This window comes from Acidianus ambivalens (assembly GCF_009729015.1).
Taxonomy (GTDB): Archaea; Thermoproteota; Thermoprotei_A; order Sulfolobales; family Sulfolobaceae; genus Acidianus; species Acidianus ambivalens.
The window spans coordinates 1,676,314-1,733,984 of record NZ_CP045482.1 but is presented as its reverse complement, the minus strand read 5'-3'; the positions used below and the strand labels follow the sequence as shown (position 1 = coordinate 1,733,984).

The following is a 57,671-nucleotide window of genomic DNA, read 5'->3' as shown; positions in this document are numbered from 1 at the left end:
TCAGTTATTAGTTCCAGGTTTTCGAATGCAATTAGTTCCTTATTTTTCCTAAATGCGCCATACATTGGCCTTACTGCTTTCCTGACTATCGAGTCTCCGATGGTTTTAACTACTACTCCTCCCCAGCCTGCCCTTATAGCAGAAATTATTTTCTGAGGATTTCCAGTAGTTGGGCCAGAGCCCACTAAAAACGGATTTGGAAAGGTTACGCCGTTGAAGTTTACTGACAGATCTATCATATCAAGTCATGTACTTAAACGAAATAAATATATGACTTTTATTTCATTTAATTATTTTCCAAAAGTAAAAGCAAGAAATATTCTTTCAATCTCAAATCTTACATCGATATACTTGTACTATTTCCAAAAATCTTTGTCTTTTTCATTAAAAACTTTTTAACATTAATGAGAGTATCGTTTTTAAAATATATAAAGTTAAAATCCTCTATGACGTATGATCTGCTCTTAAAAAATGTAAAAGCATTCACTACTTCAGGTCCGTTTGAAGGAGATATTGCAATAAAAGACGGTAAAATATCTAAAATAGGAGGAGATATACAAGAGCAAGCAGATAAGACAATAGATTTAAGTGAAAAGTATTTAGTGCCAGGTTTAATAGACGGGCACACTCACATGGAATTTCCTTTCATGGGCGAAGTTACGGCTGACGACTTCTATTATGGCAGCAGAGCTGCAGTAGCTGGAGGTGTGACCACTATTGTAGATTTCGTAACTCCTGCAAAAGGCCAAGATTTATTAAGTGCTTACGAGAAGTGGAGGAATAATGCCGATCCCAAAGTAGTGTCAGACTATGGTCTCCATATGATTATAAGAGAAGTTAATACTAAAATTCTAGAGCAAATTCCAGAAGTAATAAATAAAGGAGTAGTAAGTTTTAAACTATTTATGGCTTATAAAAATGAATTAATGCTACCAGATGGAGAATTATATAAATTAATAAAAAGAATAAGCGATTTTGGAGGAGTAACTGGAATACACGCCGAGAACGGAGAAATCATTAATGAACTCATACAAGAATTTCTTTCAGAAGGTAAGATAGATCCTATATATCATTACTATTCTAGGCCAGATATAATGGAAATAGAAGCAACTAACAGGATAGCATCTATCGCAAGCATGATAGGTAAAGACGTTAAGATGTATATAGTGCACACTTCTACTGGCGAAGCAGTTGATATTATATCTTCCTATAGAAGGCAAGGTTTTAAGTTCTTTAATGAGACTGCTCCACACTATTTAACGCTTAATACAGACTTTCTAAAGAGACCAGATGGATATAGATACGTCATGAGCCCACCGCTAAGAAGCGACGAGCAAAGGACTAAACTATGGATGAGGTTAGCTTCTGGTGACATTTTCACAATAGGCAGTGATCATTGTGTATATTCTGATGCTCAAAAGAAGAGATATAAGGAAGAAGTACCGCCTTTCAACGAGATTCCTAATGGCGTTCCAGGAACTGAGAATATACTACCTATTTTATTTTACTACGGCGTAAAGAAGGGAATAATATCTATGGAAAGGTTCGTTGAAGTCACTTCATACAATCCTGCAAGATTATTTGGTCTATATCCAAGAAAGGGAACAATAATGCCCGGTTCCGATGCGGATTTTGCTGTAATAGATCCCAATAGGAAAGTCAGAATATCTGCTGACGTTCTTCATAGTAATATTAATTATACAATATATGACGGAATGGAAGTAGAAGGATGGAATGTCATGACTATAAGAAGAGGAGAAGTTGTTTATGAAGAAGGACAAGTAATAGGCAAAAAGGGTAGCGGTAAATATATACCGGGGAAAACACCCATTTTGCTGTGATGAAAAATGACGGAAAAATTACTAGATCGCGTTTCTATAACAAAGTTTTATCCAGAAAGAGGTCAAGTGGAGTTAAATACAGTATTCCCAGAGGAAAAATTGTTATGGAATGCTGACGTTCATCCCATACCGGTAAAGAATAGGAACTGGGGTCCTACAACTTATTTCCTTATTTGGGTATCAATGGTTTTCATTATACCTAGCTGGACATTGGCAAGCGTGGGATTAGTTTTTGGCTTGAATATCTTAGAATCAATATCCATGGTTTTCCTCGGAAACCTCATAGTCTTAATTCCTATGATAATTCAATCCCACGGAGGTGCTAGGTACGGATTAGCTGAACCCCAGTTAACTAGGTCCAGGTGGGGAATTTACGGTGCAATTTTCCCAAGCTGGGTTAGGGCAATTATAGGTGCAGGTTGGTGGGGAATAGAATCCTATATCATAACTGAGGCGGCAACTGCAATTTACGCAATATTAACTGGAAAACTTTCAATTGTAGCTTATACTGTTTCTCACTACGCATGTTATCCATTTATCCTAAGTAAAGATTTTCCAACGATATTCTGGAGTACGTTTATTGCAGTAATATTAGCACAAATAGCAGTATTTTACTTTTCTCCAATAAATAAAAGTCAGCCGGTATTGAAGTGGTTAGCAAGAATAGGCGGCCCAATAATTTTAGTTGCGTTTATTGCAGTTTGGGCTTACTTCATGTCTCAAGTGGGCTGGAGTGCTAATATCTTCACATTGTCTCCAACAACTTCTTCACCCTCAATATTGTCTATACTTGCATTCCTAAATGCTAACATAGCTTATTGGGCTACCATGGCATTAACAATGCCAGACTACACAAGATTTGCTAAAAGCCAATTTGCTCAAACTTTAGGTCAAATTCCTATGCCGTTCTTAATGCTCGCCGTAGCTATAATGGGTACAATGACTACTGCAGCTGCATTAAAGCTTTATGGACAACCAATTTGGGATCCTATAGTTTTGGTCACTCTTCATTTGAGTGCTCCCACCAGTATTTTAATACTCCTTGCATTCATCCTTGCAACATTCATGGTAAACGTATTTGCTAACGCCGTAGGTCCTGCTTATGATATAGCTAACACTTTCCCAAAGCATTTAAGCTGGTTCAAAGGTTCTCTCATCTTAATTGCAATAGGTTTAGCTTTAGGCGCTTGGAGTTATTACGGTAATGCTTATAGTTATATAGTTAATTGGCTATTAACCTACGGAGGTCTACTAGGGAGCATAGAAGGAGTAATAATATTCGATTATGCGGTTATTAGGCACTTTAAGTTTGACTTAGCTGACATTTTCTGGTCTAAAGGAAGATTTAGGTACTGGAAGGGAATAAATCCAGCTGCGGTAATAACGTTCATTATAGTCTCTGCAGTTCTGTATTTGCCTTATCCCGGGGAAAGCATAGCGTTAGATAACGCTTGGCTTCTATCTTTCCTACTATCTGGAGCAATTTACATACCGCTAATGGTCTTCTGGGTAATTCCTAAATATCAAAAAGAGCTAAAGGGTTCAATATTAACTGGATATTATTCTGAAGAAACTAGAAAAATATTCGGTGTTAAACAATGAAGGACTTTAGATCTAAAAAAGTAGCAATAGTTGCTAACTGTATTCTAAATCAGAACTCTAAGGTTATAGGTTTCGCAAAATATAAGGGAATGGTTAAAGAGATTGTAGATTTGCTTTATGAATATAATTTACGGAATTCTTCAATTGCCTTGTCCAGAAACTCTTTTTGCTGGAGCAAGGAGATGGTGGCAGGTAAGGGATCAATATGATACTGAAGGATATAGAGAACATTGCAGAATGCTGGCAAAGCCTATAATAACAATGTTAAAGGAGTACCAAAAGGAAGGATACGACGTCGTGCTTATAGGAGTTGATGGAAGTCCATCTTGCGGAATTAATTTATCTCCAACTAGTAAGAAATGGGGAGGTCCGCCAACTCTTAGAGATGAAGATGCATGGAATGCTGAGATGGTAAATAAACCTGGAATTTTCATGGAAGTGTTAATGGAAGAGATTAAGAAGGCAGGATTAAAGGAACCTAAAGTAATTGGTGTAGGTTTAGATTTAAAAGATGCAGAACATTGGAATAGCGAGGAAATTACGAATATTATAGCCGAATTAAAGGAGAAACTTTCAAAGTAGATCGGCTATATATTAAAAATTCTGTAGAAATAATTAAATCTACTAGAGAAAGTGGTAAATATACTGATTAAAAAGTAAGAATATCTAAAAACTGCAGGCTAAGATAATTTATTTTATGCTCTTTCATAATAAGAAGATTTAAAGTTAGACAATTAAGGTGGCTAAGAGCATAATTTACCTTGAATGAGATTATAATAATCCTAGCTATTGTTAGGAAACAGGCGTGTTTCTCAGCTTCTCTAAAAATTTTTATATAATCTTGAAACTTCCTAATATATGCTTACTAATAGAAGAGAAGTCCTTAAGATTTCCTTTTCTGCGTTCTTCGCAGATTTAGGATATCAAGCAGCAGTAGCTTCTTTCCCCATAATTTTAGTATTCTATTTTAATGCCCCCATTTTAATCTACGGTATCGCAGAATCATTAAATTACGGCGGAGGTAGTTTAATGTCACTTCTTGGAGGTTATCTTGCAGATAAATATGGTAGAAAGAAGATAGGCGTAATTGGGAATTCGTTGACTGTAATACTTTCTTTCACCGGTTTGGCTGTAAATTATATACAAGCTCTAATCCTTTTTATGTTAGGTTGGTGGTTTAGGAATTTTAGAACTCCTGCAAGGAGGGCAATGGTTAGTGAAGTTACTCGAGAAAATGAAAGATCTGAAGCTTACGGAATTCTTCACGCCCTTGATATAGGAGGGGCAACTCTTGCAATACTTTATTTAACAATAGCCCTCTATTTAGGAATTAAGGCTACAGTTGTAGTGTTATTTACTGCAATACCAATCATAATCTCAACAATACTTCTAGCAATGGTTAAAGCTGGAGGTAAAGGCAAGCCTAAAATTATGGTTAGGAAAGGCTGGATATTAGTAATCTCAACAATGTTCTTTGCGTTCAGTCAATACAGTTTCGGTTTTCCGATAATTACTACTGCAGAATTTACTCATAAGCTTTACTTAGCTACCATAACTTACGGAATATTCTTAGTTTCGTCTGCGCTTTTCGGATACGTTTTTGGAAAATTAAGGTTAAGTGACTACAAAGCTCTAGCGTTTCTAGGTTATTTATTAGCCTCCTTAGCTTCTTTAGGTTTTGCTTTTCTTTCGCCTTTAGGTTTAATTGGAATTTACCCATTATCTGCCCTAATGGGTATAGCTGTTGCATCTACAGAAACATTCGAGCCCACTATAATCTCCAAGTTAAGTAAAGGCGAAGTAGGAACTTCAATGGGTGCATTATCTTTAGGTAGAAGCATAGGGTTATTAATAGGGAACATAGCCATGGGTTTCTTATACCAAATAAGCTTCTCTTATGCTTATGCTTTTGCCTCCATAATGTCATTCATAGCGTTTATGATAGTGATAACTTCATTAAGAGAATGAGGAATTAGTTAGAATTTCTTACTATACCTCTTTATCTTTAGTTTCTCTAATTAGTACCGTGCTTATTATCGTTATAATAATATAATAGTGAGTGTAAGTCATATTTAACAATTAATGGTAATTAGCCACTCTACAAAAGATTGAAAGCCTCGCCCCTCTTTCAGGAGCGGGGATGATGATAATTTAAATATGTCTTTTTCGAGTTTTTTAGTGACGCTAGCGACGCTCCTCCCCAGCTTAATGGGACTGTGGGAGGAGCAACTAACGACGTCAATTCCCTTTAAGGGACTAGAGCTTGGCGATGATAGATCCCTCTCTGGGGCTCTCTGGCTACCCCTACTGCGATGTAATCCCGAATCGATGGTGGGAACTATGAACCCCTTGGAAGGGAACCCTCGACCTTCCAGGGCGGGGAGGAGTTAGTTTTGGAACTGCTTTGTTAGTTCATTATTTCCTTAAGTACTTGCTAACTGTACTTATCTTCTTTATATTTCTCTTCTAAGAGTTTTAGCTCTCTTCTTCTATCTATAAATTGTTATAATTTGGGTACAACTTTTATAGTCTTATAAAGAAATTTTTCTTCACTAGATAATATTACTATTAGCTAGCCAATATTTATCTATATAATTATTTTATTTTAATATATATCAATTTTCTAAGTTTAATCTTTATAAACCCTTAATGATTAAATACAAGTATGGAAGATGATTTAACTCAAAAGTTAATTTCCTTAGTTGAGGAGTATAAGGAAGTTAATTGTAAAGCCCAAGAGATATTTAAGGAAATAAAACTCCTAATGAGAAAGGGGGCAATAGATCCTTGGAGAGTTAACATTATGGATAGCGAAGGAAAATTTATAGATGAATACCTTAATGAAATAGAGAAAGAATTAGAAATTGAAAAGGAAATTAGATTAAAGAAAAAGTGATCATTTTAACCAATAATGAATTGATGAGCCTTTACTCTTCCATCTTCTAATACAACGTAAGCCGCATGAAGTATTCCTTCGCTAAACTCGCTTCCTGGATTTAATACAATAGTTTTGCCTATTTTATCAAATGCTCTTGATTCGTGTATATGGCCGTGTAGACCTAGTAATGGGTTAAATTCCTCCATTAATTTCCTAATAGATGTCGAACCTACATGAGTAAATACTATTTCTCCACCCTTAACTACTGGCTTAAGTGTTTTATCTAAGAGTGGAGCGTTATCTAAGTTAGTTCCGTAAGGAGGAGCATGGAAATTGAATATAGCTCTTTCTGGATTTGCTTTTTCTACATAACTCTTTAACTCTTTATACAATTCTTCCTCTTTCTTTTCTCTAGGAGTATTCCAGGGTGTAGGATTAACGTACCCGTAAGTTAACATCTCATAACCTTTAATGTCAACAACCTCCCCTTCGGTTATTTTGATGACCTCACTCTCCTTCAGTACTTCAAATAAATATTCAGGATCATCATTTCCCAAGTTAACGTAAAGCGGAATGCCAAGATCCTTTAACCTTTCGTCCGCAATTTTTACCCATTCCCTTACTCTTTCAATCATAGCTTGCTTAAATATTTCATCTTGTTTTCTCTTGTCATCTTGAATTTCCTCAAATTCCTTTTTATCCATTATAGCATAATATATCCCCTTATTAGCTAAGCTATTCTCAACTTCTTGTAAGCCCTCTTTTCCAACTGTTTCTCCTTGTACGTCAAATTTTCCATTCCCTAAGTCAACTATTGGTATTAACGCTTTTCCTGCCAGATCGCCGCCTACTATTAATACGTCAACTTTGTACATTTTTCCGGCATTCAGAAACTTCTTAAATGCTACGTTAGATCCATGTAGGTCAGAAGTAAATAGTATTTTTAGTTGATTTCCATGAGTATTTGACTTTTTGCCGAACGAAAATAGTCCCATACGAATACTTTTCATAACTTATACTTAAATCTTTATGTTAATAGTTGTGAGAAATACGTAAGATAAAATAAAAGAAAAATAATTATCACGTTGTTTTACTTAATATTTTTCAACGCATCGAATTCCTTAAGCTAATCGTGAGATGATATTACTAAAAAAGTTATTAAGAACAAAAAGAAAATTAATCTGGAGGTATCTCCTTATATACTAATGTTATATCTATGCCCTTCTTTTTATTGAGGTAAGAAGCAACGGCATATATTATTCCGCCAACTACGAAAGTTCCTATTACAAATGCCAACGTTATTGGGTTTACTGAGCCGCTGCTTGTCAAGAATCCAAACGTTGGATTGCTAACAGCCTCATATGTTAGGAAGATAAAGTAGGCTGCAGAAAATCCTGATATAGGAACTAGAATTTTCATCTCCCTTAGTCCATGAACTATTCCTGCAATGCTTACTACGAAAAAGTATACCATGCCTATAACTATTGCACCGTATAGCGCAGTTGCACCGGAGGTCGAAATTATTGGTGCAGCTAAAAAGCCTAGTGTTAGTACTAGGTCAAAGATGTGTGTGAATACTGGAGAGCCTTGCTTATTTAGCCTGGTAAATATCTCTGGAAATACTCTATCAAAAGCCATTGCAAATATGTATCTTGCAAATACTATTACTCCATATGCTAATATTGCAAATTCCCATACTAGTAGACCAATTCCTATTATCCATTGAAGGACTTGATTTGATGTTAATCCAATTGCTACAGTCCAGAAAGTATAAACAAAACCGTTGTTAGTAAATTCATAAGTTGTTAAAGCGTAACCTCCTCCTAAGTAAAGTAATAGAAAACCTATTGTTACCAGTAATCCTGTAAGTATTAAAGGGCCAAAAATTCCGTATGCAACATATTTTTCTTTTTTTAACTCAGAAGCCACAGCAGGAACTGCCTGCATCCAAGGATACGTATATATTGCAAGTAATGGTAATATGGCAAGAGTTGCTGACCAGCTAAACGGCGCTACTGAATAAGTTGAGGGTGGTGTAATTCCTTCAGCATTCAAGAACGGAGTTATTGCCTTAGTAAAGTCACCTAGATTAGCAGCAATTATTCCCATTGCTATTATTGTAGATAATAATGCAATTATTCCTGAAATGGTTACTAACGTGTATCCCCATTTGGCTTTAAAAATATTTAAGGCGATAATTACGCCAAAAAGTACTGCACCTAGTAGATAAGAATATACCGGTAACTTGAGCGTAGTAGATAGCGACACTAGACTAGATATTCCATCCATTGTACCTATAGTACTTAGAACTGTGCCTACAGCACATGAAAAGAAGAAGGCTACTAATGCGAAGAATGCTGTAGATTCCAGCATTAATGCAAAAGCCATAACAACTCCTAAAGGTCCGTTAAGTATTCTTGAAATCCATACGTAATCACCTCCAGTTCTAGGTATTCTATATGAGAGTAAAGTATACATTATAGCTTGGGGTATGGTTAGTAACAGTCCTATTATGGCAGCAATCCATATGATTCCTCCTTGAGGTATGTAAGGGCTTATCCCTGTGAATAACGCAACTCCGGCTGACATATTTCCTAGGTTCAACATTATTGCATCTAATGCTGAAACTTCTTTCTTTAATCCAGAGCTTTCTCTAACGAAGAGAGTTTTACTCATTTTAATCAATGAAATGATTCCTAGTTCTATTTATAAGTATTTTACGTGTAGTACTTAAAAGTTTAAATTTATATGAATGTATTTTTGATTAATATTCATATAAATCATGAACAATATTCCTAGAAAATTAAAAACTTTTCCACATAGCAAATGTTTTCTTAATAACGCTATTCATTTTTTAAACAAAAAATTCTCATGTTCGATAAAAAACTTTTACTTTTTACAAGCATTATACTTTATTTTCCTGAAATTTAGAATGATGAATCTTCCCTTTCTAATTTAAAATTTTTCAGAGGGTTATACCGCCACGTTTTTAAATACCCTCCTTAAGCATTTTTTATGTATAATGAATGGTTACCAGTAGCATTTTCAGACGACGTTAAAGGTCTTTACGAAGTGAGCTTGCTGGGTAAGGATATATTAATTATAAAAAAGGGAGGTAAATTAGTTGCTTTAAGCAATAGATGCCCTCATAGACTAGCTAAACTCTCCAAGGGAAAATTGCTTGATGAAGAAATTCAGTGTCCTTACCATGGCTGGAGATTTAATTTTGATGGTAAACTTACATACGTTCCTTCTTTAGGAGGTAAGATTAATGTTTCATTGGAAAAATATTATATAAAGGAGAAATATGGTATAATATGGATTTCAATTAGAGAGCCTAAATACGATATTCCTTATATTAAGGAATGGTATGATGAAAGTTTTAGGAAAATTAAGTGCGGTCCTTATTACATTAATGCTAACCCGTTTAGAGTCTTAGAGAATCTTTTGGACGTCTCTCATTTTCCATATGTCCACGATGGATATTTAGGCAGTCCTTCTTTTCCTAAGATACCAGAGTACGAGGCAAAATTAACTGAAGAAGGAGTAATAGCCGAAAACATTTCAGTATGGCAACCTAATCCAGACGGAATTGGCGAAGGGAGATATTTTACTTATACTTATAAAGTACTAAGACCGCTATTTTTATACTTCTCAAAGGAAAATGACGGTAAGGTATTTTCGATGATATTTACCATTAAACCCGAAAGTAAAGATAGAAGTATAGTCTTTGCTTGGATTTTCATGAATTATGCATTTGATGTAAATGAGGACAAGATTAGAAAATTTGAAGACGAAATTATATCTCAAGATAAAGAAATTCTAGAAACCCAGCCTTATGAATATTACCTTGATACTAAGAAAGAAATTCACGTTAAGGCAGATAAGGCTTCAATACTTTATAGACATTATTTAAGAAAAACTTTGGGGGAAATAAAAGAGCTGGGTCTTGTAAAATGATAATAAAAGAAGTTAAGATAATAACAGAAAACGGAATTATAGAAGGAGACGTTAAGATAGAAGGAAGCAAAATAGTTAAAGTTAGTAAAGTAATTAACGAGAGAGAAGAATTAATTAACGGTCATGGAAAGCTCTTATTACCCGGAGGAATAGATAACCACGTTCATATTTTCAAAAGATATTTGAAAGTTCCAACGTCTGATACTGTTAGGAAAAGTACTATAGCAGCTGCTTTTGGAGGAACTACAACTGTAATAGACTTTGCCTTCTCTGATAGGTCTCCAAGCGTTGAGGAAAGGATTGAACAATTTAAAGACTCCTTTGTAAATTATTCCTTTCACATATTTGCTAGTGATGTGACTGAGAATTTAATTAATGTATTAAAATCTGGGTTTAAATCCGTGAAATTCATGATGATAGAATATGCAGGAATTAAAAGCTCCTTAAGTGGATTAATAAGAATTAACGATCTCGTGAGGAAATTTGATGGATATATAATGGTTCATGCAGAAGATGAGGATCTAATAAAATCCTTGGCTGAAGGGAAAAAAGGAGATCCTAAACTTCATTTAATAACCAGACCCGAGGAAACTGAGCTTTCAGCAGTATTAAGAGCTAAGGCCATAGTAGATAAAGGCGTAATAGCCCACGTAAGTAGCGGTAAGACTTTAGATATAATTGAAGGAAAACTTTTAGGAGAGGTAGTCCTTCATCATTTAATATTAAGTAAGGAAGTTTATGATAGAAAGGACTCTTATCTATTTGTTACCTCTCCACCAGTTAGAAATCCAGAAGAGCTTTGGAGTAGAATAAATAAGATTTTTATGATCGCTACAGATCATAATTGGTTTGATAAGGAAGTTAAAGAACAACATAGAGAGTTTCCAGACCTTGTACCTGGTTTACCCGGAATAGAACTTAGAGTACCTATGATAATAACAGAATTTATAAAAAGGAATTTGCCTTTAAGTCTAGCCGTCAAATTATTAAGCGAAAATCCTGCAAAGTTGAATAGATTAAATAAAGGAAAAATAGAGGAAGGATATGATGCAGACCTAGTCATCTATAATCAGGAGAAGAAGTGGAAAATATCAGTTGAAAACACTCATATGGCGGATTGGACTCCTTATGAAGGGTACGAAGTCATAGGCAAGCCTGATACTGTAATAATTAATGGTAAAATTGTAATAGAAAACGAGGAAATTAAAGATGATTCCTTTACGGGTAAGCTAGTTAAGTAAAGTTTATAAAAAGTTGCAATAATTAATTTATGTATGATAGAAGTAGAGAAAATTTTATCTCAATACTTTGAAGTGTATTCCGATAAAGAGACTTTAGAGAAATATTCAATAGATTACGGTTATCTATCTCCATTATTATCTTCAATAAGAAAGATACCTAAGGCTGTTATTAAAATAAAGGATGAGGAAGAAATAAGAGCTTTAATGGAACTTATTAATGAATACCATTTTCCAATAATTGTAAGAGGATCCGGAAGTAACACGCTGGGTGAAACTATACCTATAAAAGAAGGTACTATTATAGTTGATATAACTGGCTTTAAGGGATTTGAAAGAAGGAGCAATTACCTAATAACTAGGCCAGGGAGCGAATTTAATGAAATAGGCATAGAAGACTTACCTACTATTCCGACTAGCTTTTACATGGCTACGATAGGAGGTTACGTAGCTGGAGGTTCACTGGGTTTTGGTTCTTTAAGAAATGGGGCAGTTTGGGATAACGTTAAGGAAGTGGAAGTTTACACTCCTAAAGGTTTCTTCTCACTTAGTGGTGATGACGTGTATTCAGTAGTACAATCTGCTGGAACTACTGGGATTATAAGCAAGATAAAAATGAGAACTGTAAAAAGACAAGGAAAGGTTAAGGTAATAAGAAGGTCCTTTACTTCACTAGTTAACGCTATAGATTTTTCATTAAAAATTTTGGACGATGCAGAATTCATTAGCATAAGAAATAAGCAAATGGCTGAGTTGATTGAGCCTAATAGGAAATGGGATAAATGGAACGTTATAGCAGGAGTTTACGGCGAGGGAGAAGAAGCTTCATTAAAAGACTTAATAACTACCTTTGCAGGAACATATTTTACAGCTGTAAATAAAACAAAAGTTAATTACAATTCATTAGATATTCCCCTAGAAAAATTAAATTATATTGAAGGAATGAAAGCTATGATATCATGTGAGTTATCTAAATCTAGAAATAAGTTGTTCTCCCACACTTACTTTCTAGGCTATGATAAGTTACCGGAGATTGAAGGCTATAGTTTTAATCTTCACTCTTACAAAGTTAATGATAGAGTTGAGGCGGATAGACTAAAGAAGATGATCGATTTTAAGAGAAAAGTTGATGAAGATGATCTGCTTAACCCTGGAAAGTTGGTGTTTCAATGATATTAAAAAATTTGAGAACTCTGGAAGGTAAGAAAATTGACATGGAGATAAATGGAGATAGAATTGTAAAAATCGCAGAAAATATTGAAGGTGAAGGAATAGACCTAGGAGGAAGAATAGTATCTCCAGGGCTTGTAGACTCTCATGCCCACATCGATAGTAATTTTCTCTTAGACTTATGCAAAGAGGCTTCTACTCCTAAATTTGAGGAGGCATTAAAAGTATTAATGGAATGTAAAGAAAATTTAACTGAGAATGAAATTTACTCACTAATGAAAAAATCCATAATATATTATATAAAAGCTGGTTCACTTTACGTTAGAACTCACGTAATGATTGATGGTAAAAAATGGAGAGAAAGACTTAACAGTATAATGAAAGTTAAAGAAGAATTCAAGAATAAAATATTTATTCAGATTATAGGCTTTATTCAAAGTTATGATTATTTTAATGATGAAATTGAAGAGCGAATTTGGAAGGCCATAGATTTCGGAGTCGACGGTATAGGCGGACAACCACATTTACAGCCATCGGTAGAAGACGGAATAAGAATGATAAAAAAGATATTTGACATTGCTACACAAAAAGGAATATTAATGGATTTTCACGCAGATTATTCTGATGATCCTAGCTCGAGATTTAGCGAGATAATAGTCTCTGAGGCATTGAGAAGGAGGTATTTTAATAAAGTTTCCCTTAGTCACCTCCTCGCGATGCATTCGTATCACTCAGATTATGCCTTAAGGTTAATGAAGTGGTTAAAAGAAGCAGGAATTAGCGTAATTGTTTCTCCAATAACTGAACTTGAAGGTTCTGGTGCGTTTGAAGACTATCCAAAAAGGAGAGGAATTCCTAGAGTGAGGGAAATGATTTACAACGGAGTTAACGTAGCCTTGGGTCATGACGATATTCAAAACCAGTTAAATCCCATCGGAGATGGAGATTTATTAAAGGCATCCTTTGCTCTAATGATAGGAGACTACATGTACTTTTCACAATACTTTGAAGACCTTTTTAAGCTCATGACTTACAATGGGGCTAAGGCACTAAACATAAACGAGTACGGATTAAAAGAAGGTATGAAGGCCAACCTAGTAGTATTTGAAGGAAATAATTTGAAAGATATTTTAGTTGAAATAAAACCAAGAAGAATGGTTATTAGTAACGGTAAGATAGTTTATGAGAATTACTCTTCAGAGTCCATAGCTATTTAATCTCTTTTTTAAGAACGGCCTCTTTATCCTAGCCTTTACTACTTCTTCTTCGTTAACATCTGCGTAAATTATCTCTTCTTTATTTCCTGCTTTACTTATTATCTCGCCCATTGGAGAAACGATCATGGACTCCCCAAAGTATTCCTCACTTTGCTCAGGGTATTCCTTGCCTATTCTATTTATTCCTACAACGTAAGAAGTATTGAATACTGCATGTGCTTTTAACTCTAATTCCCAGATTTCCTTAAATGCAGCAACGGAAGGAACAAATACAATCCATGCTCCTTTAACTACCTCTGCCCTTACTGTCTCTGGGAAGTGTCTATCATGACATATTATTACTCCTACATTTACTCCACTTAAATTAAATACTGGAAAACCTAAGTCTCCTACCTTAAAGAAATAATATTCGTTAAATTTATCCTCCTGCGGTAAGTGCGTTTTTCTGTATTTGCCTATAATTTCTCCTTGATCGTTTATTATGAATGCAGTATTATAGAAGTTAAGATTCCTTGAGTCTCTTTCAAATATAGGAACGATTATGTTTACTTTTCTCTCTTTTGCGACTTCCCTAAATCTTTGTATAGTATAGCCCTTCTCATCTTCTGCAAATTCAAAATATTTAGGATTTTGTTCAAATGGAAAATATACGGTGTTTGATAGTTCATCTAAGGAAATTATTTTTGCGCCGTTATCAGCAGCCTTATTTACCATTTCTACTTGTCTTTCTACATTATCTTTCTTATCCCAGGTCATATATGTTTGAATAACAGCTATACGCATAAGAAAAAAGAACTTGCGTTTAAAATAAAGATTTCTATTTACTTAATTATGTAAAAATAGAGTAACTAAATTATATAGATCCTTACTTATTTATGCAAATACATTACAAGTAAAGTATATATATGATTATTTAAAATAAAATGATTCTAAGATGGGTTGGACAATAAATTATGTAGATGATATAACTATAGATGGAAATTATGAATATGTAGCATTCATAAGATCTCAATTGAAACACGCAAAGTTCTCAATAGCCGGTAAAGCCTTTACTTACGAAGATCTCAAAGAGTTTAAAATACCTACGGTTTACGATAAGAGCTCATTAAGAATTCCTGACGTGCCATTATTACCTAAATACAAAGCTGTTTATAAATTCCAGCCTCTCGGAATTGTAATAGGTAATGATAGATATGACGCTTTTGATAAAATTGAGGAAGTAGAAGTAAACTACGAGCCATACGAGGGGCCAGTATACGAGGAAGTTCCAGATAATATAATTTTTAAGGACGGCAACGGTAAAGGTGAAGTAAGTTCTGAAAACGAGTTTAACCTTAGGGTCGATTTTAATAGGAATGCACCCTATAGCATGGAAACAAGAATTGTTGCTGTAAAAAATCAAGGAGATCAATTAATTATTCATTTATCCACACAAATTCCCACAGTAGTAAAGATGCTAGTATCTGAAATGCTTGAAATTCCTCAAAATAGAATATCAATAATAGTACCTAATGTAGGAGGAGGATTTGGATTAAAACAAGACGTTAATTATGAGGAGCTTTCTGTAATAGCGTTAGCTTATAAGCTCAATAAGAATTTAAAGTGGGTTGAAACAAGAACAGAAAATGTTATGACTTCTCAAGCTAGAGATCAAACTCACGAATTAAGAGTAGGCTATAGAAATTCTGGCAAACTAGATTATGTTGTAGATAAAATTACTTATGATGCAGGAGCTTATTTATTACCGTTTACTGGAATTTCCCCTCTTTTTGTAACCCTTGGAACAATGAAAAGCCTTTACGATTTCGAATTATATTATGATGCTATAGTTAAGGTTAGTAACAAACCTCCGCAAGGAGCTTATAGAGGGTTCGGAAGGCCAGAGGCAATATTAGTAATGGAAAGGATAATGGATGAAATATCTAAGAGGACTAAAATTTCTCCGATAGAAGTTAGGAAGATAAACGTGAAGAGAAAATTAGAAGGCGACGTTGGTGACGTAAATGCTGTAATAGATAAACTAAGTAAAAAATACGAGGAATTAAGGAGAATTTATGGTAAAGGAATTGGTATAAGCCTTTACGTGCAATATGCAGCTCCAAATTCCGAAATTATGGTAAAGCATGAAAAGTCTTTAATTCCAGGTTACGAATGCGTTAGAGCAAGACTTGATCTGGATGGCTGGATAATTATAGAAACTACTCTGACCAATCAAGGCCAGAGGATGGACAATTCCATAAGGAAAATAGTGTCTAAAGAGTTGGGTTATGATAAGATTAAAGTAGAATTAGGTAAAACTAACATTAACGGTTATGGAGTTTGGGCAAGCAGGTCTATGCTAACTGCCGGAAATGCTGCAATATTAGCAGTTAGAAAATTAAAGGAAATTGCGAAGAAGATAGACGATAACCTCGATTGGGAAAAGATTGCGAGGATAATGAGACAAGAGCCGTGGAAATTAAAGGAATTGAGCGTGGAAGAATGTTATGAGACACCAGAATTTGTTGGTACAGTTAGTGGTCAAATTGTAGTTGTTAATAAGGATGAGTTAGGTAACGTTAAGCCTTTATATAATTACATAATTGCGGACGTAGGCATTACTGGCGATGATGAAGTAGTTAAGGGTCAACTTATGGGCGGAGCATTACAAGCGATAAGCGGATCTTTCTTAGAAAACACTGAAGATGAGATTGAATACTCTATAGCTACCATAGCAGAAGCTCCTAAATTTGAGATAGAGCTATTGCATACGCCTTCCAATACTCCATCTGGAGTAAGAGGAGTAGGAGAAAACAGTATTTCTGGAGGTTATGCAGCTTTCATAAATGCAATAAATGATTTAGGTTTAGAGTGTAATAAAGTTCCATGTAGGTTATCGAAATGATATTTAAGAACGCAAGAATTATTACATCTAAAGGAATATTGGAAGCAGACTTTAAGGTAGAGGATGGTAAATTTAAGGAAATTAAGAAGGAAATTACGCCTATAGGAGAAGAGAAAGTAATTGATTTATCTGGTTATTACGTTCTGCCGAGCGTTATTGATGGGCATACTCATTTCAATTCCAGATTTTTGGGCGCAAGGGAAATTATACCCACCGCCGACGATTATAAGACTGGAAGCGAAGTTGCATTAGCTGGCGGTATAACCTCATTTATCAACTTCATAGATCCAGGCAAAGGAGAAGATGTATTAAAGAAGGTAAAAGAAGAAATAGAGAAAGCATCTAATCAGTCTATGGTAGATTATTCTTTTCACCTCATTGTAAGGGATGGGGAGCATATCAAGTACTTAGACGAAATATTTAAACTAGGAATAAAGAGCGTTAAAGTTTTCATGGCTTATAAAGGGAGTATGCAGTTAGATGATGAGAATATAATGAGAACTATGAGGAAAGTTAAGGAATTAGGAGGTGTAGTAGCAGTACATGCAGAGAACGGAGACGTTATAGATGAATTACAGAAAGAATATGGTAATAAAGAGGAGGCAATTTATCATGCGTTGACTAGGCCTCCTGAAGTGGAAGAAGAAGCAGTAAATAGAGTCTCAATGATGGCTTATCTAACTAAAGCTAAAACTTATATAGTTCACGTTTCTTCTCCTAATTCGTTAAAGATAATTGAGGCATGGAAGAAAAAAGGTGCAGAAGTTTATGCGGAGACATGCCCTCACTATCTCGTTTTCGATGAAAGTTATTATAATAGACCAGACGGTAAGAGGTTCATAATGTCCCCTCCTTTAAGGAGTAAGGAAATGAGAAAAGAGTTAGTAGATAATTTGAAAAATATTTTTACATTGGGCAGTGATTATTCCGGTTATATGTCTGTTTATAAGGATAAGGCATTAAGTTACATAGAAGTACCTAACGGTGTCGCTTCAACAGAATTCCTGGTGCCTACTATAATGAGCTTAATGTTTGATGGCTATATTTCGCCAGAACATGTAGCTGAGATAACCTCTGAAGATCAAATAAAACTTTACGGAATTAAAGGCAAAGGCTTCAGTATTGGTTCTGATGCGGATTTTACTGTAATAAAGAGAGAAGATTGGGTAGTTAAAGATTGGCACGGTAAAATGGATCATTCAATTTATGAAGGTGTAAAATTTAAGGCTAAAGTTGTAAAGACGTTCATCAAGGGGGAATTAGCTTTTGATGAAGATGTAAAAGGATCTAAAGGCGAGATGCTGAAGAGATGATCAATTAGGATGAGAGGAATGACAATAATAAAAAATGTAAATATGCTAGGTGTAAAGTTAAGTAATATAACTTTAAATGATGGAGCTAATACAGTAATTGATGCCGAAGGTAGAATTGCCTTTCCATCATTTTTTGATATGCATGTTCATTTAGAGAATGCATTAAGTTTGAAAGAAACAGGAGAAAATGATTCTGGAACTCTAAATGAAGCAGTTGAAAGGTGGGCAAAAATTAGAGATTCACTTAGCGTGGAAGAGTTAAAGAATAGAATTAAAAAGGCAATAATTCTGGAGATATTCAACGGAGTAACTCACGTTAGAAACCACGCTGACACTTGTTCAAAGAATATCAATTCAGTGAAAGCTTCCCTAGAGGTTAAAGAAGAAATGAAGGATTTCGTTGACATCCAAGTTGTAGCATTTCCAGAACAAGGAATCTTTAATTGTAATGAGGATGAGTTTAAGAGAGCAGCAGAAATTTCTGACATAATAGGAGGAAAGCCTGACGGCGAAGATAATGAAGACCTTGGCAAGAAGCATTTGGAATTAATTTCGTCTTTGTCCCTTAAGCTGAATAAAAGTATAGATTCTCATATAGATCAAGGAGACGAGCCAACTAGATTTTCAGAGTATCTGCTCGGTTTAAGGAATGGTCATATAGCACTATCTCATTTAACTTCAATTCATTCTGACAATGACGAATATGTTTCTAGGCTGATAAGGTTAATAAAAAAGAGGAATGCGTCAGTAATTAGCTCTCCATTAACTACAGTATTTCTTAACGGAAGGTTCGATAAATATCCAAAGAGAAGGGGATTAACTAGGATTAAACAACTTTTAAGCGAAGGAGTTAATGTAGCCTTAGGGCATGACGACTTTCAGAATCCATTCTTTCCTTTCGGATTCGGTGATATAATTCAAGCTTTATGGCTAGCAGTTTTAATGGAGCAGGCTAACTTAAAAGATGCAGAAGCTTGGATTGACTTAATTACAAGAAATGCTGAGATTGAGTGGACTTTGTCAACGTCTTTTAAGCCTTCAGAAGATATAGTTATCTTGGACGCAAAAAGTTTGAGGGAACAGTTATCTACTCTTTCTACAAGGTTTATGGTTATTAGGAAAGGTAAAATAATAGCATATTCGAATAGGAGTGGGGAAGTTTTCTTAAATGATTCCAAGATAAATCCTTATGACCTTATTGCTTAATTAATGGCATAGTCATACACCTTGGTCCACTTCTTTCTCCTCCTTCCTTTATTATTTCGTTTCCTTTGAATGTTATTACTTTTATTCCAACCTCTTCAAGTAATTTATTTGTTATCCTATTATGTTCATATGCTATTATTTTATTTGTATCGATAACTATAATATTACTAGCTAAAAGCCAATGCTCCCTCTCTTCATCATAATATTCCGCATTGCCTATATTTACTACTCTGAGATCTTTACTCAAATAGTCTTTTAATACCTCCCTTAAAGGCCTTTGATCTCTGATAATATCAGAACCTTTGTATAGATATACCTTAACGTTATCAAGATAATTCTTATAATATATTATTACATCCTTTGCAGGAACCCCCATTACCGTATCTAAGTGTCCTATTCCTTTATTAGGATGTAATTCTGGAGTTTCTAATCTAACTAAAATCGCTTCATCTATTTCACCCATTTCCTTTAATCTAGGCAACACATAGCTTAAACCTAGTGCACTGCTTCTAGTTCCAAATCCCATTAGCAATTTACCATCTATTGGAAAGAAATCTCCTCCTTCAAAATAACCTTTCCTAGCCTCCAGAACGTTTTCAGGCTTAAGAATTTTTACTAACAAGTCCGGCTCTCTTCTTCTAGACTCCCATCTCATTTTCCCTTTAATGTAAGTTTTGCCTATTACCATTCCAGGATCTCTTGTAAACATTATATTTTCTAAAGGTTTTATACAAAATTCTTCATCTTCTGGAATTAGAATACTTCCAAGTTTTTTCGCTTCAACTGCAGTTAATCCAGAAATTAAAATATCGGCTAATTCTTCCTTATTTAAGTTTTCTAATGCTGACTCATTAAGCTGGCATTCGCTTGACTCAAGAATAAGGGATATCAATTCATTTTTGCTCATCTTTAGAATCTCTTCTCTTACGTTGACCACATCTATTCCTTCATTTTTCATTTTTTGTACGAATTCATCGTGTTCTTTTTTTAACTCTACTGGATCCGGAATTTCGGCATATTGAAGCTCATAAAGGGTTTTAGGAGTTAACCTATACTTCTCCTTACCTGGTGATGCAACTACAACCTTTTTTAACGGACTATATTCTGCTTTTACGTTAAGCATAAAAAGAAGAAGAGCCTATTGCTAAAAAATCTTTTTGTCTTTACAATTAAAAAATATAAAATTTTATCGTAGTAGCAGAAGAAACTATGTAGAGAATATTAAACACAAGTGTCCACAAAACTTTATTCTTGTTATTCTGGAGGAATCTCCTTGAATGTATAATTTATATCAATTCCCTCTTTTTTAAGTCTGTATGCTCTCATCATGAAATATATTATTATACCGGCAATGAACGGTGACGCTATTATTGCCCAAGTTTCAGCATTCATATTAATGCCTAAATATATTGTAGAATTTCCAAACCAATAGTATGCATATATTGACATTACTATTAAGTCTACAATAGAAACTGCTAACATAAAGTATTTATTTCCATTAAATTGGAAACCTCTTTTTAAGGATATAGAGACTATAGAAGCTAATATTACTATTATAAAACCGAAAAGTAGAGCCATAGCATCTGCAGTGTCCATGCCGTAAAAGAACGCACTACTTAAAGGTGTTACAGTAATTATAACTAATGAAGAGATTGTTATGATCTCATCTATTAAGTGAGCAACTACTGGAGAATGATATTTCTCAGATACGTAAGATACTATAGTTGGTAGAGCCTTATCAAAAGCTACAGCCATAAAGTACCTCGATACGAATAAGGCAACAGCAAACATTATAGCAAGATACCAGAAATACGATCCTATAACTAAAAATAAATCTAAAGGTAGATTAGGATTACTAACTACTACATCAAATACCGGATTAAGTAAATTACTATAGCCTAACACTCCAGAGCCTATATAGAAAGATGAAGGTAAGGAGCTTACGCTACTGGCTATGAAGAACGTTATTAGAATTCCAGCTGCTACTAGTGCCATTAAAACCCCCATTCTGAAAGCTTTGCTACCACCTTTTACTTCTCCCGCTACGGAAGTAGCACCGTTAACGAATGGTAAGAAGCTTGCAGTAAATACCATCAAACCTATTGTGGCCAATGCTGGATTAGAAAATAAAGGATTTGCTTTAGATGCAGAAGATATTATACTAGAATAATCATACCCTGCTCTTGTAATAGCGTATGGACTAACAAAGTGCATAAGAACGCCGGTCGTTATAAAAGTAATTAAGGCTATTATTGTTATAGCTCCCATTATTTGGTTAGTAAATCTAGGTAAGAAGATATTTATTGCTATTACTATAGAGAACGTTATAGCTCCTATTAATAGAATTATCATTGGATTAGTTAGAAAAGACGCGATTCCCATGTATGGCTGTCCGAAGTTAACAGCTAAAGCCGAAAATCCGGTTTGTAATTGTCCTACTCCATCATAAACTATTGCTGCATCGAATATCATTTGAGATATACCAAATACAAGACCGACACCTACTCCTATGGCTGGATGCAATACTCTGCTAGCGAATACGTAATCTGCGGCGGTTCTTTGATACGTTTCACTTATTTTTGTCCATAAATACGCATGAGGTAGTAGTACTATCCAGCTAAGTAGTGCCCCTATTACAATTAAACCATTAGGCGATATGAAAAGTCCAGATAAGTAAGATATTGGAAGAACATAGAATGCAATAAATCCCATGCTTATGAACATAGCTGTGAGCCAATTTATTTCTCTTACTAGTCCAGAAGATTCCCTCGCAAAGAGGGATTTTTGGACTTTTTTAGACGCCATAACTCTTTTTATGCTAAACATATTAAGAATCTTTCTAGAGAAAAGCATAAACTCTTATCAAAAGTATAAACTATAAAACTAAAATATATTTAAATCAGAAATTTAGTTGATAATTACAGATTAGCAAGTTTAAAACATGAAAAGGAAAAGATATCACTTAATATATATCTCGTTCTTGATATATTAATTTTATATCCTTTCTCTTTAATTCTGGTAAAAACTCACTAGGATTAACAACTTTCTCTGGAGGTAATACTCCCTCACCTTTAACCTTCATATTTACTGCAATTACTGGAGCAATTCCAGTCATATATTGAGTTCCATCAAACTCACCTTTAGGAGTAGATACGAATTCCATGGAAACTTCTCTATTATCGTATTCAAATATTACTTTACCTGCCTCTACTTCATTAGGCTTTCCATCTTTATATCCTAGAAGTCCCTTGACCTTCAATATTTCCCTTAAATATTTTCTACTTCTTATTCCTAAAACCTCTATGTCATCTCCAAATATTTTTGATAAAAACGCTACGTTCTCAAACCCTGTACCTCCTTCCATCCAATCTACGAACTTTACTCCCTCAAAGGATGAAGGGAAAGTAGCTAATTCGCTATGTATTGTTAAGTAAACTCTTATCTTACCTATGCTAAACTCTACGTCTTCAAATCTTGAAAGCGGTTTATAATATCTGTATTCTCCTTTTTCAAATACTGGAACGTCTAACGTCATTTCATCTAATTGCGTATCTATACTCCAGTCAATGTTATCGCTATAGTTTATCCATCCATCCCTAAGCTTTATTGCAATAGGCGTTCCGAATTTTTCGTAGAAGTATCTTGCAATAACATTAGTTATTCCGGGCTCTGCACCCATGCCTATTAATGCTAATAATCCTTCCTTTTCGAAATCCTTATTTAAGTCCAGCTGTTTTCTGGTCATCCAAAATAGACCACCTAAGTCGATATAATTAACTCCAGCTTTTAATGATGCTTTCATTGCATTCAAATTGAAATAATATTGTGCTGCATTAATGACATAATCGGAATTCTTTATTTTACTTGCAATATCATCTATATTATTTAAATCCCCGTAAACGTAATTAACGTCAAGTGGCGATTTTACTATATCAATTACTGTAACGTCATGATCTTTCATTAACTCTTTGGTAATTACTCTTCCTATTAATCCAGAACCGCCGAGTATTGTTATTCTCATCTTCTTCACTCTGGAGGAATTTCTCTAAATATTAAACCTAGGTCTATGCCTTTATCTTTATTAAGCCTAGTAGCTACATAATAAATTACCAGGCCAGTAGCATAAATTGCCGTCAATGAAGCTATTGTTGGTATATTTATTGGCAGGAGTACAGGATTTCCCCAAGTTATATATAGCGCGTAAATTAAGAAGGCAAATGTAGGTAGCCCTAGCCAAGTTACTATAGGGATTCCTAATATCCTTCTCTTTATTGGAACAGAATTTTCATATACTTCTCTCTTTAGATAAGGCATTAATCCTACAGATAGAGCAAATATTGCATAACTTATTTCGAAAATCACCGTTACGTCTACTATTGAAATTCCAGGGACTAAGGCATATAATAATACTCCTGCAAAACCTATGGCTGAAACTAATGCTGTAGCCTTTAAAGGTACGTGAAATTTATCATTAACATCAGCTAACCAAGAAGGCATTATTCTATCGAAAGACCAAGCAAACAAATATCTAGTTAATGCTACTATTAGGGGAGGATTACTGTAAAAGTTAGGCAACCAAAAGGCTATAAACATTATAATATATAGTGGAATACTTTTATTCACAAGGAGTGCAAAGAACGGAGTAAACGTGCTTATTGAAGATAATGAAGTATAAACTGTATCATTAAGGCCATTACAAGCTATGTAACCCCAGGATGTTAGGAAATCCTCCCCAAACGCATTAATATTAAGTTGCGTGAAGAGTATATAATACGCTCCTATTATTATTAATGCAATTATTATTGAATAGAATACATTAATTCTTACGTTCTTCATTTCTCCAGACCACGATGCCGGTAAATTGTACCATGTATAATAATACCAAATAACTGGAATTCCCAAGACTGCAGCAGTTATTGGATTTGCTACAAACGATAATCCGCAAGATTTTGCAAAAGATATTACGCTTTGATATGCATTTGGAATTCCAGTAAAACTTGATAATGCAGACGAAAATTCTCCAGGATTAATTGTAGATAATACATAAAATAACACAGCAGTAGAGATAAAGCTAATAATACCACTTATTAGTGTAAATTTCCATACATTTTTACCTGACATTGCCAATATTGCGGAAATTACTATTATTACAATTCCTACAGTTACGCTACCTAAAGTCCCAGAAAAGAAACAACCAATATTAACCAATTGCTGATTACCAATGAACATACCAAGTCCAGAGAATAGATAAGCAAACCATCTGGCTCCTAATTCGCTGTAGAGACCTAAGGAAAGAGCAAAGGCAACGAATAATCCAAAATAATTAACAAATCCTACTGCTGGATGAATTGCCCTACTATTAAAAACATAATCTCCTCCGGATCTAGGCATCGAAATTCCCGCAATGTAAAATAATGAAGCCATAGCTAAAGTAGGTACTAAAGTTATCAAATACGCAAGAGTCCAATCTATTCCTGGAGCTAGCCACAGCCAAGAGATAATTAGTATTGGGACTCCTCCAGTAACTAAGGCGAAGGTTGCTAACATAGAAGACCAAGGACTTACTTCCCTAACTAAACCTGATGATTCTCTAATGAATAGAGTTTTCTTCCTATTCTCCATTAAGACACCAAGGTGTGAAATATATTAAATATATTAAAAACATATTTATCGATAAAGGTAAAAAGTTTTTATAAGTTATGTATCTAGCATAAAGAAATCTTTATTTATTATTTATATATAAGGACATTTATGAATGAAGTTTTTAAAAATTTAAAATTTATTAGAGTTGACTACGTGGATTACGGTGGTATAATAAGGAGTAAAGCTATAGAACCTAGTGATTTAGAAGATGTAATAAAGCTAGGATTAAGTGTACCAGCAGCTATGATGAATTTTACAACTTTAAACACGCTCTCTGTAACTAAGATGGAAGGCTATGAAGATGTAATGCTTTTCCCAGACCAAGGTTCATTAACTATTTACGATGATCAAGCGATTATGATAGGAGACTTTTATACAAAGGAAGGAAAACCTTGGGAATACGACCCTAGACAAGAGCTGAAGAAAGTATTAAACAAGACGGATTATCAATTCAAAACATCGTTTGAAATAGAATTTTACTTGTTAAAAGATGGTAAAACCATTGGTGACTCTTCGTGCTATGAGCTTAAAGGGTATTATGATGTGATGAAGTTACTTGCTGAGGTAAAGGATGTATTAAAATCTAATGGAATAGACGTAATAAAATCCATAAAAGAATGCGGTCCTTCTCAATATGAATTTAATTTACTACCTAAGAATCCTTTACGTACAGCAGACGAATTCATAATTTTCAAGGAAGTATCAAAATTGGTTTCAAGAAAGTACGGTTTTGAGGCTAATTTTATGCCAAAACCTTTTCCAGAAGTTGCTGGTTCTGGCTTGCACTTAAATTTTAGCATATGGAAAGAGGGTAAAAATATAACTCTAGAAGAGGAAGGAATGAATTTTCTAGCAGGAGTCCTCCATCATGCAAAAGCACTTACTCTGATTTCAGCACCTACCATAAATTCTTATAAAAGGTTAAACGCTTTTAAAAGGAAAATAAGGGTCCCGGGTACTTGGGTTCCTACTAAAATAATATATGGATATAATAACAGATCATCTATAATTAGAATACCTCAAGCTAGGTCTAAAGATGAGGAAAGGTTTGAGTTTAGATTGCCAGATCCTTCAGTTAATCCTTATCTTCTCCTTTTAGCTTTCATAATAGCAGGATTAGACGGGATATCTAGGCAAATGCACCCTCCTAATCCGGTTAATGAGGATGTATTCTTTGACGATAAATTTGATAGCGTTCCTTTAACATTTGAGGAAGCTTTACGCGAATTTGAATCGTCAAGACTGAGGGAACTTTTAGGCAAGGTCGGAGACCAATTTCTAAGTGTAAAGAAGCAGGAATTGGAAGATTCCTTACAGGACGTAACAGACTGGGAATGGAAGGTTTATAGGGATATATGAGATTTATTCACTTTGTTATTAATAATAAGTAAACGAAATGGCATTTTTATCATATTTTATTGTTTACTTTCTATTAGCTTTCCTCATAAAATGTAAAGTATTAAGAATTACTGTATAATCTTTCTCATAAGTTTAAATATATTTTAAGGAAATACTTATATACTTTTTTATGTAGAGGATTAATAGGTGATAAAATTGAGAACGGAAATAATGCCTAAAATCGTATCTATAAATTTAAGTATTTTGTACTATTTCGTATTCTTATTTATGCTTAAACCTAAACAATAGTTATAACTAATTTCTCCTTTAGGTGAAATTTATGCTCAGTCTTTACACTTCTAGGACACCTAAATCTAGGATTCTCTTTGAAGAGAATAAAAACTATATGCCGTACGGAGTTAGCAGTAATTATAGGTATTTTGATCCTTATCCAATATACTTAACCAAAGGCAAAGGAAGTCGAGTATGGGACGTTGACGGAAACGAGTACATAGACTTTAACTTAGGTTTTGGAGTGCTAGAAGTTGGACATGCCAATGAGAGAATAATAGAAGAAGTAGATAACGCCATAAAGGAAGGCTCTATCCTAGGATTTGAATATTGTAAAACAGGAAAACTTGCCAAAATAATATCACAAAGGTATAAATTGGATATGGTTAGGTTTTCGTCAACAGGTACTGAAGCTACAATGCATGCAATAAGGTTCGCCAGAGCGTATACCAAACGAAAGAAAATAATAAAATTTGAAGGGCATTATCACGGTAGCCATGACCAACTTTTAGTTAACGTTAATCCGTTGAAACCTGGAAGTAAAGTGCCTTCATCATTAGGAATTCCAGAAGAGGCAATTGCAAACACAATAGTTACTGATTGGAATGATATAGAAAGTTTTGAAAAAGTAGCAAATGAAGACGTAGCCGCAGTCATTATGGAACCAGTAGCAATGAACATGGGTTTAATTCCTACAGACGAGGAATTCCTGAAGGCTGTATTTGAACTTTCAAAAGAGAAAGGATTCTTAGTAATATTTGATGAGACTAAGACAGGTGGGAAGTTCTATTCTGGAGCGTTAGGATACTTTAACGTTAAACCGGACTTAGTAATACTAGGTAAAGCAATAGCTGGCGGATTACCTTTGTCTGTAATAGGCGGAAAGAGGGAAATTATGGAATTAATAGGACCAGGAAAAGTTGCTCATGGCGGTACCTTTAATGCAAATCCTCTTTCAGTAAGAGCATCAATAGTAACATTAACTGAGATACTTACAGAGTCTTCATTCTATTATATGCACAGATTAAGTGAAATGCTAGAGAGAGGATACAGAGAAATAGCAGAAGATCTTGGGGTAGAGCTTAGCGTTTATAGATGGGGTCCTAGTGGTTCAATATACTTTAGCCCTAAAGTACCCAGAAATTATAAAGAATTCATAAGTATTGACTTTAGTCCATGGTTTACTTACTTTTATACTACATTAGCAAAGGGAGTAATACCAATGGGAGGGTTTAACGAAGAATGGACAGTGTCAATTAAGCATACTGAAGAAGATATAAGAAAGCATTTAGAGGCTGCAGAAGAGGGAATAAGAAAAGCTAAGGAAATAAAAACTAACATGCCTATAGATGAGTCGTTCTAGTAGTGATAATAAATGAGACAGATAGACGCCCTTAAATCTCCAAGATTTACTCAAGTTTCAACCTTTGCCAGATTGCCACTGTGCGAGGATTTAAGTGAGGTTAAAGCAGTATTTCTTGGCATACCATTCGACGACGCCACAACCTATAGACCTGGTGCCAGGTTCGGCCCTATGGGGATTAGGCAGGGTTCTAGATTATTAAGGCCATATAATCAGTTCTTGGACGTATATCCTTTTGATACATTAAATATGTGCGATGCAGGTGATATAAATGTAATTCCTGGATATATTGATGATACATTTAAAATAATAGAAGAAGAGCTGAATAAAATTCACAACATAGTTCCTTTCATTGCAGGAGGAGACCATTCTATAACTCTTCCAATATTAAGGGCTATGCATAAAAAATATGGTAAAGTAAACCTAGTTCACTTAGATTCACATTATGACTTTTGGGATTCCTATTGGGGCAAGAAATATACTCACGGTACTTGGCTTAGGAGAGCACTAGAGGAAGGCTTACTTAACGAGGTTGTTCAAATGGGTATTAGGGGGTCGCTTTATTCAAGGGATGATGTAGAAGATTCAAAGAGATTAAGGATTAAGAGCTTTACGATAAGGGATCTAAAATACAAACTTGAAGAGGTTAAAAAAGAACTTCCCTCTGGAAAAACGTACGTTTCGATAGATATAGATGTAGTTGATCCAGCGTTTGCACCAGGTACGGGAACTCCAGAAGTTGGAGGATTGACAAGTTTTGAGATTTTAGAAATTGTAAGAAGTTTTAATTTTAATATAGTTGGATTTGACGTTGTAGAAGTCTCTCCTCCTTATGATACAAGTGAAATAACTACAATGCTTGCTGCAAATATCCTATACGAGGGAGCTAGTGTTTTAGCCAAAAAGATGTAGTTAATTCTGATGGTAGGCACTCTACCATATTTCAATCAAGAACAAGGTAATTATTCTTTTCTTTTTCTTCATATCTATTCTTTTAACGCTTTCTCGAATATTTCTAACCCTCTGCTTAGCAGTTCTCTAGGTATGGTAAGAGGAGCCATAAACCTCAGGACGTTATTATATATTCCTGCCTTATACATTATTACTCCCTCCTTAAGCATGTTCCTAATCATTTTTGTTACAAATTCGCTCATAGGATTCTTTTTCTCGTCTGAAAACTCTATTCCTATCATGAACCCTAGTCCTCTAACATCAAAGGATCCTCTATAGTTGTCTTCCATTATCTCGCTGAATTTCCTTTTTGCGTACTCTCCTAAAGATACTACTCTATTCAGTATGTCGTATTTCTTAATGTAATCTATAGTAGCTTTACCTACGGCCAAGCCTAATGGATTACCTCTGTACGTGCCTAAATGGAAGGCTTGAGGTAACTTATCTAAATCTTTCCTATAAGCTACTAAAGATATCGGTATACCCTCACCTATACCTTTAGCTACTGTTACAATGTCCGGTACTATTCCCTCCAACTCATAGGCCCACATCTTCCCAGTTCTACCAACGCCGCTCTGAATTTCATCAACTATTAATAAAGAATTATATTTATCGGCAATTTCTCTCAAACCTTTTAGAAAACCTTTTGGAGGTACGATATAACCTCCCTCACCTTGTACTGGCTCAACTAGAATTCCTGCTATCTCATGAGTTTTTACTTCATATTCTACTAAAGATAGTACTTCATTTAAGCAATCCTTAAATGGGCATCTATATTCATAAGGATATGGAACGCTTATAACGTTATTATCGTAATAAGGTTGAAACTTTTTTGCGGAAGGTAAAGTAGTAAATCCTAAAGTACCTGCAGTTATGCCATGATATGCATTGTCAAAGGATAGGATAAACCTTTTTCCCGTATTCCACCTAGCTATTTTGACAGAAGCTTCCACTGCATCTGCACCAGTTGTTGTAAAAAGGATTTTAGAGTCAAAATTGAATGTTTCTCTTATTTCTTTTAGAAAATCGACTCTGATTTCTGAGGGAATTTCCATATAATGCCAGAACTTTTCTATCTGATCTTTCAAGGCATTAACTATTTCTGGATTTCTATGTCCTAAATTAATAACAGCAACGCCTGCAAACCAGTCAATGTAAACATTATCATCGACGTCAATAATTGTGGAACCTCTAGCTTCTTTTATAGCTATATTAAAATATTTAGGATAGTTTAATGCGGAAGTTTCCATTTCTTCCTGGATTTTTAGTATTTCTCTAGATTTAGGTCCTGGAGGAGTAACTTTTATCTTGGGGGCGTCTAAAATACTACCATCTAAATTTTCCATGTGAGGAGTTAAATGGATAAATTAAAAAACTTATGTTATCTTAACCTCCTTCGTTTCTTTGATTTTATATAATGATGCTATAGAGATTAATATTATTATTACTGCAAAAATAGGATACAATGCATAGCTTACACTACCTAAAAAATCTGAAACATAGCTAGCTGGTCCACCTATGAACGAATTCCCAAACTGATAAGCTGAAGAAGACCCACTATACCTAACGTTTGTAGGAAAGATCTCCGAGATTAACGCTGCCAGAGGAGAATATCCTAGTCCGTGAGCTATACCGTATGTTGCAATTAAGGCTACTATTACTAAGTCGTTCGGAATATAGAATGAAGGGTATAATAAAATTAAACCTAGAACATTGGATATTAATAATAGAATTTTTCTTCCCAACTTATCAGATAATATTCCTCCTACAAACACAAATATTGAGTCCATTAAGCCCATTAATAATGTTGCTAAGAAACCTAGTTGTAGCGGCAATATTTTCAAACTCTCCATTACAGCTGGCACTAATATAGCTCCGACGTAAAATATAGTCCCTAATGAGCCGGCAAGTAAAGTGCCCAATAATACCTCCTTCCAGTTCCTCTTAAAAAGTTCCTTGGACGGAGTTTCTAGAATTTTATTCTCTTCTTTTGCCTTTTCAAAAGCCTTAGTTTCCTCAACTCTTAGCCTTATTAAGAGGCCTATTATAGTTAATATAAAAGATAATAGGAAAGGAATTCTCCATCCAACGCTTAACATGAAAGACGATGAAGTAAATGATGATAAGATTAAGAACACTAAACTGCCTAGAATTAACGCTATACCTACAGTCGATTGGACGAACGACACCCAGAAGCCCCTCTTATTTTCTGTATTTTCTACCATTAATAATACCGCACCGCCCCATTCACCGCCTAATCCAAAACCCAATATTAGTCTCAGTATTACAAGGAGAAAAACAGTGAGCAAACCTACTTGTGCATATGTAGGCAAAACTCCTACTAAACCGCTAGCTATTCCAGAAGAGGTCAAGGTTATTATTAGCATTTCTTTTCTTCCTATTTTATCTCCGAAATGTCCGAAAACTATCGCACCTAAAGGTCTAGTTAAGAATCCAAGGGCAAAAACTAGGAAAGTGTTAAGCAAAGCCACTGTAGGATTGGTTGGAGGAAATAACTCTACTGAAATATAGTAAGCTCCAGTACCGAAGATGAATACGTCATACCACTCAATTATGGTTCCGATCATTGAAGCAAAGACTGTTGCGGATTTCATATACTAAGCTAATAACAGCTATAAATAAGCTTATAGTCTCATAGTACAGAGCATTTTTCAGACTTAATAAAAATTTTTATTTTATATTGTCAATTATACTATACGCAATGTTTATATACATAAACTTTTGATTCATCTTATGGCAAAATCTACAAAATCTCCCTTCGTCAGAGAATCTTCTGGCTTAGTTAGAGAATTTGGAATATTAGACTCATTATGGTTTAATGTTGCATTACTGGGCTTATTATTCTCAACATATTATATTTCTTCGACCTCACCGCTAGTTGGAGGTAATCCCTTAATAGGAGTTATCTTACCTTTAATAGGATTTTTCTTGGTAGGATATACGTTCTCCTATATAGGTACAAAAGTTCCTAGAACTGCTGCAGACTACATTTACGTCAGCAGGTATTTTCATCCAGCTTTAGGATTTGTAGGAAATGCTGGATATTATGCTGCTACGGTATTCATGTTCATGGGAATTACCGGAATAACTTTACAGACCTTCGGATTAATACCTTTGCTTGATATTATTGGATTTTACTCAGGAAATATGAGTCTTATAGATATTGCAGACACAATTTCATCAAATACTTATTTAATAATGGGGATAGGAGCCATAGAGATTATAATAATGGGGATTTTACCGATATTCGGAAACAAGGTCTATAGAGCGCTTCAAAGTATAATAATACCCTTAGTGTTTATAGTTGCTATATTAATGATAATAATTGAGATTACTGTGCCAAGTAATGTTGCTTTAAGTAGATTAAATTCCTTTCTCGCAGAATATAATACATCAGTAAGCGAAATAAATTCTGCAAACATTACAGTTCCTTCCTATAATTCCTTCATAAATTCATTATCATTGAATCCAGTTTACGTTGTTGCGTTCTCTTATATAATAAATACAGTTTATATAGCTGGAGAAGTAAAGAATGTTAAAAGGAGCTTATCAATAAGTATAATGGCCACTTTAGTAATTAGTGCAGTTTTAATGACTTTAGCTACAGTCTTAGAATACTCCCAATGGGGATATTCTTTTATATCTAAGTTTTTATCGCTGTCAGTAGCAGGACAAATCTCTGCCCCAACTCCTTATCTAGATTTACTTGAAGGAATAGCCAGCGGTAACGTTTACCTAGGAGCTTTATTCACAATAGTAAGCATACTTCAGCTCTTGATGTATTTAGCAGCAGCGTCATTTGTAGGTAGTAGGCTTTTATTATCTTATGCGATAGATAGGATTTTACCAGATTTTGTAGCAGATGTCAATGAAAAATTACACGTTCCAATGAAAGCTATAGGAATATCAACTGCAACAGGACTTGCAGGCTTGATAGTGTTTTCTTTGCCAGTTACTTCTGCCTTTGCCTTTGTATTATCTAGTGTAGCAACCGCTTTGCTTTTATTATTCCCAATGACCGTAGTGTCTCTAGCAGTAGTGAGGAAAGGAGATAAGATTGCTAAAATAATTGCTGGTATAGCAATTCCGTACTTAATCTTCACGCTTTATCAATATTTAACAGTACCAGCGTTGGGAGCTAATACTACACTAGGTTATACTTTATTAGCTGGCACTATAGCATTCCTTTTTGCATTGTTCTACATTTCAAAATATGTAAGAAGAAAACAAGGTGTTGATCTGGATATGATATTTAGAGAAATTCCACCAGAATAATTGGAGGAATTCTGTAAGATAATGTTACCACCAATAATAATCTAAGTATTTTTTAACCTCAAGGTATACGTCCTTTGAGTTCGATATTTTCCTTTCAACGTTAAATTCTCTCCCATGTACAGTGTATATATTTAATAATGAATTATTCCCCATTACGTAAGGGTTTAGATAATCGTCGTTATTTACTCTAAAGACGTCATATACTAATAACTCTCCCTTGCTATATATTTCAGTAATAGCCTTTATTTTCCCTTTATTAAATACTTCTCCGTGACCTTCTCTACCTAAAGTAAATACTTCAACAATTAATGCCTCATTATCAACTTTGAATTTACTATGAATTTCTGCATTAGCCCCATTATAAAATAGAGTTGGATGAGGAATATAAGAAAAATTTCCCTCAACTTCAACATTTATTTTAACACTGCTATTTGAAAGTATTTTAGTATATCCTTGGTCTGTTATTATTTCATTATTCCTAGCTATTATTTTTATGAATATTTCATCATCATGGGCCAAAACTTCTGAAGGGTTTGCTAAAATTATTGTTTTTCCCACCCTGTAAGCATTTAAAGGTCCTTTTCTGTATATTCCTCCATTAACTTCCAAGTAACCCAACAACTTTCAAATCCTCCATTAATATCTCCATTAATTCTTGCAAGCCTTCTCCTGTCTTAAGGCTTACGAAAACAGTTGGCTTCCCTTTCCTAACAATTTCCGCATCTTTCCTCATTTTATTCAGATTAGCATTTACATATGGAGCTAAATCAATTTTATTAACAACTAGCAGGTCGCTTTCTGAAATTCCTAGCCCTCCTTTCCCTGGATATTTATCTCCTGCGGAAGTATCAAGAACGTAAATAGTGTAGTCTGCTAAAAGAGGGCTGAAAGTACTCATAACATTATCTCCGCCGCTTTCTATTAGAACTACGTCTAAGTCTCCTGATTTTTTAATTAAATTATCTATAGCCCTCAAGTTAAGTGAAGGGTCTTCCCTTATTGCTGTATGAGGACAACCTCCAGTTACTATTCCAACTAAATTTTCTTTAGGTATTATTTTCTCCTTAACAACTAAATCCTCGTATACTCTCATTGCATCAGCATTTGAAACAACGTCATTAGTTATTATTCCAACTTTGAGACCTCTTTTAGTGAATTCTTTAGCTAAAAATTCTATTAAGCTAGTTTTACCAGAGCCTACTGGTCCTAAAATACCTATCTTAATCATGACATGAACACCTTTGGTTCTCTATTTTCATGAAGCTTAGACAGAACATCTTGTAAGGGGTTAAAAGGTGCAAATTCATTCTCCTCTTCATAAGATAATTCTAACATTAACTTCTGCCCTTGAATGAAGTCTATTGCTCCTAATCTAATTGCAGAAAAAACCATTTGAGAAAGTTCGCTGTAAGCAATACCTTCTAAGCAGTCCTTTTCATCAATTTTTAAACACTTACATAATCTAGCCATTACTACTGGATATGTTCCAGGAGATTCGCCTTTTTTAACTTTTTCAAAGAATTTTTCTTCACATAAATTTAAGTAGACTATTGACCTACCCATGTTTACCGACATTTCTCTTAATTCCTTAGTAACCTTTGAGGCGTAAAGGATTTTATCAGCTTGCTCAGGATTAGTGAAAGCTAATTTTGCCATTACTAAGTCTCCTCTAATAATGACATTCTTGTACACGGCTTTAATGAATTCTATTACATTAATTCCTCTGGCATAAGCTTCTTCAACTGCAGAAGAGTAATTAAAAGACCCTATAGGGAATGCACTATCAAACAACTGAAACTTAAAAATTTATCATCACCACCGTAGGTTCTAAGTTAGGAATGAATACCTCCTTTTTTGTATAAGGTTTATACTCTTTCAACTTCTCCAGTAATAATTCTTTGCCCATATCGGTGGGAATAATTACTTCATTATTCCTTAGCATAACTCTCATGTGCATATTACCCAGTTCAAATCCTAACTTAAATGCCTCACTTAAATCATTTAGTGAAAAAGCTATTACTTCTTCTGGTTTTCTTTTTATTAGCACCAACTTTCCTTCATCTGTTTCAAATATATCTCCGTCGTTTAAACTAATTCCTCTCAAATTCACTATTATTTCCTTTCCGTCCTCAGTTATTATTTTACATCTTAACCTTTCAAAGCACTGCCTATCAGCGTAAACAATTGTTACGTTGTTTGTGCCCAACTCCTTTTCGTTCCCAACCTTTTTTATAAGCTTCATTTTCACCACTTAAAACATGAAGTATAATTGAGTTAAGGGTAAGCTCTTAGCAGGTGGTACTTTAGGAATTACGCCGTCAACTTTTACTTCGTAAGTATCCGGGTCAACTTCTATTTTAGGCAAGGAATTATTATATTTCATATCCTTTTTACCCAATTTCCTAGTATTCTTTACCGGCAAAACTCTTCTCTTAAGGATTTTAGAGGCTTCATTAACTCCTTCTTGGGAAGTAAAGAAGAACGAAACCATCGGGGCTGAGTAGTAACCAAACATTGGTTTATATAACACTGGCTGGGCATATGCAATCGACGCATTAGTTTCTCCCATTAAAGCCCACGCAATTGCACCTCCTTTAATTACCATGTAAGGTTTTACTGGAAAGAATTTAGGATTCCAAAGTACAATATCAGCTATTCTTCCTGGTAATAAACTCCCTACATAGTCAGAAATTCCATGAGTAATTGCTGGGTTAATAGTGATTTTAGCTAAGTATCTTAAAACTCTGAAGTTATCGTCCATTTTTATTAAACCTAATTCCTTCATCTTATGTGCCAATTGGAAAGTTCTTATTCCCGTTTCTCCAACTCTTCCCATTGCTTGCGAGTCGGACGACATCATGCTAATTGCCCCTAGGTCATGTAAATAGTCCTCCGCAGCCATAGTCTCAGCCCTTATTCTCGATTCGGCGTAAGCAACGTCTTCTGGGACTTTTGGATTTAAATGATGTACTGCCATTAACATTTCTAAGTGTTCCTCATAGGTGTGTATAGTATAAGGCTTTGTAGGATTTGTTGAAGAAGGTAAGACGTTTGGCTCACCGGCAATCCTTATTATGTCGGGTGCATGACCTCCACCTGCTCCTTCAACGTGATATGCGTGAATTGTCCTTCCTCCAATTGCATTCAAAGTATCTTCTAAGTACCCGCTCTCGTTTGAAGTATCTGTATGTATAGTAACTTGAACATCGTATTCATCTGCTACCGTCAAAGTTTCATCTATTACTCTCGGCATAGCTCCCCAATCCTCGTGAACTTTAAAACCGCAAGCTCCCGCCTCAATAGCTTTTTCCATTGTTATCCTACTAGAGGAACCTTTACCTGTTAAGCCGAAGTTCATAGGGAATACATCTAAGGCTTGCATCATCATCTTTAAGTTCCAACTACCAGGCGTAGCGGTAACTGCTTTAGTACCTTCTGCCGGACCAGTTCCTCCACCTATTATTGTAGTAAAACCTGCAGACAAAGCATCAAAGACCTGCTGAGGAGCAACCCAATGAACGTGAGTATCTATAAATCCTGGAGTAGCAATTAGCCCTTCTCCAGATATTATTTCAGTATTAGAGCCTACTACAAAATCAACTCCGTCCATTGTAAAAGGATTTCCAGCGTGACCTATTCCAACTATTATGCCATCTTTTATACCTATGTCTGCCTTTACAATTCCTATCATAGGATCTATTATGACTGCATTAGTTATAACAAGATCCATTGCCTCTTCTTCTTTAGCTGTAGGCAGTAAGCCCAAACCATCCCTTGCTACTTTTCCAGCTCCAAATACTAGTTCCTCACCCTTAGTTATTAGATCCTTCTCTATTGTTACATAAAGGTTGGTGTCAGCTAACCTTATCTTATCTCCTTCTGTAGGCCCGTAAAGTTCTGCATATCTTTCCCTAGATATTTTCACATGAATCCCCTCTCTTTCGCCCTTTTTATTGCTTCGCTCTTATTATGATCCAACGAACCTTCAGTTAAGCCATTCAATCCAGTTACTCTCCTATTTCCTCCAATTTTTCTTATTTTTACTACTTTAGTTTGCCCCGGCTCGAACCTTATTGCTGTACCTGCAGGAATTGCCAATCTGAAACCAAAGGCTTTTTCTCTATCCATCTTTAAAGCCTTATTTACTTCAAATAAGTGGAAATGAGAACTAACTTGTATTGGCCTATCGCCAGTGTTAGTAATTTCTATTTCTCCGTCTTCCGGTATTTCTATTTCTCCTTCTTTTATTTCAAAGGTCCTCATTGATGACGAAGATTTTATTGGATTTCTTACAGTAACTAATTTTGTTCCGTCTGGGAAAGTTGCCTCAACTTGTACAATGTCTAACAAATCCGGAACTCCTTCCATTACATCTTCTTCCTTCAAAAGTTCTTGAGCTCCCTTTATTATTTCACTCATTGGCTTTCCTTCTCTTGCACTTTCCATAATGTAATCAACTATTATTGCCATTGCCTCCTCGTAATTCAACTTTAGCCCTTTAGCTTTCCTTCTCCTAGCTAACTCTGCAGCCCAAGAAATGAGAAGTTTTTCCTGCTCTCTGGGAGTTAGAAACATTTCCTATCTAGGAAAACTCATTGAATCTTAATAAAAACTTTTTTATTTTTATCATTAAATACTGTTTATTTTATTTAAAAAAGCTCTATCAATTTTAAAGTCTTAACTATCAAAGGGTAACATACCATTTAAAAATTAAAAAGATTTCAGCAAGAGGGAATTTAAACCTCTAGAAAGGAGAAACTTATATGCTCGTTTTAGAAAGGAAAGTTCCAGAAAAATGCGTTATAGTTGAGGAACCTGAAGTTGCCGAAATAATTTCATCTTTCATTAACGTTAAGGAGGAAATTAGGAAAAGAGGATTTTTAATATTCATTGGAGAAAGAAAAGGTAAAGAAATAGTAATCTCTACTCATGGAGTTGGAGGTCCATCGACTTCGCTTATTATTAATGAATTAGTAGGTAATGGAGTTAAACTCATTCTAAGGTACGGCACAGCAGGCTCATTAAACGAGAAAATTAAGGTAGGCAGTTATTTTATTCCAATAGGAGTAACTCATCACGACAAGAGTTCTCTATATCAGATTATTAGAGAAGATATAATGCCCGCTTTATCTCCAGACTTAGAATTAGCTTACAAACTTTATTATTTTCTCAAGTCTCAAGGATTAGAAGTTAATTATGGCACCTTATTTCAGAGCGACGATTTCTATTCAGAGAGTCATTTAAAATTTGACGATGCTGTAGATATGGAGAGCGGTACAATTTTCCTATTAAGTAAGCTTCACGGCATAAGGAGTGCATCATTACTTATAATTGCCAATTATAAGGGAAAATGGATTAACTATGAAGAAATATATAGAAGGGATTCTGAAAAGGTTCTAGATTTTCTCATTAACTTTGTTTAAACAAAACTTTCCTTTATGATTTAAAAATTTGAAATCTTTTTTAATTATCTTCTATTGCTATGCGTAGAGAACTTAATAATTTTTAATAAATAGGTAGGATATGTTTAAAAAATGCTTAAAATAGCAATTATCTTAATGAAGGAGTATATTCATGCAACAATATCTTCCACGCTTTCTTGGGCAGGAAACATTTACGATTTACTCCTCATTACTTATGTTTATTCCTACTTAATGATAGCATTCTCGTTAAATTACCTCGATATATCTATATTATTTGCTCTAGGGCTAATAGGAAGAGTAGCAGGAGGAATGATATTTGGAAAATATGCCGATCTAATGGGTAGAAAACCAGTAATGATTATAGGAACGGGAGGTTATGCGTTATTTCAAGGCTTAATGGCTTTCTCTCCAAACGCGCTCTTGTTATTTGTCTTCAGGGGATTAGAAGGATTATTCATGGGTGCTGCGTGGACTGCAGGGATGGTATTAGCTTATGAAAAAGCTCCTGTAAGTGCTAGAGGATTCGTTACAGGGATCTATCAGGCAGGTTACGGAATAGGTTATGCTTTAACTGCAGTTACTTATTTCATTTTCTTATCAAGTTTGGCAAGTGATTGGAGACTATTTCTGTTAACTGGAGCATTTCCTCTTATTCTTCTTCCTTACATTCAGCTTAAAGTTGGAGAAAGTATAAAGAAGACTGAAGTTGAAAAACCGAGGTATAAGGATTACCTCGATGTACTAATAAAGGCAACATTAGCAATGAGCGGAATGTTTATTGCTTACTTTTCCGTATTTGGCAATTATACTACTATAGCATTGTATTATGCAAAAATGCCTCCATATTTCTTAGCAACTTTAATGCTCGTAGCTAATATGATTCTCGCCGGTTCGTTCGTGCTTTTCGGTAAATTAGCAGATAAGATTAATAAAAGGAAACTAATCTATGCCGGTGTTATAGGTTTACTTGCTTCGATTCCCTTCTCTGTTCCAATTTTCTCCTTTTTAATTAATCCTTATATAATGTTTATAGGAACAGTGGGCTTTGCTTTTTCAACTGGTTTCTGGCCGGTCATGCCACTTCTTTTAGCTGACTCTGTGCCAATAAATGTGAGAGGCTTTCTTTCGGGTTTTGCATATAATATGGGGGGCTTAATGGGAGGTATTGCTAACATAATTCTAGGAGTGATTTCATCCTTGTACGGAATATCTGCTTTAGCTAAATTTATAGACGGTTTCGTTATATTCTCGTTAATATTAGTATTCGTTAGCGTGATAACTTGGCCAAAGAGGAAAATCGTTGTTAATAACTAATTTATTAAATCCTACTGTAAAAACTACATATGCTCATAAAGAACGCTAAGCTACTCGACGGAAGGATTGTGAATATAAAGGTGGAAGGAGAAAGAATTTCTTGCATAGGAGATTGCAGAGGTGACGAGGTAATAGATGCAGAGAATAAACTTGTAATTCCACCGTATTTTAACATGCATTTTCATTTAGATAGTGCCTTTACTTCCGTAATGAATATTAGCGGTACTTTATGGGAAGGTATAAGGGTATGGCAAGAAATTAGAGGTAAATTAACAGAGGATGAAGTATATAGGAATGCTATTACTGCAGTGAAATTAATGGTAGCCTACGGCACTTTATGGATAAGGACGCACGTAGATGTTACTGAGAAGTCTTTGAAGCTCCTTAGAGCTATAAAGAAAGTTAAGGAAGATATGAAAGACGTAGCCGAAATTCAAATAACCGCATTTCCTCAGGACGGTATATATACGGATAAAGGTAATGACGAAATATTAAGGAAAGCAATAGAAGAGGGTGCGGACAACGTAGGTTTAATTCCTCACAATGAAATTACTAGAGAAGACGGAGTTAAATCGATAAAATTTGCCTTTGAGCTTGCTAGAGAATATAATAAGGACGTTGACGGTCATATAGATGAGACTGACGACCCTAATTCAAGGTTCCTAGAGGTTTTAGCTAAGGAGACTATAAATAATTCTTGGGAAGGAAGAGTAACTGCAGGTCACGTTACAGCAATGCATAGCTGGGATCCTGCTTATAGATTTAGAATATTACCTACAGTTTCAAGGGCAGGAATTACCGTAGTTCCAAATCCTTTAATAAACGCAGTACTTCAGGGCAGACTAGAAGGTTATCCAAAGAGGAGAGGCAATGCTCCAATAAAGGAAATGATGAAATTTAACGTTAATGTAGCGTTAGGGCATGATTGCATAATGGATCCTTGGTATCCTTTAGGGTCGGGTAATATGTTACAAGTATTATTTGTGGCAATTCACATGGATCAGTTAACGGGAGCAGAAGAGCTGTTAAATTCAATTAATTTAATTACTTTTAATTCAGCAAAGGCCTGGAGAGTTAAAAATTACGGAATAAAAGAAGGTAATGACGCTAACCTCCTAATAACTAACGCAGACGATGTTATAGATTTATTACGTTTCATGGAACCTCCCAAGTTTGTTATTAAGAAAGGAAAAATAATAGCAAAAGATGGAAAATATGTATTATTTAATGGAAAATGGGAAGAAGTAAAAAGAAAACCTTAACTATACAGTTATATTATTTTTCTCTCTTATTCTTTCTTATTTGTAAATTCAATAGCTAAAGCTGCATGAGCCAACGCGCCTAACTTCAGAACGCTTTCATCTACGCAGAACTTTGAACTGTGATTAGGATAAATGCATCCTAACTTTTCGTTCCTAGTACCTAGGAAGAAGTAAGTTCCCTTAGCCTTCTGCAAAAACCTTGAAAAATCTTCTGCTCCTAAAATAGGTTGAGTTTCTTCCACTTTTGATATATTACTAAGTATCCTCATTACTTCCTCTGTTGTTTCTGGATCATTAACAGTGATAGGATAAACGTCCTTCATAAACTCAACCTTGCATTCTGCTCCATAAATACCGCAAATTGAAGATACTATCCTTTCCATGTAATCTAAAGCTTTTTTCCTCACGTTTTCATCCAAGCTCCTTATTGTTCCCTCCATTACTGCGTCGTCGGGAATTATATTATCTTTAGTCCCTGAGTGAATCGAAGTTATTGAGATGATAAAAGGTTGTACCGGATCTATTTGTCTTGCAGTTATTCCATATATTGCGTTAGCTATCAATAAGGAAATATATATGGGGTCTATAGTCTCATGAGGTGCAGATCCGTGACCTCCTTTACCGTGAACAGTGATTTTAAATGCGTCGGGTGTCGCCATTAAAGGTCCTTTCCTTGTTGCGAAAACTCCTGCAGGATATGCCGAAGAAATATGTAAACCAAAAACGTAATCTACTCCATCCATTACTCCTGCATCAATCATAGGCTTTGCTCCTCCTAAGCCTCCGTCCTCTTCAGCAGGTTGAAAAATGAACCTAACTTCCCCGGATAGCATATCAATGTTTTTAACTAACAACATTGCCCCTCCCAAGAGCATTGCTACGTGAGTATCGTGACCACAGGCGTGCATAACTCCTTTAACCTTTGATTTGAAAGGTAAATCGGTCATTTCTTCTACCGGTAATGCATCCATGTCAGCCCTTAACGCCACTACTTTTCCTGGTTTAGAAGTCTTTAATATTCCCAAAACTGCAGTAGGTAAACCTACTCCAACTTTAACTTCTATACCTAGGCTCTTTAGAGTTTCCGCTACTAATTTTGCTGTATTATATTCCTTGTAAGAAAGTTCCGGATTCTCGTGTATCTTTCTCCTTATTTCAATTATCTTATCCTCTATCTCGAGTACGTCTTTCTTTAACTTTTCTATATCCATATAAGGAGTGTAAAACTTTGGCTAATAAATTAGATTAAAGCATCAAGCACATTTAATAGTGCATCGCATATTAAGGAATGAATTATATTTGCTTTATAAAGGCGTTACTACAAAATATTTTTTATTATTCTATATAAACTAATGTAAACTTTACATTATAAATCATAGAAATTCTTATATATTATTTATTTCATTCTTCTTCTATGGCAGACAAAGTAGGCATAAATATTAAGGATAATCCAAATTTTAGAAAAGAAGCAGGAATTTTCTCATTAATTGCATTTTCTCTAGGTAATATAATAGGTTCTGGAATACTTATTTTGCCTGCAGTAACTGCGTCATTAGCAGGGCCATTAAGTCCTTTTGTATGGTTAATTGGAGGAATTCTTTTACTACCAGTGGTTATAGTTTATTCTAAGCTAGCTAGGATTTTTCCTTTTGTTGGAAGTAAAATAAGGTTTATTAATGTCACTCACGGAAAAGTTATGGCATCTAGTGTTGGTTGGCTTTATTTAATAGGCACACTCTTGACAATACCTATAGAAGCAGAGGCTACTGCAAATTACCTATCTTATGTATTTCCGTCCATAATGTATAGGGGTCATCCAACTATTATTGGATATTTTATTGAAAGTATTATAGTAATTATAATATATTTGTTAGTATATCTAGGGATAAGAGGTTTATCAATTTCTGTAAATACGATAACTTACGCTAAACTAGGGATTTTGATTGTATATGTTCTAGCTGTAGGATATCTAGATTTTCATTTATCTAACTTTTCTATGAAATTTTCTCCATCTTTTTCCAATTTCCTTTACGCTATAGCATTAACAATGTTTGCCTACGGAGGTTTCAGAAGCGCTATGGTTTATGCTGGTGAATCTAAAAGCGATACTGGAAAAGCAATAATGATAGCATTCGTATTATCTATGATAATATATACCTTAGTCCCCCTTGTCTTTATAGCCTCGCTTTCTACTTCTGTCCTTTCTTCTGGATGGAGTAGTTTAAGCAAAATGAGTGCTCCCTTAGCTGAAAGTGCTATAATAGCTGGAGTTCCTGCAGTAGGCGCTTTATTTATCTTAGACGGTGTAATATCTCCTTCTGGCGCTTCATTAATAGGCGCTGGAGATTTAATTAGGTATTCATATGCCTTAGCTAAGGCTGGAAGCTTTCCTAAAGTACTAGGAAAAGTAGATGTTAAAAGAGGTATACCTATATTACCAGTAATTTTATTCGGAGCATTCTCATTATTAACATTATTCATGTTATCTACCTTCAAAGAATCCATAGGTTATTTAGTAGCTACAAGGATTTTAGCTTATTCTACTGGACCAGTAAGTCTTTTTATACTATCAGAGAAAAAATCCGATAAAGTATTATCATTTATTGCTTTTCTAGTTACAGGCTTAATATTCAGCTTTGTCGGATTCCCTAAGACACTATTTGGTACTCTAGTTATTCTCTTGGCAATATTAGCTATGATACCTTTTTCCAGGAATTATATTCCAGCATTATGGTATTTAGGCTTCAGTGGAATCGTTACATTAATAACATATTTTACTCTTCCAACACTATTTTCCTTACCTATAATAATACTTGCGTCTACAGCATTCTTTTATTTAGCTACTAAAACGGCAAAAGGTGATGGAGAAAATGACTTATAATTTAGCCGGAGGATTACCAGATCCTAGGATTTTTCCTAGAAATTTAAAAATTTTTGAGATGAATTTTGAACAAGCAATTAGTTTTAACGAACTTGATAATGAGATATTAAAGATATTAAGATATAGGGGAATAAACGCTAAAAAAGAAGAAATACTTTTAACCACTGGGAGCATTCAAGGGATTTTCATATTTGCTTATGCATTTATCAATAGTGGAGATAAAGTAGCAATAGAATATCCAACGTTTGCAGGAGCTATAAGAGTTTTTAAATCTAGAGGTGCAAAATTTGTTAAAATTCCTGTAATACCTTATTATGATTTAAAAATAAAGGAGGAAAACGGGATTAAAGCTGTCTATGTCATTCCTACCGGTCAAAATCCTACTGGAATTCATATGAGATTAGAAGATAAGAAGGAGCTTTTAGAATTAGCCGAGGAAAAGGACTTTATTATACTTGAGGACGACGCTTATGGACTTTTAAATCCAGAACAACCTACGTTAAAATCATTAGATAAAAACGGAAGAGTAGTTTATATAACAACTCTAAGTAAAGTTCTGTCCCCTGGAATCAGATTAGGGATAATGGTTGCTGATAAAGAAATTATGGAAATATTTAAATTAATAAAGCAAAATATAGATGGAGGTAATAGTAGTCCGTCGTTATCATTGGTATACAGCTCACTTAAGGATGGAAGCTTTTGGGATGGATTAAGTAAAGCTAAAATTATTTATAAAGAAAAGAAGGAAGTTATGGCAGAGGCTCTTAAAAGATATTTACCGCAAGCTGAATGGAACTATCCAGAGGGAGGACTATTTTATTTTATACGAATAAATGGTATAGATTCGGAAAAAATACTAGAAAAAGTGAAGGATAGAGTTATTTTCTCACCTGGAACTAAATTCTTCTTTGATGGATACGGTAAAGAGTACATTAGGCTAAGCTTTTCATATTCAAGACCAGAAGAAATAAACGAGGGAATTAAAATTATATCAGAAGCTATAGATAATAAGATAGTTAGTATTGAATAAAATTTATTTTAAAGGACAGAACGTTTAAATTAGTCCTTATTTTATATAATTATAATGAAAGCTTTAGCAATATATCACCATCCAGTTGAAAGGCTGGGAAATCTAAGAATTAAAGCTGATGAAAAGTTAGCTAGTGAAATAGAAGGTAACGAGGACTTTGATTTGCTGATTCTTATGGGCGGACCTATGGGCGTTTATGAGGCAGATAAATATCCTTTCATAAGGAAGGAGATAGAATTAGTAAGGAGAGCATATAGTGAAGGTAAAAAGATACTAGGAGTTTGCTTAGGTTCTCAAATAATTGCAGAAGCATTAGGCGGAAAGGTTATTAAAGGTCCTTATGGACAAGAGGTAGGAGTTCAAGAAGTTAGCCTAATTGACGAGTTTAAGGAATTGTTCGGCACTGAAAAAATTAAAGTATTTCAACTTCACGGCGATACTTTTTCTCTACCTAGGGGTTCTAGACTTCTAGCTTATAGTGAAAAATATTTCCAAGCATTTAGATTAGGTAAAGCTGTTGGAGTTCAATTTCACGTAGAGGTAGATTCTAGCATAGTTAAAGAATGGGTTGAGACTTATAATTTAAATCCTTCGCTTATCGAGGAAGTTAAGAAAATAGAGCAAGAGCTAAAATTGTACTCTTCAAAGCTATTAGAATTCTTATTAGAGAAAATGTGATTATGTATAATAATTGAGCGTTAATTTGATAAGCCTAGATAAGTTTATCTCAATTTAACCAAAGTCTCTCTATTTCTTTAATTCGATCAAAATCTTTATCTTCACTTATAATTTTACTGATTGAGTTATTTAACATTATGGCGACGTGAAACGCGTCAGAGGGCTTTAGGTTATATTGTAGCATTATCTCTTTTGCCTTGTCATAATCTTCTTTTCTTATAGGAAGGATTAGAGAATTGGGTAAAACAACTTCATCTAGAAAACTTATTGTATCGTTAAAGTTAACGTTATATTTCTTCTTTGAAATATAAATTACTTCATCTATAACTAATGGGTCTAAAGCTAATCGATCTTCTTGTAATACTTTAATATAAAAATTTTCTACTTCCTTGACGCCCAAATTCAAGTAAATGATAAAGTTTGCATCAAGAAAAATCATTGAATTCCTCCTCAAGGCTTGAATAAAGTAAGTCTCCTAATTTAGCGCTTTTTGCATAAGAGGATATTTTAGCATGATGCTCTTCCAGTCTTTTTAAGATCTCATTAATGTCAACCTTCCTTTCAGGTTCAAGGATAATTTTACCGTCATAGACGTTAAGAATAAGCTTGTCACCTTCTTTTATGCCTAGAAGATCTCTAATATCCTTAGGAATAATTATGTAACCTTTCTTTCCAACTTCCACCTTTAGAGTCAAGCTAGCTTCACTATAGTTAAACTAGCTAAACCAATATTTAAATATTACAGCATCACCACGAATTTTTATCTAGTTCAATATGAGATTCGATTTTTAAATTATACCTAAACTTTACACTTATTTAGGAAATATCCAACAATAAATCTTACCAAATAACTTCTCATAAAATTACTTTTTATCTCTGTATAGAGATTTAATAAAAGATTTTTAAACTAGATTTTTATTTTTTAAGTATGCAAAAGTATATTCACGCAGTAACTTCATCAACATTAGCCTGGGCAGGTAATATTTACGACTTAGTATTAATAACATACGCATACACCTTCCTGAACAAGATAGTAGGCATAAGTTACTTAGACTTGACTATAATATTCTCACTCGGTCTAATAGGAAGGGTTATAGGAGCAAGTATATTCGGAAAGATTGCAGATAAAAGAGGAAGAAAGATCGTAGCATTAACCGGGACTGCGGGTTACTCTATCTTCCAGACGTTTTTCGCGCTCACAGTTTCATTTCCATTAATGGCATTTTTCAGAACAATTGAAGGAATTTTCATGGGAGCTCAGTGGACTTCCGGGACAGTGCTAGCAATAGAGCAGGCACCAAAGCAAAAGCTTCAATTCGTTAATAGTATAGTACAAGCTGGTTACGCTTTAGGTTACGCACTTACAGGAGTTGCTTATATGTTAATGAGCAGTGATTTAACATCAATATCCGGTTATAGGATTTTCATGCTAACTGGTTCCTTGCCCCTTATTCTCGTTCCTTACATTTACTTTAAAGTAACTGAAGAGTTTAAGCCATCAGTAGTCGCTCAAAAAGTTAGGGTAAGGGATTATTCCCCCTATTTCATTAGGGCATCTCTAGCAATGAGTGGAATGTTTATTGCTTATCTAGCAGTATTTAGCATTTATCCCGACTTTGCGAGTTTCTCAGGCTTCCCAGCCTATTACGTAGGATTATTAATGGCCATTGCAAATGCAATACAAGGTTCTTCCTATGTCATTTTCGGTAGGCTTTCCTACGTGTTTGGTGTATTTAAATTAATTTACGTAGGAATAGCTGGACTTTTAGTAGCATCTTTCCTCTCAATGCCAATATTTACTCCACTAAAGGCTTTGCCCATAATGAGCGCAGGAGTTTACCTTTACGCCTTCGCTGTAGGTTTTTGGCCTTTGATTTCCGGCATTGCTGCCAGTAGTGTTCCTCCTGAGGTTAGGGCATTTTTGACTGGTACTGCTTATAATATTGGTGCTGTTGCGGGAGGAATTGTTTCTGCATTAATTGGTGGTATTATTGAAGCCTTCGGTATGGCTTCATTGCCTTACTTCGTGGACGGAATAGAATTTGCTTCTTTGGCAGTGGTTTTTGTATCGATGTTTACTTGGCCAATGAAGATAGAGAATAGAGCTTAATAACATTTCTCTTTTAATTTATTTAATAGCCTGAAATAAAATATACAGATACTAACGCTTTACTTAAATTACTTCGTTTTTAACGAGATTTGTAATAAGACCTATGACACCTACTAAAGAAAGTAGAGTAAAGCTTATCTCATAATCATGAATGGAAAATAAATAAGCTGTAAATGAAATAGAAAAAGCTCTTCCAAGTCCTTCTGCCATCCTAGTAGATCCCATTGCCACACCTATTTCTTTACTATGATATTTAAATGATATTATATATGAAACTGATAAAATTATTGGATTTAAAATAATTTAGCCTAATGATATAAATATTGTTAATCCAACTATATTTCCGGGATAGAAAAAGGAGTTTGGGCTTCATAGGATTTAATACCAATCCTTAGCCATTGGGCTTCAACAGAGTCACGGGTAAACCCATTACCCCTCACGGATGTGGGGAAACCCGCACATCGTCACACCTTTCGGGAAAACCATCCACATCTGGTGTGACTGTATTTGTCTCTACCATTAAAGCATATAAATTTCACGGTTTATCGGAAACTGTTATCAACGGCTTAATATTGTTAAGGTAAACTTGTCGTGTAATTTACTCTTAGTCAATTCCCATAATATCTCGCTCATATAATATAGATTATTGCGTTTAGCTAAATATTTTACTAAGAAATAAGTGTGACCTACTCTCTCTAAATTAAAAATTTAAGCCTTTAATGGTAACTAGAATTATGAACTTAACGTTTACCTTACTAGTCCTAATAATCCTTTCTTCTATCTCTTTTATTCCTATATTTTACTCCTCATCTTCGTGGTACGTTAAAGTCCAAACATGTCAAGTAAAGATTATAGTTAGTCCTTACAACTCTACCGATATAATATCGTGCCTATGCAGAGGGAAATACATATACGCAGAGATTTACGAACTTACTTGTTGTCAAATAGCTAATGCAATAATTAATGCGGTGAAGAAAGGAGGAGAAGCCTTTGTAGTTCTTTCATCCAACGTTTACGGTGGAATTCCAAGTTATGAAGAACAGCTAGTTTCAGAGTTGAATTCTTCTGGTGTCCATGTAAAATTCCTTTCTGGCTTTCAATATGTGCATTCTAAGGTTTTCGTAATAAATAACTGCACGGTAATCTTGGGCTCAATAAATCCTACTTATTACGGAATTCACAAGGACCATGGAGTGGATTTGGACATTCATAATTCATCTATTGCTCAAGCTTTTGCTTGCATAATACTTGACGATTATTACGGAAAGCCTGTAAATGTTGATTATCCCGGAATAGTAGTTTCACCAATAAATAGTGAATGTGAGCTATCTGACATACTTTCTCAGCCAGGACATTTATATATAGCAATGGAGGAACTTTATCCTTCAAGCGTATTTTATCCAGTAATTGAACAGCACGAAAGGACAGTAATTACTTCTACCTATAGTGAAGATAATTGTGCGGTAAGTCAGTTAGGTGCTGTAGAAATTCCTGATATGACCGCAAAGATAATAGTAGTTGGGAACTACGTCTATGTAGGGAGTGTAAATTTGGATTATACATCTATTCACTGCAATAGAGAACTAGGAATAATAATTTGCAATCCAACCATTGCTCACTCGTTAGAGTCATTAATTTGTTACTGGGCGCAAGGAAAGTCAGCTGAAGGAAATTCTGTATATCAATTAAGTAATCCATCATTCTTATTACTTATAATTATAGTTTTAGTAGCATTAGCAATACTATTAAAGAAGAAGATATGAAAGTAATCCATCATTCTATTATATTAAATTTTCTTCTTACCTTTATTATTCTATCAGCAAGTAATTTAAGTAAGTTTCTTTTCAAAAGAATAAAAAAGATATCATGAAGGCTGTTCTCTTCCTTCAATATCTATTACGAAATTTCCTTTTCTTCCTCTTATAAAGAAGTATCCTTGATTTGCACTATTTACCATAATTTGATACCCGTTTTGCGTAAGTATGCTAAGAAATTGCTGATGCTCTGGGGTAATTGCAGTTTGCATTGCAGGTGGCATTGCGGGGTGTGGGACCATAGCTTGTTGAATTGCGGGATTAGGCTGTGGAACCATGGGATGAGGCATCATGGGTTGTTGAGGCATTGCAGGACTAGGTGAAGGCATTGGAGGCTTATTTTGCTGTACTTGAGTAGGCATTCCCTGAGGTGCGGCTTGAGGCTGTTGCATTATAGGTTCTACAATGTTCATTAGATCCCATTCAAGCCTTCCGTGGGTTATTACTTTTACTCCTCCCCATTCGTTAAATACCTCGACTTCTCCATGCTCTTCTCCTCTCCTTACGAATATTTTGAATCCGTTGTCCCTTGGCTCATCCCTATGTATTTCCATACCTTGATTTTGTATTTCTGACGTTATTCTGTCGTGTATAGAATTTAAATCTACATTATCCATTTGAAAGAATTTTTCCATAATGTCCTCAATTTCATTACTTCTCATCATTTAAAAAATTTCCTAGAAAATTCTATCATAGATATTTTATAAAAGTAATAATTTTAATTCATATGAAAGATATGTATTGCTATTACTAACTTTGTCTTAGAAAATTAATATTGATAAAAACTTTGTGCTATGTTTATATTACTTATTACCTCAGTAAAAAGGTTTAAATACGATAATTTCCTTTATTTCTTATGATTTGCCCCTCATGTGGAATGGAAATTCCGGATGGAGTTTTACAATGCCCTAACTGCGGATATCAATTTCAACTTGACCAACCTGACTCTGCAACAAATACAACTAGACTTATCGAACCTACCTTTCAATCCAATATGCGGAGAACAGTTAATTGCGGCCTCAAGGTATGTACAGTATAGCGTAATCTCTCAGACTTATTATCCTCAATCTTCCCCGTCTATCGATATAGGAGGAATAATAAACATAGGAGGTCAACCACAGTATAATAATCCACAAACAATGACTGTCTCCATGTATATTTACGGAGCTCTTTATGTCACTAACATGAGGATGGTTTTCCACGCTCAAACTTTTAGTTGTCCTAGGTGCTTTACCCAACCACCTTTTAATCCATATGTTGATTCAATATGGTATAATCCCCAAGTGATACAGACTTTAATACAAATTTACAGGGGTCAAGATCCTAACTCTGTAAATGGAGTCGACGTTAAGAACTACAAAGGTCACATAATAATCCAAGTTTCTAAACAATTTGATTACGACGCAAGTAACGGTAGAATTAGAGATGATAGGGATATATTAATAATCCCAGGCGGAAGAGTTGATTTTCTAGATAGGTTTGTTGATAGTCTAAGGGAGGACTTTAGAAATGCCTTTGGTAACGATATTCAAGCTACGTTAGACCAGTTATTGCCACCAGATTTAGCTAGCCAGATCTCACAAATGTCGCAATGCGTTAATAATAATTACGACCAATTTAAACAACAAGCGTTGTCAAACCCTGATGAGCACCACTTCTTTTAACTCTACTATCGGTTTTACTGTACAGAAAAAGAAGTTATATTTTAAAAACTTCATGAGTGTGATTATATCTTTTTATGCTAAAAAAGTTAATAAACCTTCTCCTTTACTTTTGCCAAATAGTTCCCAAATAGAGTAAGGTATTTCTACCTCATCTGTATTAACACTCTTAATTATTTTGAAAGAAAAGCTCTTACTGCTTCTCCTCTCTAACCTTATTAATGAATGAGAAGAATGAAGGCCGAAAATTGAGCCTTCCTTTTCCCTATCCATAAAACTGAAGATAAAAACTCTTCCAGCGTTCCTAATTGCGGAAACTATTTCTCCGTAAAGCTTTTTGTGGTGATAAGGATCTACGAGAATCATATCCTCATTCATTGCCTCTATAGTAGGTTTTACATCCTCAGCCTTGAAAGCCCTCCTTATGTAGATCTCTCCTTTAACGTTAAATATTTCCCTAAACCTTCTTATTAACTCTGGGTCTATTCCTCCTCTCTCGCCCACAATTACTACCTTTATTGGAGAAGAAAGTACTATGACGCGATGATAAAAGAGCCATAGAATTTCTCTATCTGTTGAATAAAATTCAACTATCCTGTCAGGAGAAATTATCCTATCTATTTCATCAAATCCGGTAATCATAAAAATCCCTTAAATTCCTCGTAAGTCCTCTTGAGGTAATTTAAGTAGTAGAAAACGTCAACTTCTCTAAAACCGTTATAAGCTTCATAAAATCCTTTAATTCCTCTAACGTAAGGAATTCCGTTAATCCAGATAACGTAATCCTGAGGCTCACCCCTCACTATTCTTTCTCTATATTTCTTGTAGATTTCATCAATTTCTTTAACGTTTATCTCTTCGCAGGAATTAGCTTTACTTAAAGAGCTAAGAACTTCTTCCAGGAAGTCTTTTACTACGTTAGGCATATTACTCCTTATTACTCCTCTGACCTTCATTTCTTCTCCTTTTCCGAAATACCTTGTAGGATAAGGAAATCCTTCCTTATTTTTGGTAAATATCATCCATTTAAACTCCTCAACCTTAACCTTAAGTCCAGTAATTTCCTCAAGTTTTTTAACGTAATCCTTTACGTTACCTCTAACGGAAAGAGAATCTATTACTCCGTGAAGGACTTCCAATCCCATTTCTTCTGCCAACTCTACTGCTTCTCTTAACGTTCTTCTGGCAAAGTAAGTTACAAGTTCATAAGCCTCAATTTTACCGAATTTAGAATTCCTAAAACCTAAATAGCCGAAGGAAGCTACTAGCATCCACTTTATTGCCTCAGCCCTTTCTTTGTCAACTTTCTTCAACTCCTCTTTTCTCTTTATTAACCACTCTAACGCTTCTGGAACTATTCCCTTCTCTTTAAAACAGATGGAATGGCCTATTTCAGTCTTTAAGTCATCACAAGCGTCTACAGTTTCTGCTGAAATGTTATATTTTACAATTAGTGAGGGATACATTGAGGAAAAGTCTATCTGATAAACGTTATTAAAGCAACCAACTTTAGGGAAGATTACTAACCCGCCTCTGTCTGCTTTTTCTAAATCCTCAATAGTCCTCATTTTCTCAACCCTTGGCACAACCTTTGGTATAATATACTTTCTCTTTAATGCAACCCAAGCTTCATTAGTAGTTAAAGCTTTACCTATTGTTGCGTAAGCTATTTCCCTCAGCAGTACTTTTGAGACGTAAGACCATTCTATTAATCCTTTTATTGAAACCGGTGACCTCTTCCTCTTAATGTCAATTTTTACTACAGCCTCTACGTTATTACAAGCAATTCCTAAGCATTCAGCTACGTTAACTTTAACTTTAGGATCTTGTTCGACCCTTTCTTCTCCGTTTTCTATAACCTTTATCTTACTTCCAGTCTCTCCTTCGCCGTACCAATCTAACGGTATTAAAGTTGCGTAAGATATTTTAGGAAAATCGTCGTCCCTAGTTTTGATCTCGTTACCTTCTATACTAACCCATCTAAAAGGGAGAATTCCTAGTCTATATAATGTTTGAGACAGTACCGAGGGAGTCTCGTTTACTACATTTAACTTATTCCTTATATAATAATAAGCAGAAATGTCGTCAACCTCAAAACGGTAGACTTTCCTTTTCTTTCCTTGGTAATTCCATTCCTCCTCCTCATAACTTACAACGGCTGGGTGTTGCATTACTATTTCTGGGTTTTCAGTAATTACGTAAACTGGGAAGGTTGTTTTTACAAAAGCCTTTTTGAAGTTGTTAAGGTAAAGAATTAGTCCTCCTCTTATTGGCTTTGCATCTATTAGATATCCTTCAACCATTTTTGCACTCCTCTGCAAGTTCTGATAATAAGGCTAAGAAGAGCAATTCGGAAGGGCTTAAATCTTCATCATAAGACGCGTTTTGGAAGTACCTTATCTTTCCTTTAGCTCTCTCAAGTATGGGAAGTAAATGGGGAGAAGCCCTACTTAGTATCCTCTCCAATTTTTCAATCTCCCTTTGCAGGGAGTAAGTGTATGAGGGTTGTGTTCTTCCCATGAAAATAAACAAGTTGAATAAATAAATAAGCTTAGAGAGTAAACCGAAAGTGAAAAATTGAGGTATTAGTTTCGGCTTTAAAAAGTATTACAAAGTTGGGGGTTAAGGGACGGAAAGCCTCACCAGCGGGGATGGATAGCCCCCTTATATTTAAATATTTCTTTTTCTTAAATTCATTTGATGGCTAGGAGGGGAAATAAAGCGATCAGAGCAACTGTTTCGATGAAGATCGCTGTATCAGACTCCCTCCTAGCCCTCGTTAATAACTACGTTAAAGCACTGCGTTTCACCCTGTTTTGGTTAAAGGAAAATGTGAAAAATCCGGAAGAGAAGGGAGTGCTTTCGAAAGTCCATGAGGAGTTGTATGAGAAGTTAAGAGGGGAATACAATCTGCCATCAAAGGTTGCTGAGGACTGTTATAGGGATGCCCTTTCAATATACAAGGGATGGTATAATAATCCTAAAAAGGGTAGGTTTCCAAGAGTGTATAAGCCAACAGTTTGGCTAACACCAAGGGCAAGTTATAGCGTGAACTTCGAGAGAATGACTGTTAGGATTGCTGGTGTAGGTGAACTACCAATTCTGGGTTATCCTAGAAACCTTAAGGAGTACTTAAGCTGGAGGATGAGGGAGGCTAGGTTGGTGATCAGAGACGGTAAGGCTTTTCTAAAGGTCGTTTTTGAGAAAGAAGGAGAGAAGGTTGAACCAGGGGAAAGTATTGCCGTAGATATTAATATGAGTGAGATAGTAGTTGGCAAGGACGACAAACACTACGTTAGGATTACAACTCGTCTTGGAGAAGTTCATCACTGGAAGTCTTTGGCTGAAAGTCTACAAAGGAAATACCCAAGGAGGTGGAGGGAGAATAAGAGGATCCTTCACAGGATTCATTCCTTCCACCTAAAGGCTAAGATGGTCATGGGGGATTTTGCTAGAAAAGTGGGGAAGTGGGTTGTTGAAGTAGCGAGAATGATGGGTGCTAATGTTATTAAGTTGGAGAACCTTAAGAATCTCATCAAGAATGTTGATAAGTTGCCTAAGGAGTTTAGGGATAAGTTGTATCTTATGCAATATCATCGTTTGCAGTATTGGATTTCTTGGCAGGCTAAGAAACACGGAATGATTGTTGAGTTTGTTAATCCTAGTTATTCTTCAATCTCATGCCCAAAATGTGGTAGAAGGATGGTTGAGGTTTCCCATCGTTGGTTTAGGTGTTCATGCGGTTATGAGAATGATCGCGACGTTATTGCGGTAGTTAATCTTAATGGGAGGGGTTCTCTGAGCCTCTCGACTGCCCCTCAAATGAGGGATGTAAGAGCGAATCGATGAGGGGAACCCTCGCCCTTTAGGGCGGGGAGGAAGTCAGAAAAGCTTCACTCACGTTTTTCTCTATTATCTCTTTGGCCTTGTTATTTCCATAAAAATACAAAATTAATGCAGATGCGTCAAGTACTACTTTCACGTTCTCTTCTCCTCTCCTCTTCAAGAATGTTTAAAGCTTTTATTGCATCTTTGTCACTACCAAAGTATTTTCTAATATCATCACGAGGAAATATATAAATTCCCTCATCATCAACTATAACGTTAACTTCGTCACCTTCTTTCAAGTTGAATTTTTCTCTTATCTCCTTTGGTATTACAATAATACCTTTCTTATGAACCTTCAGTCTATACATATAAAAGAATATTCTCATGAATGCTTTAAGTTTAACTTTACTTATCCTTAAGTTAAACAAAGGCTGAATTTTAACTGCATAAAAGTTTAAATTAATAATTCGTTCTTCTCTCTATGATAATTTATAAGCAACAGAGAAAATGTTAATCATTGTAAAAATTCTTCTCATTTTATTTACACTTTTTAAAAGGGAATATAAGGTCGAAATTGTTTATAAGATTACAATAAGTCTTTTAAACGAGATTGTAAGTTTAAAGCAAGGATGATAAAGTACAGCACCAAGTGGATGTACCTAGTAATACCGTTTAACATGGCAATAGGGCCAATTTCCACTTTAGTCACTTTACAAATTTTAACCCTTGGTGGTAATGCAATAGATGTAGCTTACGTAATTTCTCTAGGTAACGCAGTATTAATTCCTGCATCAATAATGTGGGGTTTCTTGGCAGATAGAATGGACAGGAAAAAGCAAATATTATTAAGCTTTGCAGGAACTGCACTACCCTTACTATTAATGCCTTTCTTTAATTCAATTTCCTTCGTTGCTATTAATTATTCCCTGTTAGTTTTCATGAGCACAGCATCAACTACACCTTTCAACCTCCTAGTTATGGAATCTGCGGAGAAAAAACATTGGGGTTCACTGTTTTCCAAGTTCTCTTTCTTCTCCTCTATTGGTATGTTGTTAGGTTTGCTTGCCTCAACTTTTCTAGTTATTTTTCTAAAAATTTACGAAGTAGAGGAAATTCTAGGCATATTAACTCTGGGAACTTTAATTGCCGGATTCAAGCTGGTTCCTAGGCCAGTAATAACCTTTGAGAGGACTGCAATGTTACAACATAAAGAGTCCTTCATGATCAGGATAAGACATTTGCCACTCTTCTTCCTTCATTTGCCTAATATTCACAGTTTTAAAGTATTTTCTCTCAGCAGGCTTACTAAAAAACCAATAAATTATATTCCTCTCCTTTACCTGGGGCTGGTCATTTTTTATATAAGTAGCGGGATATTTAATACAGTTTACCCTGCAGGGCTTTACGTTAAAGGATTAGAGAAATCTGAAGTATTACTAGTTATAACCGTAGGGATGGTATTCCAAATATTGGGCTTTAGGATTTCCTCAAGTTTACTTGAAGCAAAGGAAGAGAGTAAGATAGCTCACCTTTCATTAATTTTAAGGGGTTCTTCATACGTCGTACTTGGTGTGTTTTCTGTTTTCTTTTTAGGTTATCCAATACTTATCTCAGGGCTGATTTTCTATCCTCTAGCTGCAGGAATAGCTTACTCCCTCTTTTACTCTTCCTCTACTACAATGATTTTTAAAATCGTAGGAGAAAGGCAACAAGGTAGAGGGTTAGGAGTCTACAGTACGGTAGTAGGTATTTCGCTCTTTTTAGGCTCTTTAGTTTCAGGTTACATTACGCATTACCTAGGCTATGGAATAGATTTCATAATTGCTGGTTTACTCTTACTTGCAGATTCTTACTTATTCCGCTACCTAGAAGAGGGATAAAAAAGGAGACTTTTTGTTTTTAAATTAAAAGATAAAAGCTAAAAATTAATATTTAATGCAAATATCTTGGAAGGTATAAAATCTAGTTAATGAAATTAAACTGGTCTCTTAGGGACTGGTTATTACGCAAAACTGGTCGGAAAAAGACTTAAATGCATAATCTCTATCATTCTTATGGAAGAAGGAATAAAGAGCTTCATAGCAGAATGGCTTACTTCACCATTACCTAATATAATAGAAAGGGACTTATCCCTACCACTAGACAAGGATTACATAATTACAGTAACCGGTGGAAGAAGGAGTGGTAAAACTTTCCTCCTTTATCAGACAATAAAGAAAATAGTAGAAAGAGGCTTAGCTTCCCGTGACGAAATCCTATATGTCGACTTTGAAGATTATAGGTTAAAAAACGTGACTGTAAACGATCTGGATAAGATAATTTTATCATTTGAAGAACTTACCGGAAAAACTCCTAAGTATATTTTCTTTGATGAAATTCAAGATGTAAAGGATTACGGTAGTTGGTTTAGGAAGAAGTTAAATGCTAGGATATTTCTCTCAGGCTCTTCGTCACAACTAACGCCGTTAAATATAGCTAA

54 protein-coding genes (2 of these 54 only partly in view) are annotated in these 57,671 nt (G+C 34.9%); 29 read left to right on the top strand and 25 right to left on the bottom strand.

The features are described from left to right. Positions 1–239: the 5' portion of an NAD-dependent dihydropyrimidine dehydrogenase subunit PreA gene (preA, locus tag D1866_RS09795; protein WP_152939490.1), read on the bottom strand. The gene continues 814 nt to the left of window position 1, outside the view; the window shows 239 of its 1,053 coding nt (coding positions 1–239); its start codon is at positions 237–239; the stop codon falls past the left edge of the window. A gap of 207 nt (positions 240–446) precedes the next feature. On the opposite strand from preA, the gene hydA reads away from it, so the two are divergent. From hydA to D1866_RS09770, 5 genes are all read left to right on the top strand, one after another. After that, on the top strand, positions 447–1,841 hold the full coding sequence (gene hydA / locus D1866_RS09790; RefSeq protein ID WP_170254108.1) for a dihydropyrimidinase: 1,395 nt from the start codon (positions 447–449) through the stop codon (positions 1,839–1,841). A 6-nt stretch (positions 1,842–1,847) separates the two neighbouring features. Beyond that, positions 1,848–3,443 (top strand): NCS1 family nucleobase:cation symporter-1, encoded by a 1,596-nt coding sequence (locus D1866_RS09785; protein ID WP_152939486.1) that lies wholly within the window; start codon positions 1,848–1,850, stop codon positions 3,441–3,443. A 117-nt stretch (positions 3,444–3,560) separates the two neighbouring features. Continuing rightward, on the top strand, positions 3,561–4,025 hold the full coding sequence (locus D1866_RS13145; protein WP_196773425.1) for a hypothetical protein: 465 nt from the start codon (positions 3,561–3,563) through the stop codon (positions 4,023–4,025). 276 nt (positions 4,026–4,301) lie between these two features. After that, a complete protein-coding gene (locus tag D1866_RS09775; protein ID WP_152939484.1) occupies positions 4,302–5,411 on the top strand; it encodes an MFS transporter in 1,110 nt (369 codons plus the stop codon). Positions 5,412–6,108: 697 nt separating this feature from the next. After that, positions 6,109–6,339, top strand: a complete 231-nt coding sequence (locus D1866_RS09770) for a hypothetical protein (protein WP_152939482.1) — start codon at positions 6,109–6,111, stop codon at positions 6,337–6,339. A 5-nt stretch (positions 6,340–6,344) separates the two neighbouring features. Here the strand turns inward: D1866_RS09770 and D1866_RS09765 are convergent, their stop codons facing one another. Together D1866_RS09765 and D1866_RS09760 are read right to left on the bottom strand one after the other, a co-directional pair. Next, positions 6,345–7,316, bottom strand: coding sequence for a metallophosphoesterase family protein (locus D1866_RS09765; RefSeq protein WP_152939480.1), 972 nt, complete (start codon positions 7,314–7,316; stop codon positions 6,345–6,347). Positions 7,317–7,497: 181 nt separating this feature from the next. Beyond that, complete coding sequence (locus tag D1866_RS09760; RefSeq protein WP_420809238.1) at positions 7,498–9,003, bottom strand: APC family permease; 1,506 nt, start codon at positions 9,001–9,003, stop codon at positions 7,498–7,500. A gap of 333 nt (positions 9,004–9,336) precedes the next feature. Here D1866_RS09760 and D1866_RS09755 point away from each other — a divergent pair, with 333 nt between their 5' ends. The 4 genes from D1866_RS09755 to D1866_RS09740 are packed head-to-tail and all read left to right on the top strand — an operon-like array spanning position 9,337 to position 13,906. Next, a complete protein-coding gene (locus D1866_RS09755) occupies positions 9,337–10,281 on the top strand; it encodes an aromatic ring-hydroxylating oxygenase subunit alpha (RefSeq protein WP_152939476.1) in 945 nt (314 codons plus the stop codon). After that, on the top strand, positions 10,278–11,522 hold the full coding sequence (locus D1866_RS09750) for a dihydroorotase (protein WP_152939474.1): 1,245 nt from the start codon (positions 10,278–10,280) through the stop codon (positions 11,520–11,522). Before D1866_RS09755 ends, D1866_RS09750 begins: the two co-directional genes overlap by 4 nt. Positions 11,523–11,555: 33 nt before the next feature. Beyond that, on the top strand, positions 11,556–12,692 hold the full coding sequence (locus D1866_RS09745; RefSeq protein ID WP_152939472.1) for an FAD-binding oxidoreductase: 1,137 nt from the start codon (positions 11,556–11,558) through the stop codon (positions 12,690–12,692). Continuing rightward, complete coding sequence (locus D1866_RS09740) at positions 12,689–13,906, top strand: amidohydrolase family protein (protein WP_152939470.1); 1,218 nt, start codon at positions 12,689–12,691, stop codon at positions 13,904–13,906. The genes D1866_RS09745 and D1866_RS09740 overlap by 4 nt, the downstream gene beginning before the upstream one ends. On the opposite strand, the gene D1866_RS09735 is transcribed toward D1866_RS09740, so the two are convergent. After that, the gene (locus D1866_RS09735; RefSeq protein WP_152939468.1) at positions 13,886–14,689 is read right to left on the bottom strand and encodes a carbon-nitrogen hydrolase family protein; all 804 of its coding nucleotides are present in this window, start codon (positions 14,687–14,689) and stop codon (positions 13,886–13,888) included. The two genes, D1866_RS09740 and D1866_RS09735, sit on opposite strands and share 21 nt — an antisense overlap. Before the next feature lie 151 nt (positions 14,690–14,840). On the opposite strand from D1866_RS09735, the gene D1866_RS09730 reads away from it, so the two are divergent. Genes D1866_RS09730 through D1866_RS09720 form a run of 3 tightly spaced genes read left to right on the top strand, consistent with a single transcriptional unit; the run spans position 14,841 to position 19,309 of the window. Then, positions 14,841–16,790: a xanthine dehydrogenase family protein molybdopterin-binding subunit gene (locus tag D1866_RS09730; protein ID WP_152939466.1), complete on the top strand. Its 1,950-nt coding sequence runs from the start codon at positions 14,841–14,843 to the stop codon at positions 16,788–16,790. Beyond that, positions 16,787–18,103, top strand: coding sequence for an amidohydrolase family protein (locus D1866_RS09725; protein ID WP_152939464.1), 1,317 nt, complete (start codon positions 16,787–16,789; stop codon positions 18,101–18,103). The genes D1866_RS09730 and D1866_RS09725 overlap by 4 nt, the downstream gene beginning before the upstream one ends. 18 nt (positions 18,104–18,121) lie before the next feature. After that, positions 18,122–19,309, top strand: a complete 1,188-nt coding sequence (locus D1866_RS09720; RefSeq protein ID WP_170254107.1) for an amidohydrolase family protein — start codon at positions 18,122–18,124, stop codon at positions 19,307–19,309. Here D1866_RS09720 and D1866_RS09715 read toward each other — a convergent pair. The 4 genes from D1866_RS09715 to D1866_RS09700 all read right to left on the bottom strand — a co-directional run bounded on the left by D1866_RS09715 (position 19,299) and on the right by D1866_RS09700 (position 24,931). Continuing rightward, positions 19,299–20,432 carry an arginine deiminase family protein gene (locus D1866_RS09715; RefSeq protein WP_152939460.1) on the bottom strand — a complete coding sequence of 378 codons (1,134 nt, stop codon included), beginning with the start codon at positions 20,430–20,432 and terminating at the stop codon, positions 19,299–19,301. The genes D1866_RS09720 and D1866_RS09715 overlap by 11 nt on opposite strands. 131 nt (positions 20,433–20,563) lie before the next feature. Next, entirely contained in the window at positions 20,564–22,114 is a 1,551-nt protein-coding gene (locus tag D1866_RS09710) for an APC family permease (RefSeq protein ID WP_231136312.1), read from the bottom strand. A 157-nt stretch (positions 22,115–22,271) separates the two neighbouring features. Then, positions 22,272–23,330: a saccharopine dehydrogenase family protein gene (locus D1866_RS09705; RefSeq protein WP_152939456.1), complete on the bottom strand. Its 1,059-nt coding sequence runs from the start codon at positions 23,328–23,330 to the stop codon at positions 22,272–22,274. A 5-nt stretch (positions 23,331–23,335) separates the two neighbouring features. After that, positions 23,336–24,931, bottom strand: coding sequence for an APC family permease (locus D1866_RS09700; RefSeq protein WP_152939454.1), 1,596 nt, complete (start codon positions 24,929–24,931; stop codon positions 23,336–23,338). 129 nt (positions 24,932–25,060) lie between these two features. Between D1866_RS09700 and D1866_RS09695 the strand changes: the two genes are divergently transcribed. The 3 genes from D1866_RS09695 (at position 25,061) to speB (ending at position 28,856) form a co-directional block, all read left to right on the top strand. Then, on the top strand, positions 25,061–26,311 hold the full coding sequence (locus D1866_RS09695) for a glutamine synthetase family protein (protein WP_152939452.1): 1,251 nt from the start codon (positions 25,061–25,063) through the stop codon (positions 26,309–26,311). 319 nt (positions 26,312–26,630) lie between these two features. Then, positions 26,631–27,944 (top strand): aspartate aminotransferase family protein, encoded by a 1,314-nt coding sequence (locus tag D1866_RS09690; protein WP_152939450.1) that lies wholly within the window; start codon positions 26,631–26,633, stop codon positions 27,942–27,944. A gap of 12 nt (positions 27,945–27,956) precedes the next feature. Then, a complete protein-coding gene (speB, locus tag D1866_RS09685) occupies positions 27,957–28,856 on the top strand; it encodes an agmatinase (RefSeq protein ID WP_152939448.1) in 900 nt (299 codons plus the stop codon). A gap of 74 nt (positions 28,857–28,930) precedes the next feature. On the opposite strand, the gene D1866_RS09680 is transcribed toward speB, so the two are convergent. Both D1866_RS09680 and D1866_RS09675 read right to left on the bottom strand, forming a co-directional pair. Continuing rightward, complete coding sequence (locus D1866_RS09680; RefSeq protein WP_152939446.1) at positions 28,931–30,241, bottom strand: aspartate aminotransferase family protein; 1,311 nt, start codon at positions 30,239–30,241, stop codon at positions 28,931–28,933. A 30-nt stretch (positions 30,242–30,271) separates the two neighbouring features. Continuing rightward, on the bottom strand, positions 30,272–31,510 hold the full coding sequence (locus tag D1866_RS09675) for an MFS transporter (RefSeq protein ID WP_152939444.1): 1,239 nt from the start codon (positions 31,508–31,510) through the stop codon (positions 30,272–30,274). A gap of 139 nt (positions 31,511–31,649) precedes the next feature. Between D1866_RS09675 and D1866_RS09670 the strand changes: the two genes are divergently transcribed. Continuing rightward, on the top strand, positions 31,650–33,191 hold the full coding sequence (locus D1866_RS09670) for an amino acid permease (RefSeq protein ID WP_152939442.1): 1,542 nt from the start codon (positions 31,650–31,652) through the stop codon (positions 33,189–33,191). Between the two features lie 24 nt (positions 33,192–33,215). Here D1866_RS09670 and D1866_RS09665 read toward each other — a convergent pair whose 3' ends face one another. The 6 genes from D1866_RS09665 to D1866_RS09640 are packed head-to-tail and all read right to left on the bottom strand — an operon-like array spanning position 33,216 to position 37,766. Continuing rightward, complete coding sequence (locus D1866_RS09665; protein ID WP_170254106.1) at positions 33,216–33,809, bottom strand: urease accessory protein UreD; 594 nt, start codon at positions 33,807–33,809, stop codon at positions 33,216–33,218. Further along, positions 33,790–34,419, bottom strand: a complete 630-nt coding sequence (ureG, locus tag D1866_RS09660; RefSeq protein WP_152939436.1) for an urease accessory protein UreG — start codon at positions 34,417–34,419, stop codon at positions 33,790–33,792. The genes D1866_RS09665 and ureG overlap by 20 nt, the downstream gene beginning before the upstream one ends. Next, entirely contained in the window at positions 34,416–34,982 is a 567-nt protein-coding gene (locus tag D1866_RS09655) for an urease accessory protein UreF (protein ID WP_152939434.1), read from the bottom strand. Before D1866_RS09655 ends, ureG begins: the two co-directional genes overlap by 4 nt. Positions 34,983–34,989: 7 nt before the next feature. Then, the gene (locus D1866_RS09650; RefSeq protein ID WP_152939432.1) at positions 34,990–35,433 is read right to left on the bottom strand and encodes an urease accessory protein UreE; all 444 of its coding nucleotides are present in this window, start codon (positions 35,431–35,433) and stop codon (positions 34,990–34,992) included. 9 nt (positions 35,434–35,442) lie between these two features. Beyond that, a complete protein-coding gene (ureC, locus tag D1866_RS09645) occupies positions 35,443–37,116 on the bottom strand; it encodes an urease subunit alpha (RefSeq protein WP_155861144.1) in 1,674 nt (557 codons plus the stop codon). Continuing rightward, a complete protein-coding gene (locus tag D1866_RS09640) occupies positions 37,113–37,766 on the bottom strand; it encodes an urease subunit gamma (RefSeq protein WP_152939430.1) in 654 nt (217 codons plus the stop codon). The genes ureC and D1866_RS09640 overlap by 4 nt, the downstream gene beginning before the upstream one ends. 188 nt (positions 37,767–37,954) lie before the next feature. On the opposite strand from D1866_RS09640, the gene D1866_RS09635 reads away from it, so the two are divergent. The 3 genes from D1866_RS09635 (at position 37,955) to D1866_RS09625 (ending at position 41,190) form a co-directional block, all read left to right on the top strand. Continuing rightward, positions 37,955–38,614 carry a phosphorylase family protein gene (locus tag D1866_RS09635; protein ID WP_152939428.1) on the top strand — a complete coding sequence of 220 codons (660 nt, stop codon included), beginning with the start codon at positions 37,955–37,957 and terminating at the stop codon, positions 38,612–38,614. Positions 38,615–38,725: 111 nt separating this feature from the next. Continuing rightward, positions 38,726–39,928: an MFS transporter gene (locus D1866_RS09630; protein ID WP_231136311.1), complete on the top strand. Its 1,203-nt coding sequence runs from the start codon at positions 38,726–38,728 to the stop codon at positions 39,926–39,928. 29 nt (positions 39,929–39,957) lie between these two features. Beyond that, entirely contained in the window at positions 39,958–41,190 is a 1,233-nt protein-coding gene (locus tag D1866_RS09625) for an amidohydrolase family protein (protein ID WP_152939426.1), read from the top strand. A gap of 26 nt (positions 41,191–41,216) precedes the next feature. On the opposite strand, the gene cpsA is transcribed toward D1866_RS09625, so the two are convergent. Continuing rightward, on the bottom strand, positions 41,217–42,401 hold the full coding sequence (gene cpsA / locus D1866_RS09620; protein WP_152939424.1) for a carboxypeptidase CpsA: 1,185 nt from the start codon (positions 42,399–42,401) through the stop codon (positions 41,217–41,219). Positions 42,402–42,604: 203 nt separating this feature from the next. Here cpsA and D1866_RS09615 point away from each other — a divergent pair, with 203 nt between their 5' ends. From D1866_RS09615 to D1866_RS09605, 3 genes are read left to right on the top strand one after another with little or no spacing between them, the layout of a single operon-like run. Next, a complete protein-coding gene (locus D1866_RS09615; RefSeq protein WP_152939421.1) occupies positions 42,605–44,071 on the top strand; it encodes an APC family permease in 1,467 nt (488 codons plus the stop codon). Continuing rightward, positions 44,052–45,101, top strand: coding sequence for an aminotransferase-like domain-containing protein (locus D1866_RS09610; protein ID WP_231136457.1), 1,050 nt, complete (start codon positions 44,052–44,054; stop codon positions 45,099–45,101). The genes D1866_RS09615 and D1866_RS09610 overlap by 20 nt, the downstream gene beginning before the upstream one ends. A gap of 54 nt (positions 45,102–45,155) precedes the next feature. Further along, the gene (locus D1866_RS09605; RefSeq protein ID WP_152939417.1) at positions 45,156–45,779 is read left to right on the top strand and encodes a type 1 glutamine amidotransferase; all 624 of its coding nucleotides are present in this window, start codon (positions 45,156–45,158) and stop codon (positions 45,777–45,779) included. 49 nt (positions 45,780–45,828) lie between these two features. Here D1866_RS09605 and D1866_RS09600 read toward each other — a convergent pair whose 3' ends face one another. Both D1866_RS09600 and D1866_RS09595 read right to left on the bottom strand, forming a co-directional pair. Beyond that, positions 45,829–46,218 (bottom strand): type II toxin-antitoxin system VapC family toxin, encoded by a 390-nt coding sequence (locus tag D1866_RS09600; protein ID WP_152939415.1) that lies wholly within the window; start codon positions 46,216–46,218, stop codon positions 45,829–45,831. Further along, a complete protein-coding gene (locus tag D1866_RS09595) occupies positions 46,205–46,474 on the bottom strand; it encodes an AbrB/MazE/SpoVT family DNA-binding domain-containing protein (RefSeq protein ID WP_152939413.1) in 270 nt (89 codons plus the stop codon). The genes D1866_RS09600 and D1866_RS09595 overlap by 14 nt, the downstream gene beginning before the upstream one ends. Before the next feature lie 233 nt (positions 46,475–46,707). On the opposite strand from D1866_RS09595, the gene D1866_RS09590 reads away from it, so the two are divergent. Further along, a complete protein-coding gene (locus D1866_RS09590; RefSeq protein ID WP_152939411.1) occupies positions 46,708–47,889 on the top strand; it encodes an MFS transporter in 1,182 nt (393 codons plus the stop codon). A 63-nt stretch (positions 47,890–47,952) separates the two neighbouring features. Here the strand turns inward: D1866_RS09590 and D1866_RS13540 are convergent, their stop codons facing one another. Beyond that, the gene (locus tag D1866_RS13540) at positions 47,953–48,114 is read right to left on the bottom strand and encodes a hypothetical protein (protein WP_231136310.1); all 162 of its coding nucleotides are present in this window, start codon (positions 48,112–48,114) and stop codon (positions 47,953–47,955) included. A gap of 509 nt (positions 48,115–48,623) precedes the next feature. On the opposite strand from D1866_RS13540, the gene D1866_RS09580 reads away from it, so the two are divergent. Next, positions 48,624–49,652, top strand: a complete 1,029-nt coding sequence (locus D1866_RS09580) for a phospholipase D-like domain-containing protein (RefSeq protein ID WP_170254105.1) — start codon at positions 48,624–48,626, stop codon at positions 49,650–49,652. Between the two features lie 101 nt (positions 49,653–49,753). Here D1866_RS09580 and D1866_RS09575 read toward each other — a convergent pair whose 3' ends face one another. Then, the gene (locus D1866_RS09575; RefSeq protein ID WP_231136309.1) at positions 49,754–50,365 is read right to left on the bottom strand and encodes a hypothetical protein; all 612 of its coding nucleotides are present in this window, start codon (positions 50,363–50,365) and stop codon (positions 49,754–49,756) included. Between the two features lie 194 nt (positions 50,366–50,559). Between D1866_RS09575 and D1866_RS13840 the strand changes: the two genes are divergently transcribed. Both D1866_RS13840 and D1866_RS09565 read left to right on the top strand, forming a co-directional pair. Further along, positions 50,560–50,742, top strand: coding sequence for a zinc-ribbon domain-containing protein (locus D1866_RS13840; RefSeq protein ID WP_152939408.1), 183 nt, complete (start codon positions 50,560–50,562; stop codon positions 50,740–50,742). Between the two features lie 112 nt (positions 50,743–50,854). Next, entirely contained in the window at positions 50,855–51,367 is a 513-nt protein-coding gene (locus tag D1866_RS09565; protein ID WP_152939405.1) for a hypothetical protein, read from the top strand. Positions 51,368–51,439: 72 nt separating this feature from the next. On the opposite strand, the gene D1866_RS09560 is transcribed toward D1866_RS09565, so the two are convergent. The 3 genes from D1866_RS09560 to D1866_RS09550 are packed head-to-tail and all read right to left on the bottom strand — an operon-like array spanning position 51,440 to position 53,884. Further along, positions 51,440–52,006 carry a hypothetical protein gene (locus D1866_RS09560; protein ID WP_152939403.1) on the bottom strand — a complete coding sequence of 189 codons (567 nt, stop codon included), beginning with the start codon at positions 52,004–52,006 and terminating at the stop codon, positions 51,440–51,442. Then, positions 52,003–53,667 (bottom strand): DNA polymerase domain-containing protein, encoded by a 1,665-nt coding sequence (locus D1866_RS09555; RefSeq protein ID WP_152939401.1) that lies wholly within the window; start codon positions 53,665–53,667, stop codon positions 52,003–52,005. The genes D1866_RS09560 and D1866_RS09555 overlap by 4 nt, the downstream gene beginning before the upstream one ends. Next, entirely contained in the window at positions 53,660–53,884 is a 225-nt protein-coding gene (locus tag D1866_RS09550; RefSeq protein ID WP_152939399.1) for a DNA polymerase II, read from the bottom strand. The genes D1866_RS09555 and D1866_RS09550 overlap by 8 nt, the downstream gene beginning before the upstream one ends. Before the next feature lie 180 nt (positions 53,885–54,064). On the opposite strand from D1866_RS09550, the gene D1866_RS09545 reads away from it, so the two are divergent. After that, the gene (locus tag D1866_RS09545) at positions 54,065–55,213 is read left to right on the top strand and encodes an RNA-guided endonuclease TnpB family protein (protein ID WP_152939397.1); all 1,149 of its coding nucleotides are present in this window, start codon (positions 54,065–54,067) and stop codon (positions 55,211–55,213) included. 116 nt (positions 55,214–55,329) lie between these two features. On the opposite strand, the gene D1866_RS09535 is transcribed toward D1866_RS09545, so the two are convergent. Further along, on the bottom strand, positions 55,330–55,560 hold the full coding sequence (locus D1866_RS09535; protein WP_196773424.1) for an AbrB/MazE/SpoVT family DNA-binding domain-containing protein: 231 nt from the start codon (positions 55,558–55,560) through the stop codon (positions 55,330–55,332). Positions 55,561–55,821: 261 nt separating this feature from the next. Between D1866_RS09535 and D1866_RS09530 the strand changes: the two genes are divergently transcribed. Next, positions 55,822–57,072: an MFS transporter gene (locus D1866_RS09530; protein WP_152939391.1), complete on the top strand. Its 1,251-nt coding sequence runs from the start codon at positions 55,822–55,824 to the stop codon at positions 57,070–57,072. Positions 57,073–57,246: 174 nt separating this feature from the next. Further along, positions 57,247–57,671, top strand: partial view of an ATP-binding protein gene (locus D1866_RS09525; RefSeq protein ID WP_152939389.1) — the start only. Its footprint extends 820 nt past the window's final position; 425 of the gene's 1,245 nt are visible here — the first part of the coding sequence; it begins with the start codon at positions 57,247–57,249; its stop codon lies off the right edge, out of view.

Bases quoted from the DNA above. Each gene is read 5' to 3' on its own strand.
- hydA (WP_170254108.1), top strand. From the start codon at position 447: ATGACGTATGATCTGCTCTTAAAAAATGTAAAAGCATTCACTACTTCA.
- D1866_RS09785 (WP_152939486.1), top strand. From the start codon at position 1,848: ATGACGGAAAAATTACTAGATCGCGTTTCTATAACAAAGTTTTATCCA.
- D1866_RS13145 (WP_196773425.1), top strand. From the start codon at position 3,561: ATGAATATAATTTACGGAATTCTTCAATTGCCTTGTCCAGAAACTCTT.
- D1866_RS09775 (WP_152939484.1), top strand. From the start codon at position 4,302: ATGCTTACTAATAGAAGAGAAGTCCTTAAGATTTCCTTTTCTGCGTTC.
- D1866_RS09770 (WP_152939482.1), top strand. From the start codon at position 6,109: ATGGAAGATGATTTAACTCAAAAGTTAATTTCCTTAGTTGAGGAGTAT.
- D1866_RS09765 (WP_152939480.1), bottom strand. From the start codon at position 7,316: ATGGGACTATTTTCGTTCGGCAAAAAGTCAAATACTCATGGAAATCAA.
- D1866_RS09755 (WP_152939476.1), top strand. From the start codon at position 9,337: ATGTATAATGAATGGTTACCAGTAGCATTTTCAGACGACGTTAAAGGT.
- D1866_RS09750 (WP_152939474.1), top strand. From the start codon at position 10,278: ATGATAATAAAAGAAGTTAAGATAATAACAGAAAACGGAATTATAGAA.
- D1866_RS09745 (WP_152939472.1), top strand. From the start codon at position 11,556: ATGATAGAAGTAGAGAAAATTTTATCTCAATACTTTGAAGTGTATTCC.
- D1866_RS09740 (WP_152939470.1), top strand. From the start codon at position 12,689: ATGATATTAAAAAATTTGAGAACTCTGGAAGGTAAGAAAATTGACATG.
- D1866_RS09735 (WP_152939468.1), bottom strand. From the start codon at position 14,689: ATGCGTATAGCTGTTATTCAAACATATATGACCTGGGATAAGAAAGAT.
- D1866_RS09730 (WP_152939466.1), top strand. From the start codon at position 14,841: ATGGGTTGGACAATAAATTATGTAGATGATATAACTATAGATGGAAAT.
- D1866_RS09725 (WP_152939464.1), top strand. From the start codon at position 16,787: ATGATATTTAAGAACGCAAGAATTATTACATCTAAAGGAATATTGGAA.
- D1866_RS09720 (WP_170254107.1), top strand. From the start codon at position 18,122: ATGACAATAATAAAAAATGTAAATATGCTAGGTGTAAAGTTAAGTAAT.
- D1866_RS09715 (WP_152939460.1), bottom strand. From the start codon at position 20,432: ATGCTTAACGTAAAAGCAGAATATAGTCCGTTAAAAAAGGTTGTAGTT.
- D1866_RS09710 (WP_231136312.1), bottom strand. From the start codon at position 22,114: ATGGCGTCTAAAAAAGTCCAAAAATCCCTCTTTGCGAGGGAATCTTCT.
- D1866_RS09705 (WP_152939456.1), bottom strand. From the start codon at position 23,330: ATGAGAATAACAATACTCGGCGGTTCTGGATTAATAGGAAGAGTAATT.
- D1866_RS09700 (WP_152939454.1), bottom strand. From the start codon at position 24,931: ATGGAGAATAGGAAGAAAACTCTATTCATTAGAGAATCATCAGGTTTA.
- D1866_RS09695 (WP_152939452.1), top strand. From the start codon at position 25,061: ATGAATGAAGTTTTTAAAAATTTAAAATTTATTAGAGTTGACTACGTG.
- D1866_RS09690 (WP_152939450.1), top strand. From the start codon at position 26,631: ATGCTCAGTCTTTACACTTCTAGGACACCTAAATCTAGGATTCTCTTT.
- speB (WP_152939448.1), top strand. From the start codon at position 27,957: ATGAGACAGATAGACGCCCTTAAATCTCCAAGATTTACTCAAGTTTCA.
- D1866_RS09680 (WP_152939446.1), bottom strand. From the start codon at position 30,241: ATGGAAAATTTAGATGGTAGTATTTTAGACGCCCCCAAGATAAAAGTT.
- D1866_RS09675 (WP_152939444.1), bottom strand. From the start codon at position 31,510: ATGAAATCCGCAACAGTCTTTGCTTCAATGATCGGAACCATAATTGAG.
- D1866_RS09670 (WP_152939442.1), top strand. From the start codon at position 31,650: ATGGCAAAATCTACAAAATCTCCCTTCGTCAGAGAATCTTCTGGCTTA.
- ureG (WP_152939436.1), bottom strand. From the start codon at position 34,419: ATGATTAAGATAGGTATTTTAGGACCAGTAGGCTCTGGTAAAACTAGC.
- D1866_RS09650 (WP_152939432.1), bottom strand. From the start codon at position 35,433: ATGAAGCTTATAAAAAAGGTTGGGAACGAAAAGGAGTTGGGCACAAAC.
- D1866_RS09640 (WP_152939430.1), bottom strand. From the start codon at position 37,766: ATGTTTCTAACTCCCAGAGAGCAGGAAAAACTTCTCATTTCTTGGGCT.
- D1866_RS09635 (WP_152939428.1), top strand. From the start codon at position 37,955: ATGCTCGTTTTAGAAAGGAAAGTTCCAGAAAAATGCGTTATAGTTGAG.
- D1866_RS09630 (WP_231136311.1), top strand. From the start codon at position 38,726: ATGCTTAAAATAGCAATTATCTTAATGAAGGAGTATATTCATGCAACA.
- D1866_RS09625 (WP_152939426.1), top strand. From the start codon at position 39,958: ATGCTCATAAAGAACGCTAAGCTACTCGACGGAAGGATTGTGAATATA.
- cpsA (WP_152939424.1), bottom strand. From the start codon at position 42,401: ATGGATATAGAAAAGTTAAAGAAAGACGTACTCGAGATAGAGGATAAG.
- D1866_RS09615 (WP_152939421.1), top strand. From the start codon at position 42,605: ATGGCAGACAAAGTAGGCATAAATATTAAGGATAATCCAAATTTTAGA.
- D1866_RS09610 (WP_231136457.1), top strand. From the start codon at position 44,052: ATGGAGAAAATGACTTATAATTTAGCCGGAGGATTACCAGATCCTAGG.
- D1866_RS09605 (WP_152939417.1), top strand. From the start codon at position 45,156: ATGAAAGCTTTAGCAATATATCACCATCCAGTTGAAAGGCTGGGAAAT.
- D1866_RS09600 (WP_152939415.1), bottom strand. From the start codon at position 46,218: ATGATTTTTCTTGATGCAAACTTTATCATTTACTTGAATTTGGGCGTC.
- D1866_RS09590 (WP_152939411.1), top strand. From the start codon at position 46,708: ATGCAAAAGTATATTCACGCAGTAACTTCATCAACATTAGCCTGGGCA.
- D1866_RS13540 (WP_231136310.1), bottom strand. From the start codon at position 48,114: ATGGGATCTACTAGGATGGCAGAAGGACTTGGAAGAGCTTTTTCTATT.
- D1866_RS09580 (WP_170254105.1), top strand. From the start codon at position 48,624: ATGAACTTAACGTTTACCTTACTAGTCCTAATAATCCTTTCTTCTATC.
- D1866_RS09575 (WP_231136309.1), bottom strand. From the start codon at position 50,365: ATGAGAAGTAATGAAATTGAGGACATTATGGAAAAATTCTTTCAAATG.
- D1866_RS13840 (WP_152939408.1), top strand. From the start codon at position 50,560: ATGATTTGCCCCTCATGTGGAATGGAAATTCCGGATGGAGTTTTACAA.
- D1866_RS09565 (WP_152939405.1), top strand. From the start codon at position 50,855: ATGTATATTTACGGAGCTCTTTATGTCACTAACATGAGGATGGTTTTC.
- D1866_RS09560 (WP_152939403.1), bottom strand. From the start codon at position 52,006: ATGATTACCGGATTTGATGAAATAGATAGGATAATTTCTCCTGACAGG.
- D1866_RS09555 (WP_152939401.1), bottom strand. From the start codon at position 53,667: ATGGTTGAAGGATATCTAATAGATGCAAAGCCAATAAGAGGAGGACTA.
- D1866_RS09550 (WP_152939399.1), bottom strand. From the start codon at position 53,884: ATGGGAAGAACACAACCCTCATACACTTACTCCCTGCAAAGGGAGATT.
- D1866_RS09545 (WP_152939397.1), top strand. From the start codon at position 54,065: ATGGCTAGGAGGGGAAATAAAGCGATCAGAGCAACTGTTTCGATGAAG.
- D1866_RS09535 (WP_196773424.1), bottom strand. From the start codon at position 55,560: ATGTATAGACTGAAGGTTCATAAGAAAGGTATTATTGTAATACCAAAG.
- D1866_RS09530 (WP_152939391.1), top strand. From the start codon at position 55,822: ATGATAAAGTACAGCACCAAGTGGATGTACCTAGTAATACCGTTTAAC.